Genomic DNA, 55,079 nt, shown 5'->3' with positions numbered 1-55,079 from the left:
GTTTGGCGCCACCTCGGGCCTGCCCGCACCCATCGAGGTGGGCACGCTCAATGCCAAGGGCTCGCTGTTCCTCACCCGCCCGTCGCTGGCCGCGCACACGGCCACGGCGGCGGAGTACCAGGAGCGCGCCCAGGACGTTCTGCAGGCTGTGGCCGCCGGCATCATCACGCTGCACATCTGGCGCCGCTATGCGCTGGCCGATGTGGCGGCGGCCCACGCCGACCTGGAGCAGGGGCGATCGCAAGGTGCGATCATCCTTACCCCGTGACCTTGTGTGGTGCCACGCCGTGGCGCCTTGATCTTTGATGGACCTGCTCGACAGCCAGCATGCCGATGAGTTGGCGACCCTTCTTGCCCTGAGCGATGGGGGCTCGTTTGCTGCCGCGGGCCGCGCCTTGCAGCGCCACCCCTCGGTGCTGTCCAAACGCCTGAATGCGCTGGAGCGTCGCCTGGGCGTGCGGCTGGTGGAGCGCACCACGCGCCAGCTGCACCTGACACACGCAGGGCTGCAGCTGGTGGAGAAAGTGCGCGAGGCCATGGGCCTGATCGCACAGGCGCAGACAGAGGCGGCCGAGGGCGCACAGCAGGTGCGCGGGCGATTGCGCGTGTCGGTGCCTGCGGCCATGGGGCGGCGGCTGCTCAGCGGCATGCTGGCAGAGTTTGCGCTGGCCCATCCGCAGGTCACGCTGGAGGTGGAATACGCCGACCGGCTGGTGGACATTGTGGGCGAGCGCTTTGACGCCGCCATCCGCATTGGCAAGCTGGCCGACAGCGGGCTGGTGGCCACGCGGCTGTGCGGCCACCGGCGCATCATGGCCGCAGCGCCGTCCTATCTGCAGCAGCATGGCATGCCACAGGCGCCCGCCGACCTGGCGCAGCACCAGTGCCTGGGCTTCACGGGCCTGGCGTCGTATCCCGAATGGCAGCTCACCTCACGCGCGGGCGCCAGCCACACGGTGGTGGTGCACAGCAGCCTGGTGAGCAATGACAACGAAGCGCTGCTGACAGCCGCCACGCTCGGCGCAGGCATCCTGGCCGGGGGCGACTGGCTGATCCAGCCTTGCATTGACGCAGGCCAGCTGGTGCGTGTGCTGCCCCAGTGGCAGCTCAATGCAGATGCAGGCATCTACCTGGTGCGGCCCTCGGGCCGGTTCAGCACGGCGGCCATGGCGGCGTTTCGCGCGTGGGTGGTGGACTGGTTTGCGGCCAGGGCCCGTGCGGACGAAGCACCGGGCGTGGGGCAGACGCTGCGATGATGGGCCGCGTCCTCTCTCTGTTTTGCCCACCGCCCCGGGCCTTTCTTCCTGTCTGGCCTGGCTGCCGCAGCCAGGCGCTTTGTTTTCATACTCCATGACCCAGGCAACACCCCATTCATCCCCCGTGTCGAATCCGCTGGATTCACTCGTCCCATTGCTGTTTGTCGCGCTCTGGAGCACGGGTTTCATCGGCGCCAAGCTGGGTCTGCCGTATGTGGAGCCGCTGACCTTTCTCGGGCTGCGCTTTGCCATCGTCACCGTGCTCATGCTGGCTGTGGTGGCGGTGGTGCGTGCGCCCTGGCCACCGGCGGGCAGGGCCTGGGGCCACATCGCGGTGTCGGGCCTGCTGGTGCATGGCGTGTACCTGGGCGGGGTGTTCATGGCCATTGGGCACGGGCTGCCGTCGGGCATCACGGCACTGGTGGTGGGCTTACAGCCGCTGTTGACTGCGCTGGTGGCGGGCGCCTTGCTGGGCGAGAAGGTGCGGCCCGCGCAGTGGGCGGGGCTGGGGCTGGGGTTCGGCGGCGTGGCGCTGGTGGTGGCGGGCAAGGTGGCGACGGTGCCCGCAGGTGCTTTGCTGGGCATGCTGCTGCCTGCCGTGGTGGCGTTGCTGGGCATCACGGCGGGCACGCTGTACCAAAAGCGCTTTTGCCCCTCGTTCGATCTGCGCACGGGCTCGGTCATCCAATACCTGCCCTGTGCCATCGCCATGGCTGCGCTGGCCTATGCCACCGGGTCCATGGCCATCACATGGACGGGTGAGTTTGTGTTTGCGCTGGGCTGGCTGGTGCTGGTGTTGTCACTGGGCGCGGTGAGCCTGTTGAACCTGCTGATTCGCCGGGGCGGCGCGGTGAACGTGGCCAGCTTGTTCTACCTGACACCGCCCACCACGGCCCTGATCGCCTGGGCCATGTTTGGTGAGACGCTCACCGGCTGGGCGCTGGCGGGGATGGCGTTGGCGGCGGCGGGTGTGTGGCTGGCGCGGCAGACGAGGTGAGGGTGGGGCACTGCCATGCGACTCCGTGGAAAACACAGGGTTGGTGTGGCAGCCTTGGTGATGTGTAGAGAGTTTGCTATTGTATTTGTAGCTGTTTGCGCTTTGTGGATGCGCGCAAAGGCCACTTTTTCTTGAATTTTTGCTTGCTGCTGAATGATATGGGCCCTGTCAGGCAGCGGGGTGCACGGCAACGATGTTCAGTGGCCCCGAAATGGAGAGCCCGCTGAAACCCATGGAGGATTCCAGCGCAGACACATGGCCGCCCTCCGCCCACACATCCACCAGCGCATCTTTCGCTCCAAACTGGCAGGCAATGGTGGCGACGCGGAATGTGTCCGTGCGAGCAAAGAGAAGCGGTGCCGGCCATCGGACCTGAAACCAGCGTTTGCACTGGAATTCAATGCGCTTCCAGTCCGACGGACGGCGAATGTTGTTGATGCAGTCCAGCTGTTTCGCCAGCAACAACGCCTCAGCCGGTGGCAGTGCGGAAGCGGTGGCTTGGAGCAGCGCTTTCTCAAACGGCAACAGTTGGTCGGTGGGCGTCGGCGCGACGATGGGCTGGAGAGACCCGGTCAGTGCAACCATGGCAACGGCCTCAGAGTTTGCGCAGCCGTTCCAGCGCCGCGCGCAGTGTCTCGTCCTTCTTGGCAAAGCAGAACCGAACCACACGCTGGTCAAACCCGTCGCCATAAAACGCGGACAGCGGAATCGCCGCCACGCCCACCTCACGGGTGAGCCACTGGCAGAAATCGGCCTCGTTCAAATCGCTGAACGCCGAGATGTCCACGCACTGGAAGTAGCTGCCGGTGCTGGGCAGCAGCTTGAAGCGCGAGCCTGCCAGCCCTTCGCGGAACAGGTCGCGCTTGGCCTGGTAGAACGCGGGCAACTGCAGGTAGGGTGTGGGGTCCTGCAGGTAGGCGGCCAGCCCGTGCTGCACGGGGGTGTTGACGGTGAACACGTTGAACTGGTGCACTTTGCGGAACTCGGCCGTCAGCGCTGCGGGGGCCGCCACGGTGCCGACCTTCCAGCCGGTGACGTGGAAGGTTTTGCCAAAGCTGGAGACGATGAACGCACGGGCGGCCAGGCCTGCAAAGCGCGCGGCGCTTTGGTGCTCGGCGCCGTCGAACACCATGTGCTCGTACACCTCGTCGCTGATGAGCAGGATGTCGGTGGGAGCGAGCAGGTCTTCCAGCTGGTGCATTTCCTCGGCCGTCCAAATGGTGGCGCTGGGGTTGTGCGGGCTGTTGATGATGATGGCGCGGGTGCGGGGCGTGATGGCCGCGCTGATCTTTGCGAAGTCGGGGCGGAAGGTGCCGGGCGTGAGGGGCACGCGCACGGCTTTGCCGCCCGCCAGCTCGATGTTGGGCACATAGCTGTCGTAGCAGGGGTCGAGCACGATCACTTCGTCGCCCGCGTGCACGATGGCCAGGATGGCGGTGATGATGGCCTGCGTGGCGCCTGCAGTGATGGTGATCTCGGTGTTGGGGTTGTAGGCGCGGCCGTGCAGCGCCTCGATCTTGCGGGCCACGGCTTCGCGCAGGGCGGGCACGCCGGGCATGGGCGGGTACTGGTTGTGGCCGGCTTGCATGGCGGCGGTGACGGCGTTCACCAGCTCGGGGGCGCATTCAAAGTCGGGGAAACCTTGGCCCAGGTTGACGGCCTTGTGCTCTGCAGCCAGGGCGGACATCACGGTGAAGATGGTGGTGCCGACGTTGGGCAGCTTGCTGGGGAAAGCGGGGGTGCGGGCGATGGCTTGGGTCATGGCACAACGGCGTGAAAGAAGGGATCTGGATGGGCTGAAAGAAGAGCTGAGGCTGGGCTGCTGGTTGTTTACAGCTCGTAGTCGTTGACATGCCCCGTCATCGCGCGGGCAATCAGCTCGCGGCTCAGGCGGTCGCTGAGCAGCTCGGCAAACTTGTAGACAAAGTTGCGCAGGTAGGCCCCGCGCTTGAAGGCCACGCGGGCCACGCTCTGGCCGAACAGGTGGCCCACGGGGCGCACGGCCAGGTCGCCTACTGGGTCATCGCGCATGGCCATCTCGGCCACGATGCCGATGCCCAGGCCCAGGCGCACATAGGTCTTGATCACGTCGGAGTCGATGGCTTCGAGCACGATGCGGGGCGTGAGTTTGCGCGCCGCAAAGGCGTGGTCGATCTTGCCCCGGCCGGTGAAGGAGGGGTGGTAGGTGATCAGGGCCTCATGGGCCAGGTCGTCCAGGCCAATACGTTCCTTTTGCGCCAGTGGGTGGTCGTTGGGCACGACGAGCACGTGCTGCCATTCGTAGCAGGGCAGGGTGACGAGTTCGGGGTAGTCGGCCAGCGATTCGGTGGCCATGCCGATCTCGGCCACCTCGTCGATGATCATGCGGGCCACTTCGTGCGGCGTGGCCTGGTGCAGGCTCACGTTGACCTTGGGGTAGGCCTCGCGCAGGCGCGCCACGGGCACGGGCAGCACATAGCGCGCTTGGGTGTGGGTGGTGGCGATGCTGAGGGTGCCGCTGTCTTGCGCGCTGAATTGCTCGCCAATGCGCTTCAAGTTACCCACCTCGCGCATGATGACTTCGATGCTCTTGAGCACATGCTGGCCGGGCTCGGTGATGCGCTTGAGGCGCTTGCCGTGGCGGGCAAAGATGTCCACGCCCAGTTCTTCTTCCAGCTCGATGATGGCTTTGGAGACGCCCGGCTGCGAGGTGTGCAGGGCCTTGGCGGCTTCGGTCAGGTTGAGGTTGCGGCGCGCAGCCTCTTGAACAAAGCGGAATTGGTGCAGATTCATATCGAATATCGCCTAAAGATTTGCATCATTATGCTGCAATCGTCTAAGCGCTATCGGGCACCTTCACAGAATTTTCAGCCCCCCGGAGCCTCGCAGGCGATGTCCGCCATCAGGGCCGTCATGCGCGGGTCTTCTCCGATCGCGGCCTGGACGTGGAACTGCACGCCGGGGTGGGCGGCAAGGAGTTCCTGCGCCAGCACGGGCAGGTCTTCGCGCGCATGTTTGCCCGTGCCGAGGAACATGGGCACCACGGTGACGTGGGTGGCGCCCTGGTTGACGAGCTGCTGGGTCGCATCTGCCAGGCTAGGGGTGCACAGCTCCAGATAGGCGCACGCCACGGGGCGTGTGGGGTGCTGCGCTGCAATGCGCGCGGCCACGGCTTCGATGGGCGCACGCCACAGCGGGTCGCGGGAGCCGTGGGAGAACAGGACGATGGCGTTGTGCATGGGGTGTGGAATGGGGTGCTGCCGCGGTCAGCGCCGCAGCACCAGCCAGCCGAAGGCTGCCAGGGAGAGCACGGAATAGATCAGCCCCGGCGCCGCCGCCGTGAGCATGGGCGACCAGTTCTGGAGGTTGCCCGCGTAGCCGAACACGTTGTTCAGCAGGAAGAAGCTGATGCCCGCCATCACGCCGCCAAACACATAGCCCGCAATGCCGCCCGAGCGGAAATGCAGATAGGCAAAGGGCAGGGCCAGCACCACCATCACCAGGCAGGAGAGGGGGTAGAACACCTTGCGCCAGAACTCGATCTCGTACTTCTGGGCCGATTGGCCGTTGGCGTTCAGGTGCCGGATGAACTGGAACAGGTCCAGCGTGGCCATGCGGTCTGGTTTGAGCAGGGAGGCGGCCACCATGTCGGCACTGATGCGCGTGGGCCATTGAAGGCTGGGGGTGTCGAGGTGTTCGACGCGTGCTTCGCCCTTGTCGTCGGTGGCGCTGCGGTGTTCAAAGCGGCTGCGTTGCACTTTCTCCAGTGCCCAGGCGCCATCCGAGCCGAACTGGCCCGACGCGGCCCGGGTCTGCGAGGCGAGGCGCCCTTTGTCGTCAAACTCGAAAATGCGCACATCCAGCATGCCGCCATTGGGGGTGAGCGCGCGCACGTTGACGGCAAAGGAGTGGTTGTCCTGCCGTTCCTTGAGCCACGCTCCGGTGGCGCCAGTCGTCAGTTTGCCGAGGTAGCGCACCTTGATGAGCTGGGCGGTACGGTCCGTCAGCGGTGCCAGGTAGTCGCCCACGGCAAAGGTCAGCACCACAAACACCCCGCCCAGGGTGACCAGGGTGCGCAGTGCGCGCCAGGGCCCCATGCCGCTGGTGCGCATGATGGTGAATTCGGAGCTTTGGGCCAGTCGCGCCATCACAAAGATGGTGCCGATGAGCACGGTGATGGGGAGCAGCTCGTAGAGGTGGCTGGGAATGCTCAGCACCACAAACAACAGGGCGTGCGAGAGTTGGTAGCCCTCGGACCCGGTGCGGCCCACCCAGCGCAACTCATCGACCAGGTCGAAGAAGAAGAACAGTGCCAGGAAGCCGACCGTGACGAAGGTGACGGCGGACAGGGCTTCGCGGTGGATCAGGCGGCGGATGGTCTTCATGCGGGCTGCCCTCCGGACGCCTGTGCAGGCCGTGGCGACAGCAGGCGCCGCACGGTCCACTGGTTGTGCCGCACGGCCAGCACCAGCAGCGACACGGCCAGCATGCCGCCATGCAGCAGAACCATGAAGCTCACCAGGCCCAGCCGCCCCGCACCCACCCAGCTTTGGCCCAGGGTCATGAGGTTGTAGTAGACGATGAACGCGAACAGTGCAAACACCAGGCTGGTGCTGCGTGCGGCGCGCGGGTTGGCGCTGGCCAGGGCCAGGCCCAGCAGCACAAAGTTTAGGGCGGCCAGTGCCAGGCCCAGGCGCCAGCCCAGTTCAGCCTGGTAGGCGGGCAGGGGGCGCATGAGCAGTTCGAAGGTGGTGCGTGTCTTCACCGCCAGCTCTTCGGCGGAGCCCGGTGATGCGGTGCCGATGCGGGTCCCGTATTCGGAGAAATCACTGATCTTGACGCCTGGCTTGTCGCGCGAGGTCTCCAGCCGCTGGCCGTTGCTGAGCAGCACCATGCGCTCGCCTGCCTGGGTCTCCAGCCGCGCGCTGCGTGCCGAGGTGACGGATTCGCGCGTGCCGTCGTTGGCTGCAATGAAGACGTTGTTGGCGGCCTGGGTGTCGGGGCTGTCCTTGTCAATGAAGAACACCCGGCTACCGTTGGATGACTCCTGGAATTCACCGGGTGCGATGCGGTCGATGTCGCTGCGCTGCTCGTAGCGGGTCTTGAGTTCCTGGATCTGCGAGTTGGCCCAGGGCCAGACCAGCAGGGACAGCACAGCAATCACCACCATCACGGGCCAGGCAAACCGCAGCAGCGGCTTGACCAGGCTCATCAGGCCCCGGCCGCTGGCAAACCAGATCACCATTTCGCTGTCGCGGTACATGCGCGAGAGGGTGCCGACCACGGCAATGAACAGGCTCAGGCTGAGGATGATGGGCAATTGCCCCAGGACGGTGAAGCCCATGACCAGCATCACATCGGAGGGGCTCACGCTGCCTTTGGAGGCCTGGCCGAGCGTGCGGATGAGCATCATGGTCATGACCACGGTCACCAGCACCACAAGCGTCGCGCCGAAGCTGCGTGCCAGCTCTTTGCGAAGGGATGAATCGAATAACATTGGCTCAGCGCGTGCTATGCATTTTTGCGAGCGCATCAAAGCGCATGGCCCGCTCAAAAGGAAAACACCGATTATGAACTTTGATCTCAAGACCCTGGATTTGGCGGCGGCTGCTTCGGAAAAATGCGACCTGCTGGTGGTGCTGATTCCGGAAGGTTTCAAACCGGGGGCGGATGCCCTGTCTGCCCTGGTGGCGCTGGCGCTCAAGAACGGAGATCTTTCGCTGAAGGCTGGCAAACAGCTGCAGCTGTACCAGGTGCCCGCTTTGGCCGCGCGCCGCGTGGTTCTGGTGGGCGGCGGCGATGGTGCTGCCCGTGCGGTGCGGCAGGCCGTGCTGGCAGCGGGCGGCGCAATCAAGGCCCCACACACCAAGCGGGTGGTGTTGTGCTGGGCAGGTGCTGCTGCGGCGGATGCCGTGGGCGCCGCTGTGCAGGCGGTGGCCGAGGCCAGCTATGTCTACACCACGACCAAATCGAAGGCCGAGGCCCGCAGTCTGGGGCGTTGTGTGATCGGTGTCGCCAGTCCCGCCGATGTGCGAGAGGGTTTTGACAGCGGCGTGGCGTTGGTGGCGGGGGTGGAGTTTGCCCGCGAATGGGGCAATCGCCCGGCCAACCATGCAACGCCCAGCCTGCTGGCCGATGCCGCCAAGACGCTGGCCAAGCTGCCACGCATCCAGTGCAAGGTGCATGGCCCGGCAGAGGTCAGCCGCCTGGGCATGGGCGCATTCATGGCCGTGGCCCGTGGCTCCGAAGAGCCTCTGCGGTTTATCGAGCTGCGCTACAACGGTGCTGCCAAGGACAAGGCGCCGGTGGTGCTGGTGGGCAAGGGCATCACTTTTGACACGGGTGGCATCTCGATCAAGCCCGCGCCCGAAATGGACGAGATGAAGTTCGACATGTGTGGTGCGGCCAGCGTGCTGGGCACGTTCCGCGCGCTGGGCGAACTGCAGCCCGCCATCAACGTGGTGGGACTGGTACCCGCCTGCGAGAACATGCCCGATGGCCGCGCGGTGAAGCCCGGGGATGTGGTCACCAGCATGAGCGGCCAGACCATCGAGATTTTGAACACCGACGCGGAAGGGCGTCTGGTGCTGTGCGATGCGTTGACGTATGCAACCCGCTTCAAGCCTGCCGCTGTGGTGGACATTGCCACCCTGACCGGTGCCTGTGTGATTGCGCTGGGCGGTGTTCGCAGCGGCCTGTTCGCCAACAACGATGGCCTGGCTGCAGCGCTGCAGCAGGCGGGTGAATCCGCGCAGGATCCCTGCTGGCGCATGCCCCTGGACGACGACTACGCCGATGGCCTCAAGAGCAACTTTGCCGACATGGGCAATGTGGCCGGGCGTGCGGGTGGTTCGATCACGGCCGCCAAGTTTCTGCAGAAGTTTGTGGGCGACATGCCCTGGGCGCATCTGGACATTGCTGGCACGGCCTGGCGTGGCGGTGCCGCCAAGGGGTCCACGGGGCGCCCTGTGGGGTTGCTGGTGCACTACCTGCTCGGCCAGGCGCAAGCAAAGGCGGCCGGCAAGGCAGCATCCGTGCCGCGTGTGGCTGCCAAGCCGACGGCGAAGCGCGCGCCCCGCTCCAAAGCGGCTTGATGGGTTGCGTGGGCTCACCATGACCGAGGTCGCCTTCCACTTCAATGCGCCCGACAAGCTGGCCTATGCGTGCCGTTTTGCGCGCAAGGTGCAGCGCAGCGGGGCGCGCCTGGTGATTACGGCCCCCACTGAGGCGCTGGAGACCCTGGACCGTATGCTCTGGGCCCTGGCGCCGCAGGACTTTGTGGCCCACTGCCGCAGCGATGCGGACGAAGAGCTGGTTCTGGCATCTCCGGTGTTGTTGGCGGTCGATGTGCGTTCGGCGGCGCACCATGAGGTGCTGCTGAATCTCCACGCCGAGGTTCCGGAAGGTTTTGGCCGGTTTGACCGGCTGGTGGAAGTGGTCAGCGCCCATGATGAAGCCGACCGTGCCGGAGCGCGTACGCGCTGGCGCCACTATGCCTCGCGGGGCTACGCCATCACGCGCCACGATCTGGTGCTGAAAGGCGGCTGATGGCTACGCCGCCCAAAGGTCCCCCCCGTTTTGTGCCCACGCTCACCGAAGTGGTGCAGGTGCCGGGCACACCGCCGGCGCCCAAGCCGGTGGAGCCCCGGGCGCGTACCACCGTCATGCCACCGCCGCACACCCCTGCGCCCGCAGGCGTTGTGCGGCAGCCCGGTGGTGCTTCATTGCCTGCCATGCCCCGGCCCGCGAGCGCACCGGTGGCTGCAACTGCCGGTGGGTTGGGTGGTGCGCGGATACATGCCAGCGGCGCTCAGGTGCCTGGAAATCCGCCGCATCCGCCGGGTATCCAGGCGCGTGCACCAGACACCACCCCGCCGCCAGTGACTGCGGTGGTGGCACGGCCCATGCCCGAAGGCATGGAGGAATACATGGTGCACCGTGTCATGCAGCGTGTGGACGTTGTGCTGGATCAACGTCTGCGTGAAGCGATCGCCACGGTGGTGCAAGAGCAGACAAGATCGGTGCTGCCCAGGCTGCGGGAAGAGATTGAATCGGTGGTCCGCCACGCGGTGTACGAGGCCGTGGCGGAGGAGCTGGCCAGCGGCGCGCCCAAGGCTGGCAAGGGATGACAGGGTATTCCCTTGTGGTTTCCCCCGCATTTAATCGTGTTCCCTAATGATCTGGCCCGTAAATTGCGATATGTTCGCCTGCGTTGAGACACAAGAACATTCTCAGCGTTTATCTTTACTGGAGATTGATATGCAATTGAAGTTGAAACTGACCGTGGTTGCTGCTATCGCAGCTGCAGCTGGTGTGGCCTCTGCACAAGAGCAGGTGGTCAAGATCGGCCACGTGGCTCCGGTTTCCGGCGCCCAAGCCCACTACGGCAAGGACAACGAAAATGGCGCCCGCATGGCCATTGAAGAGCTGAACGCTCAAGGTGTCACCATCGGTGGCAAGAAGATCAAGTTCGAACTGGTCGCTGAAGACGACGCTGCTGATCCAAAGCAAGGCACCGCTGCTGCACAGAAACTGTGCGATGCCAAGGTGGCTGGCGTGGTTGGCCACCTCAACTCCGGTACCACCATCCCCGCTTCCAAGGTCTACAACGACTGCGGCATTCCCCACGTCACCGGTGCTGCCACCAACCCCAACCTGACCAAGCCCGGCTACAAGACCACCTTCCGTATCATCGCCAACGACAACGCCCTGGGCGCTGGTCTGGCGTTCTACGCTGTGGACACGCTGAAGCTGAAGACCGTCGCGATCATCGACGACCGTACCGCTTACGGCCAAGGCGTGGCAGACGTGTTCAAGAAGACTGCTGCAGCCAAGGGCATGAAGGTGGTGGACGAGCAGTTCACGACCGACAAGGCCACCGACTTCATGGCGATCCTGACCGCCATCAAGGCCAAGAACCCCGACGCCATCTTCTACGGCGGTATGGACCCCCAAGGCGGCCCAATGCTGCGCCAGATGGAACAACTGGGCATGGGCAACGTGAAGTATTTCGGTGGTGACGGCATCTGCACTTCTGAAATCGCCAAGCTGGCCGCTGGTGCCAAGACCCTGGGCAACGTGATCTGCGCCGAAGGTGGTTCTTCGCTGGCCAAGATGCCTGGCGGTACGGCCTGGAAGGCCAAGTACGACGCCAAGTACCCCAACCAGTTCCAGGTGTACAGCCCCTACACCTACGACGCCACGTTCCTGATCGTGGACGCCATGAAGCGTGCCAACTCGGTGGACCCCAAGGTCTACACGCCTGAGCTGGCCAAGTCCAACTTCAAGGGCGTGACCTCCACGATCGCCTTCGAACCCAACGGCGAAATGAAGAACCCAGCGATCACGCTGTACGTTTACAAGGACGGCAAGAAGACCCCTCTGTAATGGAGCGTCTTCATTCTGCGGGGCGCTTAGGCGCCTTGTAGACAAAAAAAAGGCTTCCTTCGGGAAGCCTTTTTTGTTGTGATGGACGGATAAGCGAACCCTCGGTCTGCGCCTCTGTCTTGGGCGGAGTAATGGGCTGCTGCTGTCCTATCGGCGCACTTGCAGTGAGCCAGGGTTCACGATGTTGGTTGGTGTGCCCTTGATGAAGTTCACCACGTTGTCGAAGGCCGCACCAAAGTACAGCTCGTAGCTGTCTTGCTCGACATACCCGATATGGGGCGTGCAGATGCAGTTCTCCAGGCGCAGCAAGGCGTGGCCTTGCAGGATGGGTTCGCTTTCGAAGACATCGACGGCGGCCATGCCGGGGCGTCCCCGGTTGAGGGCTGCAATCAATGCGTCGGGTTCAATGAGTTCGGCGCGCGAGGTGTTGACCAGCAGGGACGTGGGCTTCATGCACGACAGGTCTTCCAGCGAAATGATGCCCCGGGTCTCATCATTCAGGCGCAGATGCAATGAGATAACGTCGCACTGCGAAAAGAACTCCTCGCGTGTGGTAGCGGCCTGGTAGCCATCTGTGAGTGCCTGGGCGCGCGAACCCTCGCGGCCCCAGACGCGCACATTCATGCCGAAAGCCCGGCCGTAACCCGCCACCAGTTGCCCGATACGCCCGTAGCCCCAGATGCCGAGTGTTTTTCCACGCAGCACATTGCCCAGCCCAAAATTGGCAGGCATGGACGCGGTCTTCAATCCGGACTGCTGCCAGGCGCCATGTTTGAGGTTGGAGATGTACTGCGGCAGCCTGCGCATGGAGGCCATCACAAGTGCCCATGTCAGCTCGGCAGGCGCCACAGGCGATCCCACACCTTCTGCCACGGCGATCCCGCGCTCGGTGCAGGCCGCCACATCAATGTGGCCGCCGATCTTGCCTGTTTGGGCAATGAGTTTGAGGCGGGGCAGCTTCTCGACGAGCTGGCGCGTGATCTGCGTGCGCTCCCTCACCAGCACGATGATGTCTGCGTCTTTGAGCCGCACAGAGAGCTGGCCCAGTCCCTTGACGGTGTTGGTGTAAACCTTGGCGGTGTACGCGTCGAGCCGGGAAGCGCAATGCAGCTTGCGCACTGCATCCTGGTAGTCGTCGAGGATCACAATGTTCATCCCGACATTGTGCCTTGGCGGGAACTGCGCACCGCAGCGGGTGGCCGCTTGGCGCACCAAAATCCCCGGCTTTTGGTGACGGAGTGTTGGTGCGCCACGGTAATGCTGGCGCAGGCGCCTGGGCCCGGGTGGATCTGCTATCCAGACTGGTGCACCGCCTGGTAGGGCGGCGTTGGCGGGGTGTTTGCTCCATGAGGCTGCTGTACCAGATGGATTGTCAGAGTCTGTTTAAGCGCTGTTCCTGGAGGCTGAGCGACAGGGAGCGCTTATCCTTCGGGCACGCGCCGAATCCCATGTGTCGGCACGAGCAAAGCGAGCAACAACGAGCGTAGCTACCGGCTGCCATGTCCTTGCGATCGCTCCGCAAAGGGCGGAGCTTGCAGGGCTGCCCATCTTTGCTACCGATCATTGCAGCTTGTGGGTGTGCGTCCCGCATTTACCGCATGGGTGGCGCAGCGAGTCCCATGAACTGATTGTGGACAGGCGCTAGGCCCGCATGGCCTCAGAGGCCACCATGCGATCCAGCTCTGCACATACATCGGCCATCCGGCCGGCAATCACCAAGCGACCTGTGCCTGCGTCAGATACCCGCCGCACGACTTTGGGCGACCGCAGGCTGCTGGCATGGGGATCGGTGGGCAGTGCTGACAAAAATGCGTGGCGGTGGCTGCCCATGGGGGTGGCCATGGGCAGAAAAGACCTGCCTGCTGGCGCAGGCTGTCGATTGGGGGTCTCGGATGGGCGAAGTGGAGGCTTCACCGTGAAAGGCCAGTTGCCACGCAATGGCCGTGGGCCCATCTGCGGGGTAGGCGGGCGCGGGCGTTCTACTACGACGATGTTTTCGTCTGCTGCGCTATCTGCGCGCGCAGGGTGTACCAGCAGGCGTTTCAGGCCGCGCAGCGGATTTTGCAAGGCGGTAAGGGTAAACAAGGCAATTCCCATGTGAAAACTCCGAAGGTCGGGGGTTGAACACAGGCAGGATTGCGAAGTGATTTCACGCCATGCTTTTTTGCCGATGGCCAGAGGGCGTGATAAACCCTGCGGCGCGTGAATCGCACCACAAGGCAAATCAACAGCGCCGCGTTTGCACCGGCTGGGGCATGGCGTGGGGTCTGCACCGCAGGGCTGGTGTGCTGTTTCAGCCTACCAAACGCCCGCCACCCGCAGTGCAGCCCAAAAGGATGGGCCTACATCAGCATGGTGTTGCGGATGAGCCCCACAGCCAGGCCTTCGATTTCGAAGGGCTCGCCGGGCTGGACCACGATGACGGGGTAGTCGGGGTTTTCGGGCAGCAGTTCGATGGCTGTGGCCGTGCGGCGAAGGCGCTTGACGGTGACATCGTCACCCAGGCGGGCCACGATGATCTGCCCGTTGCGGGCTTCGCGGGTGGACTGCACGGCCAGCAGGTCGCCGTCCATGATGCCGGCATCGCGCATGGACATGCCGCGCACCTTGAGCAGGTAGTCGGGCTTGTGCTGGAAAAGGCTGTTCTCCACGCTGTAGGTCTGGTCCACATGTTCCTGCGCGAGAATGGGCGACCCTGCTGCCACGCGCCCCACCAGGGGCAGCACCAGTTGTGACAGGCCTGGAATAGGCAGGTTGAACTGGCTGCCACGTGCTGCGTTGATGGAGCGCACCGTATCGCCACGCAGGCGAATGCCCCGCGATGTGCCGCTGACCAGTTCGATCACACCTTTGCGGGCCAGGGCCTGAAGGTGTTCTTCGGCCGCATTGGCCGATTTGAAACCCAGCTCGGCCGCGATTTCTGCGCGGGTAGGGGGTGCGCCGGTGCGTGCGATGGCGGTCTGGATGAGGTCCAGAATCTGCTGCTGGCGGGCGGTGAGTTTGGGGTTGTCGAGCATGGTGGTTTCCGGTGGCGGCGGTTACAGTGGCGAACAACTGTTTTTTAATCCAGTAACTGTATTTTTCACCAGTTTTTCGGAGTATGCAAGTGAGTGGGCAAAAAATTGTGGTTTTGGGCACCGGGGGCACCATTGCAGGCACCTCGGCGCAGGCAGGAGACAACATCGGCTACACCGCCGCCCAGGTCGGTGTGGAACAACTGCTGGCCGCCGTGCCGGGCCTGCAGGCGCTGGCCGGAGGCATGCTGGTGGCCGAGCAGGTGGCCCAGGTGGACAGCAAGGACATGGATGACGGCGTATGGTGGGCGCTGGCCCAGCGCTGCGCACACCATTTGGCAGACCCGGATGTGCGGGGGCTGGTCATCACCCACGGCACCGATACGCTGGAAGAAACGGCTTGGTTTCTGCACGAGGTGCTGGGCACCAGTAAGCCTGTGGTACTGACCTGCGCCATGCGCCCCGCGACGGCTCTGACACCCGATGGCCCGCAGAACCTGCTGGACTCCGTGGCCGTGGTGCTGGCCCCTGGTGCCACCGGGGTGGTGGCTGTGGCAGCCGGGGAAATTCATGCCGCACGGCATGTCCAGAAGGTCCACCCTTACCGGGTGCATGCATTTACCTCTGGCGATGTGGGCCCGCTGGGCTGGGTGGAAGAGGGTCGGGTGCGTCTTGTGCAAAATTGGCCTCTGTCGCCTGTTGGACGGGCTTTTTCTGCTATCAAAACAGGAGTAAAAGCCGCCGAATGGCCCTGGGTGGAGGTGGTGCTGAGCCACGCAGGGGCGCGGGCCCAGACCGTGGATGCGCTGGTGCATGCTGGTGTGCGGGGCCTGGTGGTGGCCTGCACAGGCAACGGGACCATCCACCATGCGCTGGAGGCCGCCTTGCTACGGGCACAGCAGGCCGGTGTGCGCGTGGTGCGGGCCACCCGGTGTGCCGAGGGCCAGGTGCTGCCCAAGCCTGGCGACCAATTGCCGGATTCTCAGGGGCTGTCGCCGGTGAAGGCGCGGGTGGTGCTGCTGCTCGACTTGCTGCAGGCAGGCTGACGGGACGGCTGTCGATGTTTGCAGCACTCAAGACGCATGCCTGGGCCTACCCGGCACTGGAGGTGGTGCACATCGTGGGCATTGCGCTGCTGCTGGGCAACCTCGTGTTGCTGGAGTTGCGGGTGTTTGGCCGGGGTGTAGCGCTGCCGGTGAAGGACTTGGCCCGGCTGAGCCTGTCGCTGGCACTGTGCGGTTTCGGGCTGGCCGCCGCCTCGGGTCTGCTGATGTTTGCCACGCAGCCTGCCGAGCTGCTCAGCAGCCGGGCATTTACCTTGAAGATGCTGTTGTTAATGCTTGCCGGGTGCAATGCGGCATGGTTTCATGGGCGCGGCTCGCTCACGCGGCTGGACGGCCTGGCCCGCGCGCAGATGCTGGCTTCCACGGTGGTCTGGCTGGCCGTGGTGGTGTGTGGCCGCTGGATCGCCTATTTGTGAAGCCTGTCCGGTTCCTTTTTCCTTGAGGAGTCCCTATGAACTTGCCGCGCCGCCACCTGCTGCTTGCCGCCTCCGTCTGGCCCCTGGGGGCGCAGGCGCACCATGGCTGGAGCAGTTTTGACCCGGACCGCCCCATCTATCTGGAAGGCACCGCGCGCAAGGTGCGCTGGCAGAACCCCCACGCTGAACTGTCGCTGGAGGTTGCCGCCAGCCTGAAGCTGCCTCCCGATCTGGCGCAGCGCCCCGTGCCAGCGCAGACGGCGCCGGTGGATGGCCGGGCGCTGCTGGCCAAGGCCGTGCTGCCCACCCGCAAGGACCGGCTCTGGGAGGTCGAGCTGGCGCCCCTCACGCGCATGCAGGCATGGCAGGTGCAGGAGATCCGGCCAGGCGCCCTGGTGTCGGTGGTGGGGTTCACCTTGCGCGAAGAGAAGGGGGATCCGGTGCTGCGTGCCGAATACCTGTATGTCGATGGCAAGGCCTATGGCCTGCGGTCCAGCCCGGCTTGACGGGGGCGCGATACAAGGCAGGTGAGATGCCGCGCCGGTGAGAACCTTGGCACCATGAAAAAAGCGACGCCCTTGTGCAGGGCGTCGCCGGGACCGCTCTATCAGCGCGGTGGATTTGTGGGGCGGCGGCGGGCGGTGTGTTGCGTCTGCCTTCCCCCGCCGGTGCGTCTTAGCTGGCCAGGGCCTGCAGTGCGCGTGCCGTGATTTCGTCCACGCTGCCCGTGCCGCTGATGGCGCGGTACTTGGGGGCTGCGGCGGGTTCGGCCTTGGCCCAGTTGCTGTAGTAGTCCACCAGCGGGCGCGTCTGGTCGCTGTAGACCTGCAGGCGCTTCTTGACGGTTTCTTCCTTGTCGTCCTCGCGCTGGATCAGCTCTTCGCCCGTGATGTCGTCCTTGCCTTCGACCTTGGGGGGATTGAACTTGACATGGTAGGTGCGGCCGCTGGCGGGGTGTGAGCGGCGGCCGCTCATGCGTTCGATGATGGCGTCAAAGGGCACGTCGATTTCGAGCACATAGTCGAGCTTGACGCCTGCCGCCTTCATGGCGTCGGCCTGGGGGATGGTGCGGGGGAAGCCGTCGAAGAGGAAGCCCTTGGCGCAGTCGGGCTGCGTGATGCGTTCCTTGACCAGACCGATGATGATGTCGTCACTGACCAGGGCGCCCGAGTCCATCACGGCCTTGGCCTGCAGGCCCAGGGGGGTGCCGGCCTTGACGGCGGCACGCAGCATGTCGCCGGTGGAGATTTGCGGGATGCCGTACTTCTGGCAGATGAACGTGGCTTGCGTGCCCTTTCCGGCGCCAGGCGCGCCCAACAGAATCAGTCTCATGGAAGTCCTCGAAGGTTAGAAATCGGGTGGCGCCGCTGGCGGGGACGTTCGAAGGGCGCCTGTAGCCGTTCTGTGCGCCCGGGATGCGGTGCTCTCGTTGCGGTCGAGGATAGCATGCGACCACCTTGCGCTGACTTACATGGGCGACTGTCTTCCCGCCGCCGCACCACAGCGGGGCGGTGCGGGTGGGGCGAGGTGCTCAGCGGAACAGGCTGCGCACCCGCTCCAGGTCTTCGGGCGTGTCCACGCCCGGGCCTGGGGCCGTTTCGGCCAAGTGCACGGCAATGCGGTGGCCATGCCAGAGGGCACGCAGTTGCTCCAGCGCCTCGACCGCCTCGGTCGGTGCCGGGGCCAGTTGCGGGAACTGCCGCAAGAAACCGGCGCGGTAGCTGTAGATGCCGATGTGCCGCAGCGGTGCAAACCCCGCCAGCGCCGCCACACCCGGGGCCGCAGCTTGCGCAGCGCCCTGCCACCAGGCGGTGCCCACATGGTCGCGCGCAAAGGGGATGGGCGCGCGGCTGAAGTAGTGCGCCAGGCCCCGTGCGTCCAGCACCACCTTCACCACATTGGGGTTGGTCACGTCGGTCAGTGAGGCAATGGCATGGGCTGCCGTGCCCATGCTGGCTTCGGGCCGCTGCGCGTCGCTGTCCTGCAGCAGGCCCGCCACGGCGTTGATGAGCGCCGGGTCCATCAAGGGTTCGTCGCCCTGCACGTTGACCACGATGTCGTCGCCGTCCAGGCCCAGCTGCGTGCAGGCCTCTGCCAGGCGGTCGCTGCCGCTGGCGTGGTCGGGGCGGGTCATGATGGCCTGCACGCCATGGGCTGCGCAGGCCTGCAGGATGCGGGCATCGTCAGCGGCCACCACCACGCGGGAGGCGGCACTCCGCGCTGCGCGCTGGGCCACACGCACCACCATGGGCAGCCCGGCGATGTCGGCCAGCGGCTTGTCGGGCAGGCGGCTTGACGCCATGCGCGCCGGGATCAGCACCGTGAAGGGGCTGGCGGCTGCCGGGGTGGCTGTGGCGCTCACTGCTCCAGTTCCTCGTCGGTGAGGGTGCGGGCTTCGTTTTCCAGCAGCACCGGAATGCCGTCACGCACGGGGTAGGCCAGCCGCGCGCTGCGCGAGACGAGTTCCTGCGCCTCGCGGTTGTAGGTCAGGGGGCCTTTGGTGACGGGGCAGACCAGCAGTTCAAGCAGTTTGGGGTCCATGGGGCAGGGCTTTCCGGGAGGGTTCAGCAGGGTGGGGCAGGCCCATTCAGGCAGGGGGGGATGATAGCGGCGGCCTGTGTGCTGCGGCCTTGGCGATCAGTGCCGACAGCTTGGCATCCAGCGCGGCAAAAAAGCGGGGGTCGATGTGCACGGCCAAGGGCACGGCCAGCACGTTGGGGTGCAAGGCCCATAGCTTGACGGCATCTTTTTCGGTGCAAATCACGGCCTTCCGCGCATCCAGTGGTCGCCTCCAGCTATTGAAATCATAGTGATCCGGCAAGGCCTCGGTGTGTTCCAGGGTCAGGCCTTCGGACTGCAGCATGGCAAAGAAGTCACCTGGCCGCGCCACGGCTGCCAGCGCGTGCAGGGGCTGGCCACGCAGTTGGGCCAGCGGCACCTGGCTGCCGTCGGACCGCACCGCCCAGGGCGCCAGGCGGCGCTGCAGGCCGAATACTGCGGTTGGGGCGGGGGCGGATGATCCAACGGGCGCTGCATCGCCCGCATGCAGCACAAAGTCCACCCGGCGCGGCCAGGGTTCGCGCAACGGCCCGGCAGGCAGCAGCCAGCCGTTGCCTACGCCCTGGTCGTTGAAGATGCAGATTTCCAGGTCGCGCTTCAGCGCCAGGTGCTGCAGGCCGTCGTCGCAGACGATCACATCGGTGCCAGGATGTGCCGCCAGCAGTGCGCGCGCGGCCGCGATGCGGTGCGGCGCCACAAACACCGGCACGGCGGCATCGCCTGCAAAACTGCGTGCGATCAGTGCGGGCTCGTCGCCCACTTCAGCGGCTGGGCTGTCAGGCAGTACCGCTCGGCAGTCCTGGGTGCTGCGACCATAGCCACGCGAGATCACACCCACCCGCAGGCCCTGTGCCTGCAGATGTTTCACCAGCGCGATGACCACCGGGGTCTTGCCTGCGCCCCCGGCAATCACGTTGCCCACGACGATCACGGGGCGGCCTGTGTGCTCAGCGTGCAGCAGGCCGATGCGGTAGAGCGTGCGGCGCAGCGCCACCAGGGCGCCATACAGCAGCGAGATGGGCCACAAGGCCCAGGCGGCCCAGCCGCGCTTTTGCCAGATCTGTTGCAGGCCTTGTTCGGCGGTGGCGCGCCCGGCAGGCGGGCGGGAGGAGGATGAGGAGGGCGCTGCCGGGGGCGGCTGTGGCCCGGGGGCGCCCATGCGCGTCAGCGGCTGGCCGCGCCGGTCGCGCGTGCGGACGCAGACGACGACTGTGTGGCAAAGGTGATCTGCGTGAGGCCCACGCGGCGTGCGGCCTCCATCACCGTGACCACGGACTGGTGCGGCGCCATGGCGTCGGCGCTGATGATGACCACGCTGCCCGGGCCCGCTGTGGCTGCAACGCGCAGGGCCTGGGCGATGGAGTCCACGCCCTTGCCGTCCACGCCGTTCTTGTTGACCGCATAACGGCCATCGGCCGCCACGGCGACGATGATTTCCTTGGGGTGGTCGCGCTGCTGCTCGGCGTCGGCCACGGGCAGGGTGAGCTGCAGCTCGGTGAACTTGCTGTAGGTGGTGGTCAGCATCAGAAAGATGAGGATCACCAGCAGCACGTCGATGAACGGGATCAGGTTGATCTCCGGCTCTTCCTTGGCGCGGGGGCGGAAGTTCATGGGGCTTGGGGTTGACTTTACTTGGCTTTGCGCAGACGCAGGATGTGGCGCACGAATTGCTCCGAAGCCAGCTCCAGCGTGAGCAGATACGCATCCACGCGGGCGCGGAAGTAGCGCCAGAAGATCAGCGCCGGGATGGCCACGATGAGGCCAAACGCCGTGTTGTAGAGCGCAATCGAGATGCCATGCGCCAGCTGGGCCGGGTTACCGCCTCCCATGGCCTGGCCCACGCCACCGCCGCCCGACTGCGAGCCAAAGATCTCGATCATGCCGATCACGGTGCCCAGCAGGCCCAGCAGGGGCGCGGCCGAGGCGATGGTGGCCAGGGCCGAGAGGTACTTCTCCAGCCGATGCGCCACCGCGCGGCCCGTGCCTTCCATGGCGGCGCGCAGGTCGGTTTCGCTGCACTGGGGGTTGCTGTTGAGGGTGCGCAGGCCGCTGGCCAGCACTTCGCCCAGGGCCGAGTTCTGCGCCAGCTGGTTCACCACATCGGGGGTGGGCAGGGCCTTGGACGACACGGTGATCGCTTCATCCAGCAATTTCGGGGGGGCGACGCGGGCCGTCTTGAGGGCCACAAAACGTTCGAAAATCAGCGCCATTCCCAGGACGGAACACGCAATCAGGGGCCAGATCGGCCAGCCTGCGGCTTGTATGATGGACAGCAAATCTCTCTCCGCGCAGATGAAAGCAATCGGCGATTATGGCCCAGCTTGCGGGGGCCCTAGAGCGTGTTCATAGCCTTTCCATGGTGCCCGCAAAGCAGCAAATAGCCGCAATCTAGGCGCCCGCCGCAGGCCAGGCTGGTGGCCTGGACAAGGCGGGCAACAACGAGTGCGGCTGTTTGCTTTTTTGCCCGAAGGGTTGCCCCGCAAAGGCAGCGTCTGTGGCGTTGCCCATCCTCGCCGCACAGGAGTGCGCCTTGCGGTGGGCGTCTTGCATCCACTGCCTTTGCGGGGCAACGGGCACCATGGAAAGGCTATGAACACGCTCTTGACGTCACAAACCGTTACCTTGCTGCGCGTGTCCCCCGCCTTCCCGCTCACCCACAAAATCTGTGGATAACTTTGTGGGAAACCCCTGTTCCAGGCCTTGCAAAGTGGCTCCACGCCGTGCTTGCAACAGATTGATGAAAAATTGCGCAATGAAAAGTCCTTATAAATCAATGACTTGTACGTCCGCTGGTGTTTTGCGGGCAATTTTTGGTTATGTGCCTGTGGTAACCGCCGTTGGCCAGATTCTGTGGAGTACTTGCGCGGCGCGCGCGGCGCAAACGCCCGCCGTTTCTCATGTTTGAGCGCACCAACCCAGGCGTGGCGCCGCGTGTGTGGGAAGTTGGCGCGCTGTGCCGCGCCATTGCTGATGCGCTGGAGGCCCGCTTCAATCCTGTGGCGGTGCGCGGCGAGATAACGGGCTTCTCGCGCGCATCCAGCGGGCATTGTTATTTTTCGATCAAGGACGCCAACGGCCAGTTGCGCTGCGCCATGTTCCGCCGTGCCGCCAGCCTGCTTGACTTTTCACCGCGCGATGGCGAATTGGTGGAAGTGCGCGGGCGCCTCGGTGTGTACGAGGCGCGCGGCGACCTTCAGTTCATCGTGGAAAGCATGCAACGCGCGGGGCAGGGCGCGTTGTTCGAGCAGTTCCTGCGCCTGAAGGCCCAGCTGGATGCCGAAGGCTTGTTCGACACCGCCCGCAAGCGCCCGCTGCCGCTGCAGCCACGGGGCATCGGCCTCGTCACCTCGACCGGTGCAGCCGCATTGCACGATGTGGTGACTGCGTTGCGCCGCCGGGTGCCGCACATTCCGGTGGTGCTGGTGCCAGCGCAGGTCCAGGGGGCGGCCGCGCCGCCATCGATTGTTGCGGCGCTATCAAAACTGTATCTGCTTGCGCAAGCGGGGCGGGCGGAAGAGGGCAGTTTGCCTGCCCATCCGCCCATCGATGTGATCCTGCTGGTGCGCGGTGGCGGCTCCATCGAAGACCTGTGGGCCTTCAACGACGAACAGCTGGCCCGCACCATCGTGCAAAGCCCCGTGCCCCTCATCAGCGGCGTGGGGCATGAGACCGACTTCACCATTGCCGACTTCTGCGCCGACCTGCGCGCGCCCACGCCCACGGCGGCGGCCGAGCTGGTGGCGCAGCCGCGCGATGTGTGGCTGGGTGCACTGGGCTTGCTGGCTGGGCGCCTGGCCGATGGCGTGGAACGCCAGCTCGACGCGCGCCACCAGCGGCTGGACCAGGCCGCCGCGCGGCTGGGCCGCCCCTCGGGCCTGGTGGCGCGCGAGCAGCTGCAACTGGCCCGCCTGGCCCAGCGCATGCGCCATGGTGTGCTCCTGAAAATGCAGCGCATGGGCCAATCCCAGCAGGCGCTAGAGGCCGATTTTCCCCAAAAACTGCAGCGCGCCCTGGCGCAGCACAGCGAACGGCTGGAACGTGCCGCTCTGCGCCTGGACCTGCTGGACCCGCGCCTGGTGCTGCAGCGCGGCTATGCGCTTCTGACCGATACCGATGGGCGGGCGGTGACCAGTGTGCGGCAGGCGCCGCTGGGTGCTGCACTGCGCGCCACGCTGGCCGATGGGGCGGTGGATGTGACGGTGGCGCCCCCGCGCTTGTTGTGAGCGTGCAGGGGCAGGAGGACCCAGGCAGCCGAATTTTTCAGGGCATTGGGGTCCATCGATGTCTCCCTGAGCCTGCACAGGTCACCTGATGTTCCTACAATGCCCCCTCGCGCTGTGTCCGACTGCATTGCTCAGGAAAGAACCTGCTGCAGACGGCATCCCAGAATTTCAAACCACGAGGAAACACCACCATGGAACACACCCTTCCCCCGCTGCCCTACGCCATCGACGCCCTGGCTCCGAACTACAGCCAGGAAACCCTGGAGTACCACCACGGCAAGCACCACAACGCCTACGTGGTGAACCTCAACAACCTGCAAAAGGGCACCGAGTTCGAATCCATGACGCTCGAAGAGATCGTCAAGAAGTCGAGCGGCGGCATCTACAACAACGCTGCGCAGATCTGGAACCACACCTTCTTCTGGAACTGCATGGCCCCCCAGGGGGGCGGTGAGCCTTCGGGCGCGCTGGCTGCAGCCATCAACGCCAAGTGGGGCAGCTACGCCGCCTTCAAGGAAGCCTTTGTGAAGTCTGCCGTTGGCAACTTCGGTTCGGGCTGGACCTGGCTGGTGAAGAAGGCCGATGGCAGCGTGGACATCGTCAACACCGGCGCCGCCGGCACGCCCCTGACCACGGCCGACAAGGCCCTGCTGACGGTGGACGTGTGGGAACACGCCTACTACATCGACTACCGCAACATGCGTCCCAAGTTTGTCGAGACCTTCCTCGACAAGCTGGTGAACTGGAAGTTTGCTGAAGCCAACTTCGCCTGATCCAGAGCGTCAGGCTGCCGGGTTGTGTGCCCGGCGGCTGAGCAACAAAAAACGGCCCTCGGGCCGTTTTTTTGTTGGTGCTTTAAAACTTTTTAGGCCGTTTGCGCGCGTCCATCAAGCGATATTTGCTATTCAAATAATAGCAATTGAGGCGCAGCGGAACGGTCATTTGCGGCTGAACGGCGCACCGGCCAGTTTGGCGCCTGCCTTGATGCCCTTCTTGGCAAACCAGCCCTGGTTCATCTCCAGCACATACCGCACGGGCTTGGCCGAGCAGTGGGAGTCCAGCGTCTGGGGCTTCATGTCGGCCAGGTTGACGATGGTGCCGTCGTCATCCACAAACGCGGCCGTGAGCGGCAGCAGCGTGTTTTTCATCCAGAAGCATTGCTGCGCAGGCTGTTCAAACACAAACAGCATGCCCTCGTGCTGGGGCATCTCCTTGCGGTGCATGAGCCCTGTCTGGCGCTCCTGGGGGGTTGCGGCCACCTGAGCGTCGATGCGGTGCATGCCAGCGGTCAACTCCACGCGCTGCAGATTCAGCTGCGGGCCTTCCTGGGCCTGAACGGCGGTGGTGGGCGTGGCCACCAGGGCACCAGCCACCAGCAAGGCACCCCAGGCCCCGGCCACGTGGCGGGCGAGGCGGGGAATGCCCATGGCTGCGCGCAGGGCGCCAAACGGAAGGGTGGGGGTAGCGCGTGAGGCGGTCATGGGCGAGGCTTTCTGGTCAACGGAAAACAAGGCAAAACAGCGGGCGGGGCCAGGAGGGGACTGCACGGTGAGCAGAAAGTTCTGGCTGTGCAGGCAGGGAGGGGCTGCAGCACCAAAGAAAACGCCCGCAGATGCGGGCGATTTTGAATCAGTGAAGGCCCGAAAACCCGGGAGCGGGTGGCTCAGGCCTTGCGGGACTGCTTCAGGCGGCCTTGTGGGCGGTCTTTTTCTTGGCGACCTTCTTGGTGGCCTTTTTCTTGGCGACCTTCTTGGTGGCCGGAGCCGTGGCCTGGGCCGTCATGGGGGCTGCAGCAGGAGCGGTGGTGGTGGGGGCGGCCGCAGGTGCCTGTGCAAAAGCACCAGCAGTGAACAGACCGGCCACGAGGACAGCGAGGAGTTTTTTCATATATGCCGATTCCAGTGTGAACGAAGGTTGAAGGGCCGTGCGAAAACCGTACGGCTCCACTCGCAACGATAGCAGCGCCCAGCGCGTTGACAGGGTCTTGGATGAAAAATTTTGTCATTAGAATGGTTTGAAACCACACCGCCTTGCCGTTGGCGGTGCTCCCTTTTCTTGCTTTTTCCCTTCATCGACCGAATTCCATTCGGCGCATACCGGAGACTCCCCACCCATGACCACCTACCAGCACATCGTGGTGCCTGCCGCAGGCCAGAAAATCACCGTCAACGCCGACATGTCCCTGAATGTGCCGGACGAACCCATCATTCCCTTCATCGAAGGCGATGGCACGGGCCTCGACATCACCCCCGTGATGATCAAGGTGGTCGATGCCGCTGTGGCCAAGGCCTATGGCGGCAAGAAGAAGATCCACTGGATGGAGGTGTACGCGGGCGAAAAATCCACCAAGGTCTATGGCCCTGACGTGTGGCTGCCCGAAGAAACCCTCGCGGTGCTGCGCGAGTACGTGGTGTCCATCAAGGGCCCGCTGACCACCCCCGTGGGCGGCGGCATCCGCTCGCTCAACGTGGCGCTGCGCCAGGAGCTGGACCTGTATGTCTGCCTGCGCCCGGTGCAGTATTTCAAGGGCGTGCCTTCGCCGCTCAAGGAGCCCGAGAAGACCAACATGGTGATCTTCCGCGAGAACTCGGAAGACATCTACGCCGGCATCGAGTTCGAAGCCGAGTCCGACAAGGCCAAGAAGCTCATCAAGTTCCTGCAGGACGAGATGGGAGTGAAGAAGATCCGCTTCCCCAACACCTCCGGCCTGGGCGTGAAGCCCGTGTCCATCGAAGGCACCGAGCGCCTGGTGCGCAAGGCCATCCAGTACGCCATCGACAACGACAAGCCCAGCGTGACCATCGTGCACAAGGGCAACATCATGAAGTTCACCGAAGGCGGCTTCCGCGACTGGGCCTATGCGCTGGCGCAGAAGGAGTTTGGCGCCGAGCTGATCGACGGCGGCCCTTGGTGCAAGCTCAAGAATCCCAAGACGGGCAAGGACATCACCGTCAAAGACAGCATTGCCGACGCCTTCCTGCAGCAAATCCTGCTGCGCCCCGCCGAGTATTCGGTGGTGGCCACGCTCAACCTCAATGGCGACTACATCTCCGACGCGCTGGCGGCCCAGGTGGGCGGCATCGGCATTGCGCCCGGCGCCAACATGTCCGACTCGGTGGCCTGCTTTGAAGCCACCCACGGCACCGCGCCCAAGTACGCGGGCAAGGACTATGTGAACCCCGGCTCCGAAATCCTCTCGGCCGAGATGATGCTGCGCCACATGGGTTGGACCGCCGCCGCCGACCTGATCATCAGCTCGCTGGAGAAGTCGATCGCCTCCAAGAAGGTGACCTACGACTTTGCCCGCCTGATGGACGGCGCCACGCAGGTCAGCTGCTCGGGCTTTGGTCAGGTCATGATTTCCAATATGTAGTCCTGGCTTCGGGGCGGCTCAAAACGCCTCATAAAAAGAACCCTGGTATGTTGATCGGACCAGGGTTTTTTGTTGGTGCAGCCTCAACGCCTCAGTGCCCCAGCGCACGCACCAGGTAGTCAATCAACACCCGCACCCGCAAAGGCATGTGCCGGTTGCCCGGGTAGATCAGCGAGAACGGCCGCGATGCGCCTGCGTGTGCGGCCAGCACCTCGACCAGCTGGCCGCTGCGCAGATCGTCCTCGACCAGGAAGCGGTAGGTCTGTACCAGCCCTGCGCCCGCGCGGGCCAGCGTAACCTGGCCCAGGATGTCGTCGGCGCAGCGCAGCTTGCCTTGCGTGGGCCATTCGACGGTCTGACCGTCGCGCATCAGCAGCCAGGGCACGACCTGCCCGCTGCTGGGCAGCACAAACTGCACACATTCATGCTGCGCCAGCTCCTCGGGCGTGTGGGGGGCGCGGTGGCGCTGGAGGTAGGCCGGCGCAGCAACCACAACCAGGTCAGCGTCCTCCAGCTTGCGGGCCACCAGGCTCGAATCGGGGGGCGTGCGGCCCCGGATGGCAAGGTCAAAGCCTTCTTCGGTGAAGTCCACATTGCGGTTGGACAGCTGCAGCTCGATCTCGATGTCGGGGTACTTGGTGCTGAAGGCCGGCAGCAGCGGCAGCACGCGGTGGTGCCCGTACGAGGTGGGCAGGCTCATGCGCACCAGGCCTGCGGGCTTGAGCTGCTGGCCCGATGCCTCGCGCTCGGCCTCGCTGAGTTGGGTGAGCGCCTGGCGGCACTGGTCGTGGTAGCGCTGACCGACCTCCGTCAGCCTCACTTGGCGTGTGGTGCGCATGAGCAGGCGCACGCCCATGCGCTCCTCCAGCCGTGCTACGGACCGGCTCACGGCCGCTGCCGTGAGGCCCGTGGCCTTGGCCGCCGCCGTGAACCCCTGGTGCTGCGCCGTGAGGCAGAACAACTCGATGCTGCCCAGGCGAAGATTGTCGAATTGCCGGTCCATTAATGATTTCTGTGTAATTTGTGATTTGAAATTAATCTAGTTTATTGTCAATTTCATCGTCAATACAGTCACTGCATCACCAACCACGGACATAAGGAGTCCCCGATGCAGACCTCTATCAAGCTCTATTACGCCCCCGGCGCATGCTCGCTGGCCACACACATTCTTCTGCGTGAAACCGGCACCCCCTTCACGCTGGAGAAGGTCGATACCGGCAAGCACACCACCAGCGGCGGCGGTGACTTCTATGCCATCAGCCCCAAAGGCCAGGTGCCGGTGATCGAACTCCCGGACGGGACGCGGATCACCGAAGGGCCGGTGGTCGCCCAGTACGTGGCCGACCTTGCGGGCGCCCACACCCTGATGCCGCCTGCGGGCAGCCTGGAGCGATATCGCGTCATGGAATGGCAAAACTACGTGACGGCCGAGCTGCACAAGTCTTTCACACCGCTGTTCCACAGCGATGTGGATGCCACTGCCAAGAAGGCCCTGGCTGCGGTGCTTTACAAAAAGCTGGCCTGGCTCGACGGACAACTGGCGGGCAAGAGCTACCTCACGGGCAACGATTTCACCGCCGCCGACGCCTATCTGTTTGTGGTGCTCGGCTGGGCCAAGTTTGTGCAGATTGACCTGGGCGACCTGCAGCACATCGGCAGCTTCATGGCACGCGTGACAGCCCGCCCCGAGGTCCGTGCAGCGATGCAAACCGAAGGCCTGGTGGGCTGAGGACGCGAGCCATGCCCTACATCAACATCCAGATCACCCGCGAGGGTGCATCGCGTGAACAAAAAGCCCAGCTGATCCGTGGCGCGACCGACCTGGTGGTGCGGTTGCTGGGCAAGAACCCGGCCACCACCTTTGTTGTGATCGAAGAGGTGGACACCGACCACTGGGGCATCGCGGGTGAAACCGTGACCGTGCTGCGCGAGCGGGCCAGACAAGGCGGCGCGCAATGAGCAGCGCCGCCGACTTTGCCGCCATCCACGCGGTGCTGGAGCTGTACCTCGACGGTCTGTACCACAGCGACACAAAGCGCCTGGCCCAGGTGTTCCATCCGCAGGCCCTGTATGCCACGGCGGTGGGTGAGCAACCCAACTTCTGGCGCATGCACGAATACTTCCCGGTGGTGGACGCCCGCCCAGCCCCAGCGGCGAGCGGCCAGCCGCGCACCGACCGTGTGCTCTCCATCGACCTCGTGGGCCCCGTGACTGCGCTGGCCAAGCTGCAGTGCTCCATTGCGCCCAAGCACTTTATTGACCTGCTCACGCTGCTCTGGCTGGACGGGCGCTGGCAGATCGTCTCCAAGGTCTTTCACTACGACATACGGGATTGAGTCACTAAGAAGAGCCTGTTTACGATCCCCTGGGAGATCGTAAACAGGCTCTAAGGACGCCCCGGCATCCCTCGACATCGCCCCTAAGGCCCTTGCGGTATCAGGGGCTTTTCTGTGGCTGAAGCCCTGTGGCGCAACTGCTTGTGCCCGGGGCCTTGGGCTGGCACTTCTGTGTTGGTGTTTTCATGCGTTCCCACCTAATATGGTTTGGCACCCTGGCAGTGCGGTGCGGGGAAGGAACACCACTTGGAACAAAAGGCACAAGAGGGCGGCATGGGATCCAAACTTTCTGTCGCGTACTGGGAGCAAAACCCCGACGCCCTGCTGGTACTGTCCCCGGAGGGGCTGGTGCTGGAGTGGAACCCGGCCGCTGAATCGATCTTTGGCTACCGGCAGGCCGATGTGCAAGGGCGCTCCCTGCTCGATCTCATCGTGCCCAAGGACCGGGCCCATGAAGAAGACCTCATGCGGGCAGAGGCCGTGCGCCTGGGGAGTTCGGTGCGAGAGACGGTGCGCCGCCGCCAGGATGGCACGCTGGTCCACATCAATGTGTCTACCAAGGCGGTTCTCGATGCCAGCGGCCAGTTGCTGTACTTCCTGTCGAGCAAGAAGGACGTGACCCAGCTGAAGGTGGAGCGCGAGGCCAAGCTGCTGGAGGCGCGCTTTCGCGATCTGCTCGAATCCACGCCCGACGCCATTGTGATGGTCAATGTGACGGGGCGCATCGTGCTCGTCAATTCGCAGGCCGAGCGGGTGTTTGGCTACGCCCGCACCGAATTGCTGGGCCAGGCGGTGGAGATGCTGCTGCCCCACCGCTACCGGGGCGCCCACCTGGGCCACCGCAGCGGTTTTTTTGGCCAGCCGCGCACGCGCACCATGGGGGCGGGGCTGGAGCTGCATGGCCTGCACAAGGACCGGGGCGAGTTCCCGGTAGAGATCAGCCTGAGCCCCATCGATACCGAAGAGGGCACCATGGTGATGAGCGCCATCCGCGACATCACCGACCGCAAGCGGGCCGACCAGAAGTTCAAGGACCTGCTCGAAGCCGCGCCCGACGCCATGGTCATCGTCAACCGCGAGGGGCGCATCGTGCTCGTCAACTCGCAGGCCGTGAAGCTGTTTGGCTGGAGCCGCGACGAGCTGCTGGGCCAGCCCATCGAGCTGCTGGTGCCCGAGCGCTTTGGCGCTCGCCACCCCGAACACCGGCACCGCTTTTTTGCGGAGCCACGCTCACGCTCCATGGGCGCGGGGCTGGACCTGTATGGCCTGCGCAAGGACAAATCCGAGTTCCCGGTCGAGATCAGCCTGAGCCCGCTGGAGACCGAAGAAGGGCTGTTTGTATCGAGCGCCATCCGCGATGTGACCGAGCGCAAGCGCATCGAGCAGGTGCTGCGCGACAAGAACCTGGAGCTGGAGAACGCGGCCCTGGTCAAGGACCGTTTCCTGGCCAGCATGTCGCACGAATTGCGCACGCCGCTCAACGCCATCATTGGCTTCACGGGCACGCTCCTCATGAAGCTGCCGGGGCCCCTCAATCCCGAGCAGGAAAAACAGCTGCGCATCGTGCAGACGGGCGCCAAGCACCTGCTGTCCCTCATCAACGACCTGCTTGATGTGGCCAAGCTCAGCGCCAACAAGGTGACGCTGAACCTGGAGCTGGTGGACTGCAAGGCCCTGATCGAGGAGGTGTCGGCCACCCTGGAGCTGGAGGCCCGGCGCAAGGGGCTGGCGTTTGCGGTCCAGGTGCCGACGCAGGCCGTGGCCTTGCAGACCGATCGGCGGGCGTTGAGCCAGATCCTCATCAACCTGGTGGGCAATGCCATCAAGTTCACGCAGGAGGGCCGGGTCGATGTGGTGCTGCACGAGCTGCCCATGCCCGACGGCGGCCGCAGCGTGCAACTGCGCGTGCAGGACACCGGCCCCGGCATTGCGCTGCAGGAGCAGCCGCGCCTGTTCGAGGCCTTCTCGCGCGTGGAGAGCGCCGACCGCCGCCACCACGAAGGCACGGGCCTGGGCCTGCACCTGAGCCGCAAGCTGGCCGAAGCCCTGGGGGGCACCCTGGGCTTTGACAGCGAAGAAGGGCGCGGCAGCACCTTTGTCCTTGAACTCCAGGAGCGCAGCGCATGACCCGAGCCACCATCCTGGTCATTGAAGACGACGACGCCAGCCGGCAGCTGGTGACCTATCTGCTGGAAGCTGCAGGCCACCGCGTGCTGGCCGCCGAGAACGGTGCCGTGGGCGTGCGCATTGCGCTGGCAGAGAGCCCGGACATCATCCTGTGCGATTTGCAGATGCCCGTGATGAACGGCTACGAGGTGGCGCGCAGCCTGCGCACCAGCATGCTGTGGCGCGTGGTGCCGCTGGTGGCGGTCACGGCGTTCTCGATGCCGGGCGACCGCGAAAAGGCGCTGGATGTGGGTTTTAATGACCATCTGTCCAAGCCCATCACGCCCGAAACCTTCGTCCAGCAGGTCGAGGCGTTTCTGGGGCCCCCTTTCAATCCCCCCGCCGAGGGCTGACACTGGAGCAGGCGTTGCATGGCCAAGATCCTCGTCGTTGACGACCTTCCTGCCAACCGGGCGCTGGTGGTCACGCTCATCGGGCACAGCGGCCACCAGGCCCTGGAAGCCTCCGATGGCGCCGAGGCGCTGGAGCGGGTACGCGCCGAGCGGCCCGACCTGGTGATCTCCGACATCCTGATGCCGACCATGGACGGCTACGAGTTTGTGCGCCAGTTGCGGGCCGACCACCACCTGTCGGCCACGCAGGTGATCTTCTACAGCGTGCACTACCGCGAACAAGAGGCGCGCAGCCTGGCACTGGCCTGCGGGGTCACGCAGGTGCTGGTCAAGCCCTGCGAGCCGCAGGACATCCTGGCCGCCATCGAGCAGGCGCTCACGCAGATTGCACCCCGGCCCTCGGTGGAGCTGGAGCATGGCTTCCAGACCCGGCACCTGCAGCTCATGACCGACAAGCTCACCGGCAACATGGCCGAGCTGGAGGCCATGAACCGGCGCCTGGCGGCGCTGACCGACCTGAACCTGCAGCTTGCCTCCGAGCGCGACCCGCAGGTGCTGCTGGCCAACGTGTGCAGGGGGGCACGTGCACTGGTGGGCGCGCAGTATGCGGTGCTGTGTGTGGTGCGCAAGCACAGCGACAGCACCATCGCCTGCTCCAGCGGCATCGAGTCGGCCCACCCCGGTCCGCAGGACACACCGCTGGACCTGCCCGTCGTCTCGCACGGCCTGCTCGGGCAACTGCGCGCCGAGCGCCGCTCCGAGCGCGTGACCAACCCCAGCGGCAACCCCAGCGTGATCGGCTTGCCTGAGGGCTACCCACCGCTGCACACGGGGCTGATCGCGCCCATCACCTCGCTGTCGTTCTCGTACGGCTGGATCTGCCTGGCCAACAAGGAGGGGGCCGAGGCCTTCAGTGCCGACGATGAAAAAGTCCTGGCCATCCTGGGCGCGCAGGTGGGGCGCATCTACGAAAACGGCAGCCTCTACATGGAGATCCAGAAACATGCCGAGCAACTGCAGATCGAGGTGTTCGAGCGCCAGCGCGCCATGGAAGAGCTGCGCGCCAGCAAGGCCAGCCTGCGCCGGGCGCAGGCACTGGCCAAGATCACCCACGTGATCAGCGGGCGCGATGGCGCGTTCGAGAGCTGGCAGGACACCTTGCCCGACATTCTGGGCCTGCCCGCCGACCGCGTGCCCCGGTCTGCGCGCGACTGGCTGGAGCTGGTGCACCCCCATGACCGGGGAACCTTCCGCCACCACGCGCTGTTGGCTGCGCGCCAGCAAATGCGGGTGGACTTCACCTACCGCGTGCTGGCCCCATCCGGCGGGTTGCAGTACCTGCGGCAGGTGATGGAGCCGCTGGAGGACGAGGCGGGCCGGGGCGAGGGCGGGCGCTGGTTCAACACCATCCAGGACGTGACCAAGGAAAAACGCGCCGAAGAAGAACTGCACGAAAGTGACCGGCGCTTCAACACCATGCTCGACAAGGTCGAGATGATCTCGCTGATGCTCGATTGCGAAGGCCAGATCACCTACTGCAACGACTACCTGCTGCGTGTGACGGGCTGGCAGCGCGAAGAAGTGTTTGGCCGCAACTGGTTTGAGCTGTTTGTGCCGCCCGAGACGGCCCATGTGCGCGATGTGTTTGCCGACCTGATGGCCGATCGGCCCTCGGCCTGGCACTACGACAACGAAATCCTCACCCGCTCGGGCGAGCGCCGCCTGGTGCACTGGAACAACACCGTGCTGCGCTCGGTGGGTGGGCAGGTGACCGGCGTGGCCAGCCTGGGCGAAGACATCACCGAGCGGCGCGAGGCTGAGCGCAAGATCAAGCGCCTGAACCGCGTGTACGCCATGCTCAGCGGCATCAACACCCTGATCGTGCGCGTGCGCCAGCGCGACGAGCTGTTCCGCGAGGCCTGCCGGATCGCTGTGGACCACGGCCACTTCCGCATCGCTTGGATTGGCCGTGTGGACCGCGCGGCGCGGCGGGTGCTGCCGGTGGGCGTGTCAGGGGCCGAGGCCGACTTTATCCACAACATCCACGACCGGTTGGGCCTGTTCGACGTGCCCACGCCCGGCGAAAGCCTGGCCTCCGCCGTGGTGCGGTCGGGGCGGCCGGTGCTGTGCGACGACATCACCGGCGACCCGAGTGTGATGCTGCGCGACCAGCTGCAGGCGCGCGGGGTGGCCAGCATTGCGGTGCTGCCCATCCTGGTGGGGCAAGAGGTGGTGGCCGTGCTGGCCCTGCTGGCGGACGAGGTGGGCTTTTTCGACGACACCGAGATGAAGCTGCTGCAGGAGCTGACCGGGGACATCGGCTTTGCCATGGACCACCTCGACAAGGAAGACCGCCTGAGCTACCTGGCCTACTACGACGAAATCACCGGCCTGCCCAACCGCACGCTGTTCCTCGAACGCACCGGGCAGCACCTGCGGACCCGCGAATCCGCCAAGGCGCTGCAAGGCGTGGCGCTGATGGACATCAGCCGGTTTCGCATCGTCAACGACACCCTGGGGCGCCAGGTGGGCGACGAACTGCTCCAGCAGGTGGCCTTGCGGCTGCAGCATGCAGCGGGCAACCTGTACGACGTGGCGCGCATCGGCATCAACAGCTTTGGCATCGCCGTGACCGAGGCCCGCGACGCGGGTGCCGTGGCCGTGGCGGTGGATCTGCTCATGCGGGCCTGCTTCGACACCCCGTTTGTGGTGGGTGGCACCGAGCTGCGCATGGCCGCCAAGGCCGGGGTGGCCCTGTATCCCATGGATGGCGCCGACGCTGAAACACTGCTGCGCAACGCCGAAGCCGCAGTCAACAAGGCCAAGGCCGCGGCCGACAGCCTGTTGTTCTACACCTCCGAGATGAACACCCGCGTGGCCGAGGCGCTGAGCCTGGAAGGGCGGCTGCGTGCGGCGCTGGAACAAGGCCAGTTTGTGCTGCACTACCAGCCCAAGCAGCACCTGGCCAGTGGCGCCATCGCGGGGGCCGAAGCCCTGATCCGCTGGAACGACCCACGCAGGGGCCTGGTGCCCCCCGCGCAGTTCATCCCCATCCTGGAAGAAACCGGCCTGATCTACGACGTGGGCCGCTGGGCGCTGCGGCAGGCGCTGGCCGACAACTTGCGCTGGCGCCAGGCGGGCCTGGCCCCGCTGCGGGTGGCCGTGAATGTCTCCATCCTGCAGCTGCGGCACCAGGGCTTCATTGCCGAGGTGCGTGACGCCGTGGCCCACGACGCCCTGGCCGCCCAGGGGCTGGAGCTGGAGATCACCGAAAGCATGGTGATGGACGACGTGGAGCGCAGCATACGCAGCCTGCACGCCCTGCGGGAGATGGGCATCAGCATCGCCATCGACGACTTCGGCACCGGGTTCTCGTCGCTGAGCTACCTGGCCCGGCTGCCGGTGGACACGCTCAAGATTGATCGCTCCTTCATCATGGGCATGGCCTCGGGGCCCCAGGGGCAGTCGCTGGTGTCCACCATCATCAACCTCGGGCATGCCCTGCGCCTGAAGGTGGTAGCCGAAGGGGTGGAGACCGAAGACCAGTCCCGGCGGCTGGCGCAGCTGGGCTGCGACGAGATGCAGGGCTATCTGCTCAGCAAGCCGCTGCCTGCCGGCCTGTTCGAGCAGCGCTTTCTGCGCGCGGTAGCGCCCTCGGCGGTGCCTGCTTCAGTGCCTGTTTCGCCGTAATGCTATTTATTTGATAGCTGCAAAAGCATGGTGATAGCGCGGTAACGGCATTTTTTGCTTGAAGTTTGAGGCTTCAGCGCACCCGTTCGGTCTCTACCACCAGATCCAGCACATAGGCATGGCTGGGTGCATCGGCAGGCAACTGCCCATTGCGCGCCAGCGAGTAGCGCTGCACGCGCACCACATTGCGCAGGCCCGGTTCGTGGCGGTAGCCCTCAATCTCGCCCTGGAAGATGCGCCACTCGCCCACCCCTTGCCGCACGCCGTTGTCGGCATAGCGCACATCACGCACACGCAGGCACTGGGCCTGGGGCATCAGCGGGTGGTTGCAGGCCACGCGCTCGGGGGCCACTTCCAGAAACAGCCTCTCGCCCGTCGAGCCAAAACGCGTGGCGGGCGTGGGCGAGCCTGCCAGCTCCCAGCGGCTGCCGTCGGCAAACCACAGGGTCAGCTGCGGCGCGCTGGTGGCGGTGGCGCCCCGCAGTTCCAAACGCTGGGCCTGGGGCAGCAGGCTGGCCACACGTTGCTCCAGATCCATCAAGTCGCGCTCGGCGCAGGCGCGTTTGGTGGACACGAACTGCCCCACCTGCAGGTTCGGGCCGCTCAGCGTATAGCCAGCGCCCATCATGTTGCAAAGGTTCTGCACCGACAGCCGCTGCCCCTCAAAGTGCAGGCGCAGCGCCCGCTTGCCCGCCAGCAGCCAGCCGGGTGCGGCCTGGCCCCGGGCATCGTGGGCGGAGACCAGGTCCCAGTCGTAGGCCTGCAGCGTGTGGGCGGAAGACGATGGGGCGGAGGTGGAAGAAGAAGGGGAAGAAGACGGGGGCTGCGTCATGGGGGCTCCCTGGGGCTGGCTGCTGCAGGCTGCCAGCAGGGTTGCAAGGGTGGCGGCCACCAGGGCCTTGCCGAAGGCGGGGCGCCCGCCGCTGGGTGTATGGGGTCGTTTCAGGTGCATCCCACCACCTTAGCGGAAAAGCGCCCTGGCCTGGGTAGGAGGAGGGCGCTTTGGGGCGAGCACCTGGGGCGTTCACTGCCTGGCCCCACTCGTGGAGTCACGCAGCGCAGGCCAGTGTGTCGCCCTGCGCAAAATCCAGCGTGCGCGTGCCCACGGCGGCGGCCAGGTGCGGGTCGTGGGTCACCAGCATCAGCGCGGCGCCGGTCTCTTGCACGGCGCCCATCAGCACCTGGATGGCCTCCTGCTGCGTGATCGGGTCCAGGCGCGAGGTGGGTTCGTCGGCAAACAGCAGCGCCGGTTGCGCCACTAGCACCCGCGCCAGCGCAATGCGCTGCAGCTCGCCGCCCGACACCTGGTCGGGCCTGCGGGTCAGCAGGTCTTCGGGCACGCGCAGCTGCGCCAGGCGCTGTTGCACCGCCTTCCAGTCGCAGCGGTGCAGCAGGGCGGCATCGCGCAGCGACTGGGCCAGGCTGATGTGCGGCGCAAAAGAACTGACCGGGTCCTGGTAGAGCTTTTGAAACGCATGCGGGCGCAGCCTGGCGCTGCGCTCCACACGGCCCGTGTCGGGCGCCACCAGGCCCAGCAGCACATTGCCGAGCGTGCTTTTGCCGGTGCCACTGGGGCCCTGCACGGCCAGGCGTTCGCCGCTGCGCAAGTCCAGGTCCAGCGGCGCAAACAGCTTTTGTGTGCCATAGGCTTTGGAGATGCCCCGCGCCTGCACCACGGGTTCGCCCGTCACAGGATCGGCAAAGGGCAGCCATCGCGCCGGGTCGGCCTGCAGCAGCTGGCGCGTAAACGCGTGCTGCGGCGCGGCGGCCACGGTGTGGATGTCGCCTTGCTCCACCGCCAGCCCGTGGCGCAGCACGATCACCTGGCCACCCAGCGCCTGGGCCACCTCCATGTCGTGGGTGATGGTGAGCAGGCAGCCGCCCGCCTGCAGCACGCCCCGGAACAACTCCACCATGCGGCCGCGCCAATGCGCGTCCAGGCCCTTGGTGGGCTCGTCCACCATCAGCACCGGCGCGCCCCCGGCCAGGGTGATGGCGGCCACGGCGCGCTGGGCCATGCCGCCCGAAAGTTGCCAGGGGTAGTGGCTGCCTGCACTGGCCAGGCCCGCAGCGCCCAGCACCTGTTTGGCCTGTGCGCTGGCGGAGTCAGTGGATTGCTGGTGCAGCACGCGGTACACCTCGGCCAACTGCGGTGCCACGCGGGCCAGGGGGTTGAGCGCCAGCGAGGGCTCCTGCGGCAGCAGCGCCAGCTTGCGGCCCCACAGGGCGCGGCGCGCGGCGGCGTCTTGGGCGCGGGTGGTGGTGCCATCCAGCGTGATCTGGCCCGTGGCCTGCAGCGCGGGCGGCAGGTTGCCCATGATGGCCTGGGCCAGCAGCGACTTGCCCGCGCCGCTTTCGCCCACCAGCGTGAGCGCCTCGCCCGGCCGGAGGGTGAAGCTGATATCGCGCAGCAGCCGCTTGCCGCCCACCTGGATGCCCAGGCCTTCCATGACCAGCAGCGTGTCGGATTTCAAAGGCGTGGTCATGCGGTCTCCCGGTCGGGGTTGAGCAGCATCATCGCGGCCACTAGCCACACCAGCAGGGCGGTGGGGGCGGCAATGAGCCACGGGGCTTCTTCGTAGTACGGCATGGCCTCGGTCATCATCAGGCCCAGCTCGGGCGTGGGCGGCTGCATGCCCACACCCACAAAGCCCAGCGCGGCCAGCGCCAGCACGGCTTGGGATGTGGTGAAGGCCAGCAACGTGCCCAGCGTTGGCGCCAGCGCGGGCAGCAGGTGGCGGCGCAGCACATAGCTGCGCCCAAAACCCAGCAGGCGCGATGCCTGCACCGCATCGCCCGCCAGCACAGGCCGGGCCACCGCGCGGCTCACACGAAAGTATTCGACCCACAGCGCAGCCGACAGGCCCGCATACAGCGCCCACAACGCACCGGGCGCCAGGGCGGCCACCAGCAACACCAGCAGCAGACCAGGGATTGCCAGCACCGAGTCCGACAGCATGAGCAGCGCCCGCTCGGTGCGCCCGCCGCGCCATGCTGCGACGATGCCCAGCAGCGTGCCGGGTACGGCGGCGCTCACGGCCGCCAGCAGTGCCATGCCCAGCGACAGCTGCGCCGCATGCGCCAGCCGCGCCAGCGCAGAGCGGCCCAGCACATCGGTGCCCAGCCAGTGCTGGGCGCTGGGGGGCGCCAGGGTGTTGCGCAGGTCTTGCACCACCGGGCTTGCACCCACCAGCCAGGGGCCTAGCAGGGCAAACAGCGCCAGCAGGCCGAGCAGGGCCAGGCCGAGTGTGGTGCGCAGCGGCCAGCGGGGCTGGGCCACCACGTCGCCCACGGGCGATGAAAGAGTGGAAGTCACGGCGTTCATGCGGCTACCTTTTGCGCATGCCGGGGGTCCAGCGCCAAACAGGCCGCATCCACCAGCAGGTTGAAAACGACGAACAGGAGTCCCATGCACAGGGCCGTGCCCTGCACCACCGGAATGTCGCGCCCAAACACGGCGTGCACCAGCGCATGGCCGATGCCGGGCCAGGCAAACAGCGTCTCGACCACCAGCGCACCCTCCACCAGAAACAGCGCCTGCACGCCCAGGTAGGCCGTCACCGGTACGGCGGCATTGCGCAGGCCGTGGTGCACCAGCGCCTGCCAGTCGCTCAGGCCCTTGGTGCGCGCAAATTCAAAAAAGGGCGACACCACCACCTCCAGCATCGCAGCGCGGGTCACGCGCGCCAGCCCGGCGGCCAGGCCCAGCCCCAGCGTGAGCGCAGGCAGCACCAGGCTGGCCTGGCTCTCGTCACCGCCCGCAGGCAAAAAGCCCCACTGCACAGCCACCAGCAGGATGAGCAGCACCGACAGCAAAAACGGCGGCAGCGCGCGCAGCACCACGGCCATCAGCCAGCTGGCCTTGTCCACCCAGCCCTGGGGGCGCAGCCCGGCCCACACGCCCAGCGGCACACCCACGGCAAAGGCAATTGCCAGCGCGGCGGCAGACAGGCGCAGCGTGGCGCCCAGGTGGTGCGCCACCTCATGCCACACCGATCGCTGTGACACCAGCGACTGGCCCAGGTTGAACGTGGCCATGTCGCGCCACCAGTGCAGCAGCGCCAGCCAGCCGGGTCGGTCCAGCCCCAGCTCTGCGCGCACGGCGTCGGCAGCGGCGTTGCTCACCAGGTCGTAGCCATAGCGGCCCGCCGCCACGCGCATGGCCAGGTCGCCCGGCAGGGCGCGCACCATCAAAAAACACAGCGTGCCGATCAGCAGGGACACGGCCAGCACCTGCACCAGCCTGCGGCCGACCACGGCGGCCCAGGGTTTTGAAGTCAAAGGGTTCATGGGTTGTTCCACTCCATGCCGGTCAGGCGGTAAGAACGCTCCAGCGGGTCCAGCGTGACGCCCGCCAGCCGGGGCGCCACGGCCACATGCTGGCGGTACCACGCCAAGGGGATCACGGGCAGCTCGGTTTGCAGGGTGTGCGTGATGGTTTGCCGCAGCGCGCGCGTGCGCTCGGGCGTGGTCTGGGTGCGCGTCAGCTCCTGCAGGGCCTGCACCACGGCGTCGCTGTGCCAGCCCATGGCGCCCCAGTCGCCGCCCTGGGCGGCAAAGTCGCCCGCCAGCGTGCCTGTGGGGTCGGGCACGTTGGCGTAGTTGCGTGCCGCCAGCGCCAGTTGCAGGCTGCCGTCGCGGTGGCCCCGGGGCACGTCGCCCGAGTTGCCGATGCTCACCTTCACCGCAATGCCCGCCAGCCTCCATTGCTCCTGCAAGGCGGTAGCAATCAGCGGCAGCTCGGGCCGGTCCACAAAGGTGCGGATCACCAGGTGCAGCGGCAGGCCCTCGGCATCGCGCAGGCCGCCGCTGTGGCGCTGCCAGCCAGCGGCCCGCAGCAGGCGCGCGGCGGCTTCGGGGTCGTGCTGCAGCGGGGGCAGGTCGGGGTTGTGCCACGCGCCCAGCGTGGGCGGCAGCAGCTGCGTGGCGGCCAGCGCCTCGTCGCCCATCAGCGCCAGCGCAATGCCTGCGCGGTCGATGGCCAGGCTCAGCGCCTGGCGCACGCGCACATCGCGCAACGCGGGCAAGCCCGCGTTGAGCTTGACGATGACGGTGCGCGGCAGCGTGACCGAGGCAATGCGCACCGGCGTGCGGCGCGCCAGCGCCGGGTTTTGCGCATGGCGCTGCAACCGCCGCAGGCTGGCCGGGTCCAGGCCATAGGCCAGGTCGGCCTGGCCGCTCTCGGCCATCAGCGCGCGGGTTTCGGCACGGCTGGCGGCCAGGTAGCTCACGGCGGCAATGGCAGGGCGCGGGCCGTCGTAGGCGTCAAACACCATGGTCTCCACCTGCTGCGGCGGCACCAGCACCGCAATGCGGTAGGGGCCGCTGCCAATGATGCTGCGCACCTTGCCGTCGGCCCCATAGCTGGCCGGGGCCAGCACCATGGTGCTGGAGTGCGCCAAAAGCGCGGGCAGGGCGGTGTAGGGGCGCTGCAGGCGGATGATCACCGTGCCCTCGTCGGGCGCGGTGATGGATTCGATGGGCGCCTGGCTCAGCAGCGCAGGCGCCACCTGCGCGGCCTGCAGGCTGCGCACCACGGCGGCGGCGGTCACCCGCGTGCCGTCATGAAAACGCGCCCCGGGCCGCAGCTCAAACTGCCACACCAGCCCATCCGCCGACCGGCGCCAGAGCCGTGCCAGCGCGGGCCGTGGCTGGCCGTCGTCTGCAGCGTCCAGCAGGGTTTCTGTGACCTGCATGCGTGTGAACACATAACCGCTGCTGGCGGGCGCCAGGCCGCTGATCTCCCACGGGCCGACGATTTGCAGCGGTGCGGGGGTGGAGGCGGGTGGTGTGCCCTGTGCCCAGGCAGCGGGCAGGGCGCCCGCCGCCAGCGCGGCCACTGAGCCCTGCAGGGCATGGCGCCGTCTCAGTGGCCGAAGAAAAGTCGAGAAGGTGTTCATTTCAGTTTTCCATAGCCCTGCGCGTTCGCCGCAACCGACGAAACTGGCGCTGCCAAAGACCAGTGCCCCCGCGCAAGGGCCGCCCCGCCGCGCTGGGGGCGTCCCCCTCCCGCGTAGCGAGAGAGGGGGAAGGCGCGAAGCGACTCAGGGGGTGCTTCATCAAAACTTCGCTTGCAAACCCACCGTGACGGTCCGCGCCGCTCCCGGCGTCACCCACACGCGGCTGTACGAGCTGGTGTAGTGCACCTTGTCAAAAACGTTGTCCACATCCAGCGACAGGTTCAGCGTAGGGCTCAGGCGCCAGTACGCCATCAGTTTGGCTGTCGTGTAGCTGGGCAGCTCAAACGCGGCGGTGCCCGCATTGGCCTCGGCCTGCGTGCGGGCCTGGCCCAGGCGCTTGCCCATGTGGGTTACGCCGCCGCCCACGCCGTAGCGCTGGCCGTTGGCCAGTGCGTTTTCGTACACCGCCAGCACACTGCCGTTGACCTTGGGCACGTTCAGCAGGCGGCCGCCCACTTCCAGCGTGTTGTCGCGGGTCACTTCCACGTCGTTGAACACCAGGCTGGCGTTCACCCGCCAATGCGCGCTCACGCGGCCCGACAAGTCCAGCTCCAGCCCCCGGCTGCGCACCTCGCCAGCGGCGGCCGAAAAGCCTGCGTTCAGCGGGTCGCTGGTCAGGGCGTTGCGCTTTTTGATGTCAAACAGCGCGGCGGTGGCGCCCAGGCGCTGGTCGGCGCTCTCCCACTTGGCGCCCAGCTCCAGCGCGCGGGCCTTTTCGGGGTCGAAGGCATTGCCTGCAGCATCGCTGCCTGCGTTGGGGCGGAACGACGTGCCCGCATTGGCATACACCGTTACGCCTTGCAGCGGCAGCCAGCTCACGCCCAGGCGCGGCGACACGGCCGAGGGGCTTTGCGCCGTGGTGCGGTTGGTGATGCGGTTTTGCAGGCTCTGGTCATAGTTGTCGGCCCGCAGCCCGGCCATCACGCGCCATTGCTCGCCCAGCTTCAGGGTGTCTTGCACATACAGCGCCGTGTTGCGCTGCTTTTCCAGCGTGTCGGTGTTGCGCCCCGGCGTGGGCTGCGCCTGGCCGTACACGGGGTTGAAGATGTCGATGGCATAGGGCGCGGCAGCGCTGGGGTTCACCCGCAGCATCACCGAATCCATGCTGAACCGGAAGCTCTCCACCCCCATAAGCAGCTCATGCTCCAGCCCGCCCGTGCGCAGGTTGCCCTGCAGCTCGGCCTGCACCGCCACGTCGTCTGACTGGTAGTCGCGAAAGCGCCGCTGGCGCGTCAGCGTGCGGCCATTGGCCTGCAGCGCCGTGGCCTCGGTCGAGAAGCCCTCCAGCCCCGTCTCGCGGTATGACAGCCCCACGCGGCTGCGCCAGTCGGGGTTCCACTCGTGCGACAGCACCAGCTGGTGCGTCTGGTTGGTCACCGTCACATCGCCATCGGCAGGCTCGCCCAAAAAGCGGCTGGCAGGCACCGCGCCCAGGCGGTTGTTGACCGCCACCACGCCCCGGTCCAGCGGCGTGGCGTGGCGCAGAAATTCGGCCGTGTACTCCAGCACCGTGTCGGGCGAGAGCTTCCAGGTAAAGGCCGGAGCCACCACCTGCCGCTGCGCGCGCACATGGTCGCGAAAGCTGCCCTTGTCTTCCACCGCCACATTCAGGCGGTAGGCCAGCCGGTCGTTGATGGGGCCGGTGGTGTCCAGCGCCGCCCGGCCCAGGCCGTAGCTGCCCGCGTAGGCCTCCACCGAATGCGCGGCCTTCCACAGCGGCTTCTTGCTCACGATGTTGAGCGTGCCGCCGGGCTCGCTGCTGCCATACAGCGCGGCGGCGGGGCCTTTCAAAAACTCCACCCGCTCCACCCCCGCCAAGTCGCGCGGCGCGTTAAACCCCCGGTTGGACGAAAAGCCGTTGAGCAGCGTCGCCATGCCCGTGTTCTCATTGCCCGGCAGGCCCCGGATGGCGATGTTGTCCCACAGCCCGCCAAAGTTGTTCTGGCGCGAGACACCGCCCACATAGTCCAGCACATCATCCAGCCGCGTGGCGCCCAGGTCGTCCAGCGTCTGGCGCGACATCACGCGCACGGATTGCGGCAGCTCGCGCAGCGGCAGGCTAGTCTTGGCGCCCTCGGCCTCGTCGGCGTAGTAGGTGCCCGAGGCACTGCGGCCCACCACGTCTACGGCCGACAGGGTGGGCGGCGTGACCACATCGCCGTCTGCGGCCTGGGCGGGGTGCAGGGAAGCCAGCAGGGCCGCCGCCGCCAGGGCCGTCAAAGTGGGGCGCGGCAGGGGCGCAGGGCGTGAAGAAGAAACAGAAGAAGGGGAGGTGCGCATGGCTAACCAGTCCAAAAAAACAGATGAACGCAAAAACGGGGCCCGGCGCGCCTGGAGATGAGGCGCACGAGGTTGCAGCCCGCACACGACCACGGGGCGCGGGCAAGGGCGAAAACGAAAAGGGGATGCGCTGGAGAGCGCAGGCTGGCTGGGGCTTGACGCGTGTCAGGCCTGGCTGGCGGGTGGAGGATCGCGTGCAGCAAACGGCCAGCGCACCTGCTGGGCCGTGAAGGGGTTTGCGCCTTGCGGCGCAATGGCGCCGGGTTCAGCGGGCGGTTGCGGTTGGCGCGCCGGTGCATGCGCCAGCCCCGCCTCCAGCGCGTGGGTCAGGCACCAAGCGCAGGTGGTGTGTGTCTCTTCGCTGTGATCGTCGCTGGCTGCGGTGTTTGCCGCGAAGCCCTCCACATCGCCTGCGGCTACCGAGGCCGTGGCGCTGCGCACCAGCTCCTGAATGTGCCGTGCCTCATGCAAGGGTGCACCCGCCAGCGCGTTGAACAACGCCACCAGCAGAAGCACGATGTGGAAAGGCAGGGCGGGGATGGTGCGGTGCAGCATGAGGGGATGCGAATCATACTCAACTGCGGGGTTTGAAGTGAGTCCACGGCGTGCCAGTCATGTCCCTGTTGGACATCGGCGCCAGTCTGGTGGGCGCGACCGAGGCGCTGGCACCGGCGCGGATGACTGATTGGACTATATATTTGATAGCTACTAGCGCTTTATAGATAAGCGCTAGAGCCAATTTTCATCAATATTTTAAGGCTTGACTTCCGCCAACTGCGCAGAGCGCGTGAGCAGGCTGGCAGCGCGCGGCGTGGCCTGCACCCGCTGCTGCAAAGCGTCGGTATCCATCCCCGTGCGCTGCAGCGACGGCGCAAAACATTGCACGTAGTCGCGTATGACGGCATCGCTGAAATAGGGGTGGAACTGCATGCCCCAGGCGCTGGGCCCCACACGAAACGCTTGGTGGGCTTCGTGGGCATTGGCCGCCAGTGCTACCGCCCGAGGCGGTAAGCGGCGTACCGACTGTTCGTGCACCACGTGGGTCGCAAATTCGATGGGCAGATCGCCGTGACTACGACCCCCGCCACGGACTCCATCGCGGGCCATGCCGTGGTTGTGTGCGCATTCAGGGTTTGCACGGGCAGCGCCGAGAGGTTGTTGTTGTCCTGAACCAGCCCACGGGCAATCCAGTCTTCAAAGTCACCATGCACCGCACGTAGCGACGGCAGTGCATCGCCGGTTTTGATGATCCAGAGCGTTGAGGCGGTGAAGGGGGCATGGCCGCCAACACTGGTTTGGGAGTCGATCTGGGTTGAAAACCGCAAACCGTTTGCTTGAGTCGATCGCGCTGCAATCAGCTTGGGATGGGTTGCGCTTGCATGGGTGGGGAAGCCCTTGTAGATCAAAGTAAGCGGATGGCCGTAGGCCAGTCCACTTGACTGCCGGATTAGATACTTCTTGAAATACGGCTGTCACCCTTTCTTCAATCGAAATGGTGTCAGCGATTTCAATAGTCGGACAACTGTGCGCGCTCGTATAAGCGGTTTTTACAGTTTCCCAAATATTTCAACGGATGTTTTGAGTGCTCGCAGTGCTATAATCAATGGTAATAGTATTATTATAATCCAATTTAGCGCAAGCTTTGATTCGGAATTAATTGAGGTTTTTGAATATTCGACACTTGACGAAAGTTGGTTTACAAATCTCTTAAGCGGTGAGTATACTGCTTGCGGGCCCCCATTTGTTGCAATGAATTCAATTGGATGGTTTAGATACTCTGTATCTTTGCTTGTGACCTCTAGTATGTAATTTTCCATATTTTTCTGATTGAGTATTTCTGCTGTTTTCATACAGAACTCAGTCGTGAATCTTTTCTTTTGTTTGCAATTCTCCCGGCCCATGGATTCGCAAACCTCCACTAGGAGTCCAGAATCGGGCTTGCAGTCCGTGTCCAAATGCTTCTGTGCAGCGTTTTGAATATTAGTCAATATATCTTGCTTTGTGCCTGATATTGTTGTGATGTACTTCGCCATGGAGTCTTCCGAAAAATTTATTTGGAAAAGTCCAACCGCAATAATTATTGTTATGCAGTAGTCAATATAGCGAGGTGTATTTTTTGGTAGGCCGCAACCTCTTGTTTCCAGCAATTCTAGGCGCAACCAAAAAATAGCTGTATGCAGTGTTGCTAGTAAAGCACTTGCATACAAAAAGTAAATCATTGCAATATTGGATTTGCTTGGAAAATCATTGAGAATAAGTTTTTGCAGTGCGAACAAAGTTATTGCTAATGAAGAAAATGCTCCTAGACCAAGTAAAAATTTCTTTTGCGACATATTATTTATTTAACAAGTCATGATGTTCAAGGTAAGCGGCTGGCCGTTGGCCAGTCCGCTCGAATGCCGGGCTAAGCATTTTTTCCCTCGAATATTGGGCGCAGGTGAAACTGCGCCAGTGCTTCAAGAAGATTAAGTGCGAAAGAATCTTCTTGCTCCGGAATCAATAGCTCAATTCGGCATAAATTTTCTTTGACCCAAGCTTGAATGTTAGATTTGTTTAACTTGTCTATTGCGTCACCCATTTCACTAGAAAAATACGTTTTAAATTTTTCTTTGTTTTTTACTATCGATTTGGGCATCGTGCTAGGCGTCGTATCATCAAGATTGTAGTGATGAGAATTCCAGCGAGCTTTGCTCTTTGCACCGGCTTTCCCGACTTTGAAACAGTATTTGCCAGACAAGAAAATATATACGCCGCACATTCCATTTTGGAGTGTGGTTGGAATGTGCGTGGTTCCTTTTGGCATATATACTGCAGAAACTTCAATATTTGTTAGTCGTTTGAACTCGATCTTAATAGTATTTGCTATGTTTTGGCTCATATAAGTACGGCTAACGCCCAAGGTAGGCCGCGCCTGAGTGCAAAGCACGGAGGGCACTCACAAAGCTTGGTAGACAACTATCCACGGAGGAAGATACCAAGCTCATGAGTCATTCCCCGCCGCAACACCTGCGGAAACACTAGATCTCCATTAGGATTCATTCCGTAGAATAAGCCTACGAATGGTTCTTGTAGTGCCACGTTCTCGATGGCTCTAGGCAGCGGTGCAGATCGGTTTCTACTTGCCTTAATAAATAGCACGTTGCTAGAGGCGATCTGCACCAAGCCGATTCCGTTTTTTTCAGCATACTCGATTGCGCCAGACTGGAACGGGGCCGTTGCAACAAGTATTGCTTTGTGGGCTCCAACAGACCGCTTTTTCTCGTTAAGCACTTGAACCAATTCACGCTTAATAGGATTGGAGTGCTTTTTGCACTCAACGACGACCTGCACCTTCATCCCTCCAAAAATACAGAATTTCGCAGTCACATCAAAGGTGAACTCACCGTCTTGCCCCTTCATCGACTCAAGGTGAGACGCAGAGAAATCGCACAAATCGTCCGATTCCGCTTCGAGCCAGCTCTTAACCAGTAGCTCAAAATCTTTTGCGGTAAGCGATTCAGTTGACGGGAAGCTAACCATACGTTGTTCCAAGGCCTAACTAGAAATGGATGACGCCATAAACGCGGTAGTGGGTCATATAAAAAGTCTTACATTGTTTTCTCCAGAGCAGCTCATCCAACCCCCTGTTTAGTCAAACCTAAAAACTTCCGGATGAAAAAACAATGGGCGCTGTAACTACATGCTACAGCGCCCATTCTCATCCGCAAAGGGCCGCAGCCCCGCAAAGCTCCATCAAGCCTTTTTCTGCACCATCTTGATCACGCTGGAAAAATCCAGCCCCCCATGCCCCGCCAAGCTGTGCGCCGCGTACAAATTGCGCGCCATGCCTCCCAGCGGCGTGGCAGCCTTCACCGCCATCGCGTTCTCCTGCGCCAGCCCCAAGTCCTTGAGCATCAGGTCCGTGCCAAAACCACCCGCGTAGCCCTTGCTGGCGGGCGCGGTTTCCATCACGCCGGGGAAGGGGTTGTACTTCTCCAGCGCCCAGTTGCCGCCCGAGCTGCGGCGCATGATTTCGCTCAGCACCTTCGGGTCCAGGCCGTTGGCTACGCCCAGGGCAATGGCTTCGCTGGTGCCCGCCATCAGGATGCCCAGCAGCATGTTGTTGCAGATCTTGGCCGTCTGGCCTGCGCCCACGCTGCCTGCGTGGAAGATGTTGGCACCCATTTTTTCGAGCACGGGGCGGGCGCGTTCCAGGTCGGCTGCGTCGCCGCCCACCATGAAGGTGAGGGTGCCTGCAATGGCGCCGCCGGTGCCGCCCGACACGGGGGCGTCGATAAAGGCCACGCCCTTGGCCTTGGCGGCCTCGGCCACCTTGCGGGAAGTGGCGGCTGCGATGGTGGAACAGTCGATGATCAGCGTGCCCGCAGGCAGCTGGGCCAGCAGCTCGCCCGCGCCGAGGAACAGGCCTTCCACATGCTGGCTGGCGGGCAGCATGCTGATGACGACTTCGGCGTCTGCGGCTGCCACCTTGGCGTCGGTGGCGATGGGCACGCCGTCAGTCGCCAGCTTGTCGCGGGCGGGTTGGGAGAGGTCGAACGCGCGCACTTCGTGGCCTGCCTTGTGCAGGTTGTGTGCCATGGGGCCGCCCATGTTGCCGAGGCCGATGAATGCGATTTTCATGCTGTGTTGCTCCTGGATGTCGTTGTGATGGTGAAAGGGAATGGGGACGGGTCTAGTATGAATTTGATAGCTAGAAAGGCATATCCATTGCGCGGTAATGGCCTAAAAAGCTTGAAATCTAGGTGCTGATGTCGGCCCCACGGCTGGCCAGCTCGACGCGCAGCACCGAGCGGTGGCAGCGGGCTTCGTCCTCGCAGTAGCAGCCCAGCGACATCGCGCTGTGGTGCGACAGCGCGGCTAGCAGGTCCAGCGTGCGGCTGGCTTCGGGCAGGGCCAGTTCCTTGCGGAACTGTTTGACGAAAGCCTCCCATGCCTTGTCGCCTTCCTTGCCGGGTTGCTGCGCCTGCTGGCCCTGGGCCATCAGCTCGGGCGTGGGCGAGAGCAGGGGGTACCACACGTCGTAGTAGTCGCGGCTCGCAAACTCTGCCTTGGGCACGCCGCGCGGTGGGCGGCGCACGGTGCCGATGCGGGTGCCTTCCCCGGCGGCGCGCGGGGTGCCAAGGCGGACGATGCGTAGGGGCATGGTGGGGCTCCGGGTCGTGGTTGGTAAGGCGGCTCAGTCGTCGGCTTCGAAGATGCTGTGCTTCTTGGCAGCGGTTTTTTTCGGCGTCTTGCGGGCGGCGGATGGCGCTTTTTTGCCCGCCGCTGGGGAGCCGGTCTTCTTGCGTGGCGATGCCTTGGCCAGCGGGTTGTAGGCCAGGGCTTCTTCCAGCCAGTAGTTCCATTGCGCGCGGGTGGCGTAGCCGTTGGGCTCCACCCAGAAGTAGCCCTGCATGCCGCCGCCGGGCGAGAGTTCGCGGGTGTTCTGCATCTCCTGCAATGCGCCGTGGCGGTCGGGCGGCAGGCGCACCAGCAGGTCCTCGCCCTTGACGGCGATGCACATCTTGCCGTCCACAAAGAAGGCATAGGTACCGAACAGCGGCCGCTCTTCCACGTCGCTGCGGTGCGCGAGCGCCGTGCGGATGGCGTCGATCAGGTGCAGGGTTTCGTCGGAGAGGGGGCGGGCGGGCATGGTTTCTGATTCAAATGGGCTGCTACCGCCCGTTGGGTAAGCGCTGGCAGCTATGAAAACAGGAGTAAGCGCTCAGCGAATCGCCTCCGTCGCATCCCCATCCAGCATGCGCCGCGCAATGATGACCCGCATGATTTCGTTGGTGCCTTCCAGGATCTGGTGCACACGTGCGTCGCGCAGCAGGCGCTCCAGCGGGTATTCGCGGATGTAGCCGTAGCCGCCGTGCAGTTGCAGGGCCTCGTTGACCACGGCAAAGCCTGCGTCGGTGGCAAAACGCTTGGCCATGGCGCAGTAGGTGGATGCGTCGCGTGCACCAGCGTCCAGCTTGCTGGCGGCCAGGCGCACCATCTGGCGGGCGGCGACCAGTTCTGTCGCCATGTCGGCCAGCTTGAACTGCAGGGCCTGGAAGCTGGCGATGGGTTTGCCGAACTGCTTGCGGTCTTGCATGTACTGCTGGGCAGCGTTGAGCGCACCTTGCGCCGCGCCCACGGAGCAGGTGGCGATGTTGATGCGGCCGCCGTCCAGGCCTTTCATCGCGATCTTGAAGCCTTCGCCCTCGCGGCCTAGCAGGTGGTCGGCAGGGATGCGCACGTTGTCAAAGCTGATGGTGCGCGTGGGCTGGCTGTTCCAGCCCATCTTCTGTTCCTTTTTGCCGTAGCTGATGCCGGGCGTATCGGCGGGCACGGCAAAGGCGCTGATGCCGCCCGCGCCTGATTGCGCATCGCCCGTGCGGGCCATGAGCACCAGCACGTCGGTGCTGCCCGCGCCGCTGATGAAGGCCTTGGCGCCGTTGATGACGTATTCGTGGCCCACCAGCTCGGCGCGGGTCTTGAGCGAGGCGGCGTCGGAGCCTGCGCCGGGTTCGGTGAGGCAGTAGCTGGCGAGCTTTTCGCCCGTGGTGAGCAGGGGGCCCCAATGGTCGCGCACGGCGGGCGTGGCCCAGGTGCCCAGCATCCAGGTGGCCATGTTGTGGATGGTGATGAAGGCGGTGGTGCTGGGGTCCACGGCCGCCATTTCTTCAAAGACCAGCGTGGCATCCAGCCGGGGCAGGGCGAGGCCACCGGCGGCTTCGGGCGCGTACAGGCCACAAAAGCCCAGCTCGCCGGCCTTGGCGATCGCTTCTTTGGGGAAGATGCCTTCTTCGTCCCAGTGCGCGGCGTGGGGTGCCAGCTCTGCCTGGGCAAAGTCGCGTGCGGTCTGGGCAAAGGCGCGCTGCTCTTCGGTGAGTTCAAAGTCCATGGTGTTCTGTCTCTTGGCTTTTTGTTGTTCTGGTGGCCTTGCTCAGGGCTTGGCGGACGGGTGGTCCAGCGTCAGCCAGCGCATCAGGCCCTTGCGGCGCGCCTGGGTCTCGGCCGTGAGGCACTCGTGGTACAGGCGCGGCCACTGGGGCTGCGACTCGTTGCTGCGCTGCGCCTGTTTGCAGCGTGTGGTGCGCTCGCGCTGCCAGGTGGTGTGCTCCTGCCGCAGCTGGGGCCGCTCGTGGGCCGACAGGGCGCGCATCACGTCGCCGTAAAGGACGGCGATTTCGGTATCTGCCGCCTGGAAGGCTTGCACGGCGCAGGCATTGGTTTCTTCCACGGTGCCGCCGGGTTTGCAGGCGGCACCCGCCTGCGCGTGGGCATCTGCACCCACCAGCATCACGCACGCAGCACCGAAGACCATGGCCCATCCCCGCATCGTTGTCTGAAAAGTTTGCATGCCCCGCTTTTACCACCGCGCGCAGTCGTTGAAACCGGCGCGGCCCAGGCCAGTGCCACCGTGCAAGAGCCGCCATCCAGCGATTCAGGCACGGGTGGCGTCCCCCTTCCGCATCGCGCAGCGATGCAGAGAAAGGGGGAAGCGGCGCAGCCGCTCAGGGGGTTACTTCAAGCTAATCGTGGTATTGACACCATGCGAGATGGTGCTGTCATCAAACCAGCGCGCCGTCACGGTCTTGGTCTGCGTGTAGAACAACACGACCTGCTTGCCGTAGGGGCCCAGGTCGCCCAGCTTGGAAGCGCGCGAGCCCGAGAACGAGAACAGCGGCACTGGCACAGGGATTGGCACGTTGATGCCGACCTGGCCCACGTCGATCTCTTCCTGGAACTTGCGCGCGGCCGCACCCGACTGGGTGAAGATGGCGGTGCCGTTGCCGTTGGGGTTGCTGTTGATGAACTCGATGGCTTCGTCAATGTCTGCCGCGGCCGACAGGCACAGCACGGGGCCAAAGATTTCCTGGTCGTAGATGCTCATGCCGGGCTTGACGCCGCTGAACACCGTGGGGCCCACGAAGTTGCCCTTTTCGTAGCCAGCCACCTCCGGGTTGCGGCCGTCCAGCTCCAGCGTGGCGCCGTCGGCAATGCCGCGCTCGATCAGGCTTTGCACGCGGTCCTTGGCGGCGCAAGACACCACGGGGCCCACGTCCGTGCCCTTTTCGACACCGGCGCTCACCTTCAGGGTCTTGGCCTTGGCGACCAGCTCGGGGACCCACTTTTGCGCTTCGCCCACCAGCACCACCACCGACAGCGCCATGCAGCGCTGGCCTGCGGCACCAAAGGCGGCACCAGCCAGGGCGTTCAGGGTTTGTTCCTTGTTCGCGTCGGGCATCACGATGGCGTGGTTCTTGGCGCCCATCATGCATTGCACGCGCTTGCCGTTGAGGCTGGCGCGGTTGTAGACATGCGTGCCCACCTTGGTGGAGCCCACAAAGCTGATCGCCTTGATGTCCTTGTGGTCGCAGATGGCGTTCACAGCGGCTTCGCCACCGTGGATCACGTTCAGCACGCCGGGGGGGATGCCGGCTTCGAGTGCCAGCTCGACCAGGCGCATGGTCACCATGGGGTCTTGCTCAGACGGCTTGAGCACGAAGGTGTTGCCCGTGGCAATGGCCATGGGGAACATCCACAGCGGGATCATGGCCGGGAAGTTGAAGGGGGTGATGCCTGCGCACACGCCCAGGGGCTGCATCAGCGTGTAGGTGTCCACACCACCGGCCACGTTGTTGGCCAGCTCGCCCAGCTGCAGGTTGCCGATGCTGGCGGCGTGTTCGACCACTTCCAGGCCACGGAACACGTCACCTTCGGCGTCGGGCAGGGTCTTGCCCTGCTCGGCCGTCAGGATGGCGGCCAGCTCGGCCATGTTTTCGCGGATGAGCTGCTGGTACTTCAGGAAGATGCGGGCGCGCGCGCCGATGGCGGTCTTCTTCCAGGTCTTGAAAGCCTCTTGGGCCGAAGCCACGGCGGCGTCGATTTCTTCAGGGGTGGCAAAGGGCACGCGGGCCAGCACTTCTTGCGTGGCGGGATTCACCACGTCGCGCCACTGCGTGGTCTTGGACTCGACGAACTTGCCGCCGATCAGCAGTTTGACGGTAGGGGCCAGCACGGCCGAAGAAGTCGGTGCATTCATGGATTTGTCTCCTGGGTTGGCACGCGGCGGTTTGCCGACGAATGGCGCATCGTAGCTGTGCAAAATTGCTGAAGCAATAGACAATGCTGCACTTTGGTTTTGCAAATTTGCACAGCACTGATCGCCACGCCTTGTCTGGCACGCCGATCACGGCACCGGGCACTGGCGAGCGCGTTCAACTACCGTTTCTAGGATCATGGACTGGGACAACCTGCGTTACTTCCTGGAGCTGGCCCGCTCTGGCACCCTGGCCGCCGCCGCCCGCCGCGCGGGGGTGGAGCACACCACCGTGGCCCGCCGCATCCAGGCGCTGGAAAAGCAGATGGGCGCCGCCCTGTTTGCGCGCGAGGCAGGCGGCCACCGGCTGACCGAGGCCGGGCGCCAGCTGCTGCCCGCCGTGGAGGCCATGGAAACCGCCGTGTTGGGTGTGGAGCGTGCAGCCCCGGCGCAGGCGGGGGCAGGGCCCTCGGGCCTGGTGCGCGTGGGGGCGACCGAGGGGTTTGGCACGCTGATCCTGGCGGCGCACCTGGCGCGGCTCACGCAAAAGCACCCGCATCTGTCCATCGACCTGCTGGCGCTGCCACGCATGCTGCACCTGTCACGGCGCGAGGCGGACATCGTCATCTCGCTGGAGCGGCCCACGCGCGGCTCGGTCATCGTCACCAAGCTGGCGGACTACACGCTGCACCTGTACGGCCAGCGCGAATACCTGGCCCGCCGCCCCCTGGTCGCCACGCGCGAGGACCTGCGCCACCACGCGTTTGTGAGCTACGTGGACGACCTGCTGTTCACCAAGGAGCTGCAGTTTCTCGACCAGCTCTACCCGCCCGAGCGTTTTGCCATGCGCAGCACCAGCGTCACGGCCCAGTACGAGGCCGTGCGCGCCGGGGCCGGGCTGGCCGTGCTGCCCGCCTTTCTGGCCGACACCGATCCGGTGCTGGCCCGCGTGCTGCCGCAGGAGGCGCGCTTTACCCGCACCTTCTGGATGAGCATGCCCGCCGAGGCCAAGCACCTGGCGCGCATGCAGGCGGTGTGGAGTTTCTTGAAGGAAGTGGGGCAGGGGGAGAGCGGGCGGCTGCGGCCGGACCGGCGGTAGAGCCGTGGCGGGCCCATCGCCTGCACGATTCTTCTTGGCATCCGCCGAGGCGCCGCCTAGCATCCGAGCCACCTATTTGCACACCAGGAGGCGCCCATGGCCAAGTACCGAATCCTCAGCCTGGACGGCGGCGGCCTGCGCGGCCTGATCACGGCGCGGCTGCTGGCCCGGCTCAATGCCGATCCGCAGGTGGCGGGGTGGCTCGACACCGTGGACCTGTTTGCAGGCACCTCTACCGGCGGCATCCTGGCGCTAGGGTTGGCTTCTGGCAAGACGCCCGAGGAAATCTGCACCGTCTACAAGGAGCGCGGCGGCGTCATCTTTGACGACAGCTTCTGGGACAACGTGCGTGACCTGGGCAAGACGGTGGGGGCCGACTACTCCAGCAAGGGACTCAAGGCAGAGCTGAAAACCGTGTTTGGTGATTTGAAGCTGCGCGACCTGGCCCGCAAGGTGGCCATCCCCACCTTTGACCTCGACAACGAGGAAGTGCCCGCCAAACGCACCTGGAAGCCCAAGATTTTTCACAACTTCAAGGGCACGGACTCGGACGGCGAGCAACTGGTGGCCCACATCGCCCAGTACACCAGCTCGGCGCCCACCTACTTCCCCTCGGCCGACGGCTACATCGACGGCGGCGTGTATGCCAACAACCCCAGCATCGTCGCACTGGCCCAGGCGATTTCGCGCCGCAACCAGCCCGCCGAACGCGCTGCGCTGGACGAGGTGGTGATGCTGTCGCTGGGCACGGGCGTGAGCCTCACCTACATCAAGGGCCAGACGCTGGACTGGGGCTATGCGCAATGGGCGCAGCCGCTCATCAATGTGCTGATGGACGGCGTAGCGGGCATCTCGGACTACCAGGCCCGGCAGCTGCTGGACGATCGCTATCACCGCCTGCAGATCGTCTTCCAGCCCAACGAAACCATTGCGCTGGACGCCGTGGACAAGCTGGACCGCATGGACGAAATTGCCATGGGGCACCCGCTGCAGGGCACGGTGGATTGGCTGCGGGACGTATGGCTCTGAGCCTGGGGGAGGCGGTGAGGGGTTCGGTGTGTCTGTATCAAAATCGCGCCACCACAACTCACCGGCTCCCCCGGCGCGCACCGTGAATGCTTCTGAACTCCAGGCCTATCTGCACCAGCACATTCCCCTGTCTCATGCGATGGATGTGAGTGTGGTCGAGGCATCGCCCCACCATGTGGTGCTGAGCGCGCCCCTGGCACCTAACATCAACCACCGCGACACGGTGTTTGGCGGCAGTGCCTCGGCCGTGGCCATTCTGGCGGCGTGGTCCATGTTGCACCTGCGGCTGTCGGCCGAGGGGCTGGGCAGCCGGCTGGTGATCCAGCGCAACACCATGGACTACCTGGCGCCGATGGCGGGCACCTTCACGGCCGTGGCGCAGGCGCCGTCTGCACAGGTGTGGCGGCCCTTTGCGCGCATGCTGCAGCGCAAGGGCATCGGGCGCATCGTGCAGGCCTCAGTGCTGCACTACCAGGGCCAGCCTGCGGGGCAACTGGAGGGGGAGTTTGTGGCTTTTGGGCCTGAGTATCAGTAGCGTTGATCCAGGTGATCCTGGGGTCGTATCGGGGGGGGGAGGGCGCCTGGCGGCGCAAGGGGGCAGTGGAGCACTGCAGCCGTCAGGCAAGCTTTCGATCCGGATGCCGCGCGTGATGAAAAACAAAGAGCGACAAGGTGGAATACATTGGTTAAAAACCATAGTCTCCAAATTGTTAATTCCAAACGGCGCACTCTTTACGGCCCCCAAGCGCTATCTGCTCCATGTGTAGGCGGCGGGGCGCAAAAGGCGGCACATCTCCATGAAATCAAAAAAGGCCACCACCTGGTGGCTCACGGGTCTGCCGGGCTCAGGAAAGACCACCCTCGCCCAGGCTCTGGCGCAGAGCT

57 protein-coding genes (1 of these 57 running past the window's edge) are annotated in these 55,079 nt (G+C 64.9%); 23 read left to right on the top strand and 34 right to left on the bottom strand.

Features of this window, described 5'->3' with window-relative positions; translation table 11 throughout:
• From AvAM_RS15400 to AvAM_RS15390, 3 genes are all read left to right on the top strand, one after another.
• A protein-coding gene (locus AvAM_RS15400; RefSeq protein WP_137748111.1) for a quinone oxidoreductase crosses the window boundary here: on the top strand, positions 1-268 show its 3' portion. It extends 707 nt beyond the left edge of the window; the window shows 268 of its 975 coding nt (coding positions 708-975); the start codon falls outside the window, past its left edge; its stop codon occupies positions 266-268.
• Between the two features lie 37 nt (positions 269-305).
• Positions 306-1,256, top strand: coding sequence for a LysR family transcriptional regulator (locus AvAM_RS15395; RefSeq protein WP_137747860.1), 951 nt, complete (start codon positions 306-308; stop codon positions 1,254-1,256).
• A gap of 94 nt (positions 1,257-1,350) precedes the next feature.
• Positions 1,351-2,253 carry a DMT family transporter gene (locus tag AvAM_RS15390; RefSeq protein ID WP_137747859.1) on the top strand — a complete coding sequence of 301 codons (903 nt, stop codon included), beginning with the start codon at positions 1,351-1,353 and terminating at the stop codon, positions 2,251-2,253.
• A gap of 168 nt (positions 2,254-2,421) precedes the next feature.
• On the opposite strand, the gene AvAM_RS15385 is transcribed toward AvAM_RS15390, so the two are convergent.
• The 6 genes from AvAM_RS15385 to lptF form a co-directional block, all read right to left on the bottom strand.
• On the bottom strand, positions 2,422-2,838 hold the full coding sequence (locus AvAM_RS15385) for a hypothetical protein (protein WP_137747858.1): 417 nt from the start codon (positions 2,836-2,838) through the stop codon (positions 2,422-2,424).
• A gap of 10 nt (positions 2,839-2,848) precedes the next feature.
• The gene (locus AvAM_RS15380) at positions 2,849-4,015 is read right to left on the bottom strand and encodes a pyridoxal phosphate-dependent aminotransferase (protein WP_137747857.1); all 1,167 of its coding nucleotides are present in this window, start codon (positions 4,013-4,015) and stop codon (positions 2,849-2,851) included.
• Between the two features lie 68 nt (positions 4,016-4,083).
• Positions 4,084-5,025, bottom strand: coding sequence for a CysB family HTH-type transcriptional regulator (locus AvAM_RS15375; protein ID WP_056062356.1), 942 nt, complete (start codon positions 5,023-5,025; stop codon positions 4,084-4,086).
• Between the two features lie 74 nt (positions 5,026-5,099).
• The gene (locus AvAM_RS15370) at positions 5,100-5,471 is read right to left on the bottom strand and encodes a sirohydrochlorin chelatase (protein WP_137747856.1); all 372 of its coding nucleotides are present in this window, start codon (positions 5,469-5,471) and stop codon (positions 5,100-5,102) included.
• A 27-nt stretch (positions 5,472-5,498) separates the two neighbouring features.
• Positions 5,499-6,617, bottom strand: a complete 1,119-nt coding sequence (lptG, locus tag AvAM_RS15365) for an LPS export ABC transporter permease LptG (protein WP_137747855.1) — start codon at positions 6,615-6,617, stop codon at positions 5,499-5,501.
• A complete protein-coding gene (gene lptF, locus AvAM_RS15360; RefSeq protein WP_137747854.1) occupies positions 6,614-7,729 on the bottom strand; it encodes an LPS export ABC transporter permease LptF in 1,116 nt (371 codons plus the stop codon). The genes lptG and lptF overlap by 4 nt, the downstream gene beginning before the upstream one ends.
• 73 nt (positions 7,730-7,802) lie before the next feature.
• Between lptF and AvAM_RS15355 the strand changes: the two genes are divergently transcribed.
• The 4 genes from AvAM_RS15355 to AvAM_RS15340 all read left to right on the top strand — a co-directional run bounded on the left by AvAM_RS15355 (position 7,803) and on the right by AvAM_RS15340 (position 11,619).
• Entirely contained in the window at positions 7,803-9,326 is a 1,524-nt protein-coding gene (locus AvAM_RS15355) for a leucyl aminopeptidase (RefSeq protein ID WP_137747853.1), read from the top strand.
• A gap of 19 nt (positions 9,327-9,345) precedes the next feature.
• Positions 9,346-9,780, top strand: a complete 435-nt coding sequence (locus AvAM_RS15350; protein WP_137747852.1) for a DNA polymerase III subunit chi — start codon at positions 9,346-9,348, stop codon at positions 9,778-9,780.
• Entirely contained in the window at positions 9,780-10,361 is a 582-nt protein-coding gene (locus tag AvAM_RS25920; RefSeq protein ID WP_137747851.1) for a hypothetical protein, read from the top strand. Before AvAM_RS15350 ends, AvAM_RS25920 begins: the two co-directional genes overlap by 1 nt.
• Before the next feature lie 130 nt (positions 10,362-10,491).
• Entirely contained in the window at positions 10,492-11,619 is a 1,128-nt protein-coding gene (locus tag AvAM_RS15340) for a branched-chain amino acid ABC transporter substrate-binding protein (protein ID WP_137747850.1), read from the top strand.
• Between the two features lie 147 nt (positions 11,620-11,766).
• Here the strand turns inward: AvAM_RS15340 and AvAM_RS15335 are convergent, their stop codons facing one another.
• A complete protein-coding gene (locus tag AvAM_RS15335; protein ID WP_137747849.1) occupies positions 11,767-12,774 on the bottom strand; it encodes a D-2-hydroxyacid dehydrogenase family protein in 1,008 nt (335 codons plus the stop codon).
• A 1,187-nt stretch (positions 12,775-13,961) separates the two neighbouring features.
• On the bottom strand, positions 13,962-14,636 hold the full coding sequence (lexA, locus tag AvAM_RS15325) for a transcriptional repressor LexA (RefSeq protein ID WP_137747847.1): 675 nt from the start codon (positions 14,634-14,636) through the stop codon (positions 13,962-13,964).
• Between the two features lie 83 nt (positions 14,637-14,719).
• On the opposite strand from lexA, the gene AvAM_RS15320 reads away from it, so the two are divergent.
• Genes AvAM_RS15320 through AvAM_RS15310 form a run of 3 tightly spaced genes read left to right on the top strand, consistent with a single transcriptional unit; the run spans position 14,720 to position 16,619 of the window.
• Positions 14,720-15,679: an asparaginase gene (locus AvAM_RS15320; RefSeq protein ID WP_137747846.1), complete on the top strand. Its 960-nt coding sequence runs from the start codon at positions 14,720-14,722 to the stop codon at positions 15,677-15,679.
• Between the two features lie 14 nt (positions 15,680-15,693).
• The gene (locus AvAM_RS15315; protein WP_137747845.1) at positions 15,694-16,113 is read left to right on the top strand and encodes a hypothetical protein; all 420 of its coding nucleotides are present in this window, start codon (positions 15,694-15,696) and stop codon (positions 16,111-16,113) included.
• A gap of 35 nt (positions 16,114-16,148) precedes the next feature.
• A complete protein-coding gene (locus tag AvAM_RS15310) occupies positions 16,149-16,619 on the top strand; it encodes a DUF6152 family protein (protein WP_171012246.1) in 471 nt (156 codons plus the stop codon).
• Positions 16,620-16,788: 169 nt separating this feature from the next.
• Here the strand turns inward: AvAM_RS15310 and adk are convergent, their stop codons facing one another.
• From adk to AvAM_RS15280, 6 genes are all read right to left on the bottom strand, one after another.
• A complete protein-coding gene (gene adk / locus AvAM_RS15305; RefSeq protein ID WP_137747844.1) occupies positions 16,789-17,445 on the bottom strand; it encodes an adenylate kinase in 657 nt (218 codons plus the stop codon).
• Positions 17,446-17,644: 199 nt separating this feature from the next.
• Entirely contained in the window at positions 17,645-18,475 is an 831-nt protein-coding gene (gene kdsB, locus AvAM_RS15300; RefSeq protein ID WP_137747843.1) for a 3-deoxy-manno-octulosonate cytidylyltransferase, read from the bottom strand.
• Entirely contained in the window at positions 18,472-18,654 is a 183-nt protein-coding gene (locus AvAM_RS15295) for a Trm112 family protein (protein ID WP_008905871.1), read from the bottom strand. The genes kdsB and AvAM_RS15295 overlap by 4 nt, the downstream gene beginning before the upstream one ends.
• 46 nt (positions 18,655-18,700) lie before the next feature.
• The gene (gene lpxK, locus AvAM_RS15290; RefSeq protein WP_137747842.1) at positions 18,701-19,831 is read right to left on the bottom strand and encodes a tetraacyldisaccharide 4'-kinase; all 1,131 of its coding nucleotides are present in this window, start codon (positions 19,829-19,831) and stop codon (positions 18,701-18,703) included.
• A 5-nt stretch (positions 19,832-19,836) separates the two neighbouring features.
• A complete protein-coding gene (locus AvAM_RS15285; protein ID WP_137747841.1) occupies positions 19,837-20,283 on the bottom strand; it encodes a biopolymer transporter ExbD in 447 nt (148 codons plus the stop codon).
• A 17-nt stretch (positions 20,284-20,300) separates the two neighbouring features.
• Positions 20,301-20,948, bottom strand: coding sequence for a MotA/TolQ/ExbB proton channel family protein (locus AvAM_RS15280; RefSeq protein ID WP_137747840.1), 648 nt, complete (start codon positions 20,946-20,948; stop codon positions 20,301-20,303).
• Between the two features lie 621 nt (positions 20,949-21,569).
• On the opposite strand from AvAM_RS15280, the gene xseA reads away from it, so the two are divergent.
• Both xseA and AvAM_RS15270 read left to right on the top strand, forming a co-directional pair.
• Positions 21,570-22,895, top strand: coding sequence for an exodeoxyribonuclease VII large subunit (gene xseA / locus AvAM_RS15275; protein ID WP_137747839.1), 1,326 nt, complete (start codon positions 21,570-21,572; stop codon positions 22,893-22,895).
• A 191-nt stretch (positions 22,896-23,086) separates the two neighbouring features.
• Positions 23,087-23,668: a superoxide dismutase gene (locus AvAM_RS15270; protein WP_137747838.1), complete on the top strand. Its 582-nt coding sequence runs from the start codon at positions 23,087-23,089 to the stop codon at positions 23,666-23,668.
• Positions 23,669-23,833: 165 nt separating this feature from the next.
• Here AvAM_RS15270 and AvAM_RS15265 read toward each other — a convergent pair whose 3' ends face one another.
• Both AvAM_RS15265 and AvAM_RS15260 read right to left on the bottom strand, forming a co-directional pair.
• Positions 23,834-24,322: a DUF192 domain-containing protein gene (locus tag AvAM_RS15265; RefSeq protein WP_137748109.1), complete on the bottom strand. Its 489-nt coding sequence runs from the start codon at positions 24,320-24,322 to the stop codon at positions 23,834-23,836.
• 256 nt (positions 24,323-24,578) lie between these two features.
• Positions 24,579-24,782 carry a hypothetical protein gene (locus AvAM_RS15260; RefSeq protein ID WP_137747837.1) on the bottom strand — a complete coding sequence of 68 codons (204 nt, stop codon included), beginning with the start codon at positions 24,780-24,782 and terminating at the stop codon, positions 24,579-24,581.
• 226 nt (positions 24,783-25,008) lie between these two features.
• Between AvAM_RS15260 and icd the strand changes: the two genes are divergently transcribed.
• Positions 25,009-26,268, top strand: coding sequence for an NADP-dependent isocitrate dehydrogenase (icd, locus tag AvAM_RS15255; RefSeq protein ID WP_137747836.1), 1,260 nt, complete (start codon positions 25,009-25,011; stop codon positions 26,266-26,268).
• A 91-nt stretch (positions 26,269-26,359) separates the two neighbouring features.
• On the opposite strand, the gene AvAM_RS15250 is transcribed toward icd, so the two are convergent.
• The gene (locus tag AvAM_RS15250) at positions 26,360-27,271 is read right to left on the bottom strand and encodes a LysR family transcriptional regulator (protein ID WP_137747835.1); all 912 of its coding nucleotides are present in this window, start codon (positions 27,269-27,271) and stop codon (positions 26,360-26,362) included.
• Between the two features lie 105 nt (positions 27,272-27,376).
• Between AvAM_RS15250 and gstA the strand changes: the two genes are divergently transcribed.
• The 6 genes from gstA (at position 27,377) to AvAM_RS15220 (ending at position 34,813) form a co-directional block, all read left to right on the top strand.
• A complete protein-coding gene (gene gstA / locus AvAM_RS15245) occupies positions 27,377-27,997 on the top strand; it encodes a glutathione transferase GstA (protein WP_249368161.1) in 621 nt (206 codons plus the stop codon).
• Positions 27,998-28,008: 11 nt separating this feature from the next.
• On the top strand, positions 28,009-28,227 hold the full coding sequence (locus AvAM_RS15240) for a 4-oxalocrotonate tautomerase family protein (RefSeq protein WP_137747834.1): 219 nt from the start codon (positions 28,009-28,011) through the stop codon (positions 28,225-28,227).
• Entirely contained in the window at positions 28,224-28,604 is a 381-nt protein-coding gene (locus AvAM_RS15235) for a nuclear transport factor 2 family protein (protein WP_137747833.1), read from the top strand. Before AvAM_RS15240 ends, AvAM_RS15235 begins: the two co-directional genes overlap by 4 nt.
• Before the next feature lie 273 nt (positions 28,605-28,877).
• On the top strand, positions 28,878-30,731 hold the full coding sequence (locus tag AvAM_RS15230) for a PAS domain S-box protein (RefSeq protein WP_137747832.1): 1,854 nt from the start codon (positions 28,878-28,880) through the stop codon (positions 30,729-30,731).
• Positions 30,728-31,123, top strand: coding sequence for a response regulator (locus tag AvAM_RS15225; RefSeq protein ID WP_137747831.1), 396 nt, complete (start codon positions 30,728-30,730; stop codon positions 31,121-31,123). Before AvAM_RS15230 ends, AvAM_RS15225 begins: the two co-directional genes overlap by 4 nt.
• Positions 31,124-31,141: 18 nt before the next feature.
• Complete coding sequence (locus AvAM_RS15220; RefSeq protein WP_137747830.1) at positions 31,142-34,813, top strand: EAL domain-containing protein; 3,672 nt, start codon at positions 31,142-31,144, stop codon at positions 34,811-34,813.
• A gap of 73 nt (positions 34,814-34,886) precedes the next feature.
• Here the strand turns inward: AvAM_RS15220 and AvAM_RS15215 are convergent, their stop codons facing one another.
• From AvAM_RS15215 to AvAM_RS15135, 17 genes are all read right to left on the bottom strand, one after another.
• Positions 34,887-35,765, bottom strand: a complete 879-nt coding sequence (locus AvAM_RS15215) for an META and DUF4377 domain-containing protein (protein WP_137747829.1) — start codon at positions 35,763-35,765, stop codon at positions 34,887-34,889.
• A gap of 97 nt (positions 35,766-35,862) precedes the next feature.
• Complete coding sequence (locus AvAM_RS15210; protein WP_137747828.1) at positions 35,863-37,299, bottom strand: ABC transporter ATP-binding protein; 1,437 nt, start codon at positions 37,297-37,299, stop codon at positions 35,863-35,865.
• Positions 37,296-38,138 carry an ABC transporter permease gene (locus AvAM_RS15205; protein ID WP_137747827.1) on the bottom strand — a complete coding sequence of 281 codons (843 nt, stop codon included), beginning with the start codon at positions 38,136-38,138 and terminating at the stop codon, positions 37,296-37,298. Before AvAM_RS15205 ends, AvAM_RS15210 begins: the two co-directional genes overlap by 4 nt.
• Complete coding sequence (locus AvAM_RS15200) at positions 38,135-39,103, bottom strand: ABC transporter permease (RefSeq protein ID WP_137747826.1); 969 nt, start codon at positions 39,101-39,103, stop codon at positions 38,135-38,137. Before AvAM_RS15200 ends, AvAM_RS15205 begins: the two co-directional genes overlap by 4 nt.
• Positions 39,100-40,713, bottom strand: a complete 1,614-nt coding sequence (locus tag AvAM_RS15195; RefSeq protein ID WP_249368159.1) for an ABC transporter substrate-binding protein — start codon at positions 40,711-40,713, stop codon at positions 39,100-39,102. The genes AvAM_RS15200 and AvAM_RS15195 overlap by 4 nt, the downstream gene beginning before the upstream one ends.
• A gap of 159 nt (positions 40,714-40,872) precedes the next feature.
• On the bottom strand, positions 40,873-43,053 hold the full coding sequence (locus tag AvAM_RS15190) for a TonB-dependent siderophore receptor (RefSeq protein WP_249368157.1): 2,181 nt from the start codon (positions 43,051-43,053) through the stop codon (positions 40,873-40,875).
• 165 nt (positions 43,054-43,218) lie between these two features.
• Positions 43,219-43,608, bottom strand: coding sequence for a DUF2946 family protein (locus AvAM_RS15185; RefSeq protein WP_137747825.1), 390 nt, complete (start codon positions 43,606-43,608; stop codon positions 43,219-43,221).
• Positions 43,609-43,806: 198 nt separating this feature from the next.
• Positions 43,807-44,160 carry a hypothetical protein gene (locus AvAM_RS15180; protein ID WP_137747824.1) on the bottom strand — a complete coding sequence of 118 codons (354 nt, stop codon included), beginning with the start codon at positions 44,158-44,160 and terminating at the stop codon, positions 43,807-43,809.
• 440 nt (positions 44,161-44,600) lie between these two features.
• Positions 44,601-45,386, bottom strand: a complete 786-nt coding sequence (locus tag AvAM_RS15175; protein WP_137747823.1) for a hypothetical protein — start codon at positions 45,384-45,386, stop codon at positions 44,601-44,603.
• A 71-nt stretch (positions 45,387-45,457) separates the two neighbouring features.
• The gene (locus tag AvAM_RS15170) at positions 45,458-45,931 is read right to left on the bottom strand and encodes a hypothetical protein (RefSeq protein ID WP_137747822.1); all 474 of its coding nucleotides are present in this window, start codon (positions 45,929-45,931) and stop codon (positions 45,458-45,460) included.
• 77 nt (positions 45,932-46,008) lie between these two features.
• A complete protein-coding gene (locus AvAM_RS15165; protein ID WP_171012242.1) occupies positions 46,009-46,572 on the bottom strand; it encodes a restriction endonuclease in 564 nt (187 codons plus the stop codon).
• A gap of 213 nt (positions 46,573-46,785) precedes the next feature.
• Positions 46,786-47,691 (bottom strand): 3-hydroxyisobutyrate dehydrogenase, encoded by a 906-nt coding sequence (gene mmsB, locus AvAM_RS15160; RefSeq protein ID WP_283202042.1) that lies wholly within the window; start codon positions 47,689-47,691, stop codon positions 46,786-46,788.
• A 100-nt stretch (positions 47,692-47,791) separates the two neighbouring features.
• Positions 47,792-48,196, bottom strand: coding sequence for a DUF488 domain-containing protein (locus tag AvAM_RS15155; RefSeq protein WP_137747819.1), 405 nt, complete (start codon positions 48,194-48,196; stop codon positions 47,792-47,794).
• Between the two features lie 33 nt (positions 48,197-48,229).
• A complete protein-coding gene (locus AvAM_RS15150) occupies positions 48,230-48,685 on the bottom strand; it encodes a TfoX/Sxy family protein (RefSeq protein ID WP_137747818.1) in 456 nt (151 codons plus the stop codon).
• Positions 48,686-48,757: 72 nt separating this feature from the next.
• Positions 48,758-49,924, bottom strand: a complete 1,167-nt coding sequence (locus tag AvAM_RS15145) for an acyl-CoA dehydrogenase family protein (protein WP_137747817.1) — start codon at positions 49,922-49,924, stop codon at positions 48,758-48,760.
• Between the two features lie 42 nt (positions 49,925-49,966).
• Positions 49,967-50,362, bottom strand: a complete 396-nt coding sequence (locus AvAM_RS15140) for a lysozyme inhibitor LprI family protein (protein ID WP_137747816.1) — start codon at positions 50,360-50,362, stop codon at positions 49,967-49,969.
• A 183-nt stretch (positions 50,363-50,545) separates the two neighbouring features.
• Positions 50,546-52,069: a CoA-acylating methylmalonate-semialdehyde dehydrogenase gene (locus AvAM_RS15135; protein ID WP_137747815.1), complete on the bottom strand. Its 1,524-nt coding sequence runs from the start codon at positions 52,067-52,069 to the stop codon at positions 50,546-50,548.
• A gap of 196 nt (positions 52,070-52,265) precedes the next feature.
• Here AvAM_RS15135 and AvAM_RS15130 point away from each other — a divergent pair, with 196 nt between their 5' ends.
• The 4 genes from AvAM_RS15130 to AvAM_RS26165 all read left to right on the top strand — a co-directional run.
• On the top strand, positions 52,266-53,165 hold the full coding sequence (locus AvAM_RS15130) for a LysR family transcriptional regulator (RefSeq protein WP_137747814.1): 900 nt from the start codon (positions 52,266-52,268) through the stop codon (positions 53,163-53,165).
• Between the two features lie 96 nt (positions 53,166-53,261).
• Entirely contained in the window at positions 53,262-54,194 is a 933-nt protein-coding gene (locus tag AvAM_RS15125) for a patatin-like phospholipase family protein (protein WP_137747813.1), read from the top strand.
• Between the two features lie 82 nt (positions 54,195-54,276).
• Positions 54,277-54,729, top strand: a complete 453-nt coding sequence (locus tag AvAM_RS15120) for a YiiD C-terminal domain-containing protein (protein ID WP_137747812.1) — start codon at positions 54,277-54,279, stop codon at positions 54,727-54,729.
• Positions 54,730-54,991: 262 nt separating this feature from the next.
• Positions 54,992-55,079: adenylyl-sulfate kinase (locus AvAM_RS26165; protein WP_137748105.1), on the top strand; the 88-nt coding region annotated here is incomplete at its 3' end.

Source organism: Acidovorax sp. NB1 (assembly GCF_005405905.1).
Lineage (GTDB): Bacteria > Pseudomonadota > Gammaproteobacteria > Burkholderiales > Burkholderiaceae_C > Acidovorax.
This window is presented reverse-complemented; position numbering and strand designations above follow the sequence as displayed.

Coding starts and splice junctions, on each gene's coding strand:
- AvAM_RS15395 (WP_137747860.1), top strand. CDS start 306: ATGGACCTGCTCGACAGCCAGCATGCCGATGAGTTGGCGACCCTTCTT.
- AvAM_RS15390 (WP_137747859.1), top strand. CDS start 1,351: ATGACCCAGGCAACACCCCATTCATCCCCCGTGTCGAATCCGCTGGAT.
- AvAM_RS15385 (WP_137747858.1), bottom strand. CDS start 2,838: ATGGTTGCACTGACCGGGTCTCTCCAGCCCATCGTCGCGCCGACGCCC.
- AvAM_RS15380 (WP_137747857.1), bottom strand. CDS start 4,015: ATGACCCAAGCCATCGCCCGCACCCCCGCTTTCCCCAGCAAGCTGCCC.
- AvAM_RS15375 (WP_056062356.1), bottom strand. CDS start 5,025: ATGAATCTGCACCAATTCCGCTTTGTTCAAGAGGCTGCGCGCCGCAAC.
- AvAM_RS15370 (WP_137747856.1), bottom strand. CDS start 5,471: ATGCACAACGCCATCGTCCTGTTCTCCCACGGCTCCCGCGACCCGCTG.
- lptG (WP_137747855.1), bottom strand. CDS start 6,617: ATGAAGACCATCCGCCGCCTGATCCACCGCGAAGCCCTGTCCGCCGTC.
- lptF (WP_137747854.1), bottom strand. CDS start 7,729: ATGTTATTCGATTCATCCCTTCGCAAAGAGCTGGCACGCAGCTTCGGC.
- AvAM_RS15355 (WP_137747853.1), top strand. CDS start 7,803: ATGAACTTTGATCTCAAGACCCTGGATTTGGCGGCGGCTGCTTCGGAA.
- AvAM_RS15350 (WP_137747852.1), top strand. CDS start 9,346: ATGACCGAGGTCGCCTTCCACTTCAATGCGCCCGACAAGCTGGCCTAT.
- AvAM_RS25920 (WP_137747851.1), top strand. CDS start 9,780: ATGGCTACGCCGCCCAAAGGTCCCCCCCGTTTTGTGCCCACGCTCACC.
- AvAM_RS15340 (WP_137747850.1), top strand. CDS start 10,492: ATGCAATTGAAGTTGAAACTGACCGTGGTTGCTGCTATCGCAGCTGCA.
- AvAM_RS15335 (WP_137747849.1), bottom strand. CDS start 12,774: ATGAACATTGTGATCCTCGACGACTACCAGGATGCAGTGCGCAAGCTG.
- lexA (WP_137747847.1), bottom strand. CDS start 14,636: ATGCTCGACAACCCCAAACTCACCGCCCGCCAGCAGCAGATTCTGGAC.
- AvAM_RS15320 (WP_137747846.1), top strand. CDS start 14,720: ATGCAAGTGAGTGGGCAAAAAATTGTGGTTTTGGGCACCGGGGGCACC.
- AvAM_RS15315 (WP_137747845.1), top strand. CDS start 15,694: ATGTTTGCAGCACTCAAGACGCATGCCTGGGCCTACCCGGCACTGGAG.
- AvAM_RS15310 (WP_171012246.1), top strand. CDS start 16,149: ATGAACTTGCCGCGCCGCCACCTGCTGCTTGCCGCCTCCGTCTGGCCC.
- adk (WP_137747844.1), bottom strand. CDS start 17,445: ATGAGACTGATTCTGTTGGGCGCGCCTGGCGCCGGAAAGGGCACGCAA.
- AvAM_RS15295 (WP_008905871.1), bottom strand. CDS start 18,654: ATGGACCCCAAACTGCTTGAACTGCTGGTCTGCCCCGTCACCAAAGGC.
- lpxK (WP_137747842.1), bottom strand. CDS start 19,831: ATGGGCGCCCCCGGGCCACAGCCGCCCCCGGCAGCGCCCTCCTCATCC.
- AvAM_RS15285 (WP_137747841.1), bottom strand. CDS start 20,283: ATGAACTTCCGCCCCCGCGCCAAGGAAGAGCCGGAGATCAACCTGATC.
- xseA (WP_137747839.1), top strand. CDS start 21,570: ATGTTTGAGCGCACCAACCCAGGCGTGGCGCCGCGTGTGTGGGAAGTT.
- AvAM_RS15270 (WP_137747838.1), top strand. CDS start 23,087: ATGGAACACACCCTTCCCCCGCTGCCCTACGCCATCGACGCCCTGGCT.
- AvAM_RS15265 (WP_137748109.1), bottom strand. CDS start 24,322: ATGGGCATTCCCCGCCTCGCCCGCCACGTGGCCGGGGCCTGGGGTGCC.
- AvAM_RS15260 (WP_137747837.1), bottom strand. CDS start 24,782: ATGAAAAAACTCCTCGCTGTCCTCGTGGCCGGTCTGTTCACTGCTGGT.
- icd (WP_137747836.1), top strand. CDS start 25,009: ATGACCACCTACCAGCACATCGTGGTGCCTGCCGCAGGCCAGAAAATC.
- AvAM_RS15250 (WP_137747835.1), bottom strand. CDS start 27,271: ATGGACCGGCAATTCGACAATCTTCGCCTGGGCAGCATCGAGTTGTTC.
- gstA (WP_249368161.1), top strand. CDS start 27,377: ATGCAGACCTCTATCAAGCTCTATTACGCCCCCGGCGCATGCTCGCTG.
- AvAM_RS15240 (WP_137747834.1), top strand. CDS start 28,009: ATGCCCTACATCAACATCCAGATCACCCGCGAGGGTGCATCGCGTGAA.
- AvAM_RS15235 (WP_137747833.1), top strand. CDS start 28,224: ATGAGCAGCGCCGCCGACTTTGCCGCCATCCACGCGGTGCTGGAGCTG.
- AvAM_RS15230 (WP_137747832.1), top strand. CDS start 28,878: ATGGGATCCAAACTTTCTGTCGCGTACTGGGAGCAAAACCCCGACGCC.
- AvAM_RS15225 (WP_137747831.1), top strand. CDS start 30,728: ATGACCCGAGCCACCATCCTGGTCATTGAAGACGACGACGCCAGCCGG.
- AvAM_RS15220 (WP_137747830.1), top strand. CDS start 31,142: ATGGCCAAGATCCTCGTCGTTGACGACCTTCCTGCCAACCGGGCGCTG.
- AvAM_RS15215 (WP_137747829.1), bottom strand. CDS start 35,765: ATGCACCTGAAACGACCCCATACACCCAGCGGCGGGCGCCCCGCCTTC.
- AvAM_RS15210 (WP_137747828.1), bottom strand. CDS start 37,299: ATGACCACGCCTTTGAAATCCGACACGCTGCTGGTCATGGAAGGCCTG.
- AvAM_RS15205 (WP_137747827.1), bottom strand. CDS start 38,138: ATGAACGCCGTGACTTCCACTCTTTCATCGCCCGTGGGCGACGTGGTG.
- AvAM_RS15200 (WP_137747826.1), bottom strand. CDS start 39,103: ATGAACCCTTTGACTTCAAAACCCTGGGCCGCCGTGGTCGGCCGCAGG.
- AvAM_RS15195 (WP_249368159.1), bottom strand. CDS start 40,713: ATGAACACCTTCTCGACTTTTCTTCGGCCACTGAGACGGCGCCATGCC.
- AvAM_RS15190 (WP_249368157.1), bottom strand. CDS start 43,053: ATGCGCACCTCCCCTTCTTCTGTTTCTTCTTCACGCCCTGCGCCCCTG.
- AvAM_RS15185 (WP_137747825.1), bottom strand. CDS start 43,608: ATGCTGCACCGCACCATCCCCGCCCTGCCTTTCCACATCGTGCTTCTG.
- AvAM_RS15180 (WP_137747824.1), bottom strand. CDS start 44,160: ATGGCCCGCGATGGAGTCCGTGGCGGGGGTCGTAGTCACGGCGATCTG.
- AvAM_RS15175 (WP_137747823.1), bottom strand. CDS start 45,386: ATGTCGCAAAAGAAATTTTTACTTGGTCTAGGAGCATTTTCTTCATTA.
- AvAM_RS15170 (WP_137747822.1), bottom strand. CDS start 45,931: ATGAGCCAAAACATAGCAAATACTATTAAGATCGAGTTCAAACGACTA.
- AvAM_RS15165 (WP_171012242.1), bottom strand. CDS start 46,572: ATGGTTAGCTTCCCGTCAACTGAATCGCTTACCGCAAAAGATTTTGAG.
- AvAM_RS15155 (WP_137747819.1), bottom strand. CDS start 48,196: ATGCCCCTACGCATCGTCCGCCTTGGCACCCCGCGCGCCGCCGGGGAA.
- AvAM_RS15150 (WP_137747818.1), bottom strand. CDS start 48,685: ATGCCCGCCCGCCCCCTCTCCGACGAAACCCTGCACCTGATCGACGCC.
- AvAM_RS15145 (WP_137747817.1), bottom strand. CDS start 49,924: ATGGACTTTGAACTCACCGAAGAGCAGCGCGCCTTTGCCCAGACCGCA.
- AvAM_RS15140 (WP_137747816.1), bottom strand. CDS start 50,362: ATGCGGGGATGGGCCATGGTCTTCGGTGCTGCGTGCGTGATGCTGGTG.
- AvAM_RS15135 (WP_137747815.1), bottom strand. CDS start 52,069: ATGAATGCACCGACTTCTTCGGCCGTGCTGGCCCCTACCGTCAAACTG.
- AvAM_RS15130 (WP_137747814.1), top strand. CDS start 52,266: ATGGACTGGGACAACCTGCGTTACTTCCTGGAGCTGGCCCGCTCTGGC.
- AvAM_RS15125 (WP_137747813.1), top strand. CDS start 53,262: ATGGCCAAGTACCGAATCCTCAGCCTGGACGGCGGCGGCCTGCGCGGC.